The sequence below is a fragment of the Massilia sp. BAP21 genome (genome assembly GCF_057801335.1).
Window position 1 is genome coordinate 1,198,449 of the sequence record NZ_CM173596.1, and the last position, 57,671, is coordinate 1,256,119.

The following is a 57,671-nucleotide window of genomic DNA, read 5'->3' on the forward strand; positions in this document are numbered from 1 at the left end:
CAAACGTCCCTGTCGCATTCCTGCCAAGCCCGTGCCGGCGCGGCGGCTCGATATTTCGCTATTGCACCTTTTCTAAGCCATAATGAATAGAATTTCATCCGTGGCCGCCCCGATGCGCCTTTCGTCCCGTCACCTGCCAGCCTGCGCCGCGGCGCCGACAGCCTGCCCTCGCGGCGGGCATGGGGCCGTGCGATGAAGCCGACCTCGCGCGTCTCGCGCCTGTACGAGGTGATGGACCTGATGCTCGACTCGGTGGGCGACCCGCTGGCGCTGAAGAACCTCGCCGCCTCGGCCAGCTATTCCTCTTTCCACTTCGACCGCATCTTCCGCGAGCTGACCGGCTTTTCGGCAGTGGAATACCAGCGCAAGCGCCGCCTGCGCCGCGCCGCCCACCTGCTGCGCCACGAGCCCGACGTGCCGGTGCTGCACATCGCCCAGGATTGCGGCTTTCCTTCGAACGCGGCCTTTGCCAAGGCCTTCAAGCAGCAGTTCGCGATGTCGGCCAAGGCCTGGCGCGAAGGCGGCTGGCGCACCTACATGGACCAGCAGGTCGGGCGCGAGAGCGACGTCAGCTTCTTTGTCGCGGAACCAAGCAACCTGGAGGCGATCCTGGCGCCCTACTGCCCGCCCGAACCCGGGAGCGTGTCGGCGCGCATCCGCGTGCAGGCCCTGCCGGCCGTCACGCTGCGCTACCAGCGTTTCTTCGGACAGTCGGGCGCGGCGCTGTCGATTGCCTGCAACAACTTCATCTGCGAGCGCGAGAGCAATGGCGACGTGACGCGCGCTACCGCCTGGTATGGTGTGTTTGACGAAGACCCGGGTTTTACCGGCGAGCGCGAATACTGCTACGACTTCGGCTTTGGCGGCGATACCAGGCCCGATCCGACGCTCGGCCTGCGCGTGCTGCCGGCGGGTTCGTACGCCATCCTCGACTTTTGCGGCGACTGGCCGCGCTTTCGCTTCATGTACGAGGACTGGCTCGACAAGCAGGCGTTCTGGCGCCTGGACAGCACGCGGCCGCATATCCAGAAGGTCGAACGCGATGGCGTGGGCAAATGGCAAGGGTGGCTCGCCTTACCCGTCAAAAAACGTTAAAACGGGCGTCCGGTTGAGAGGGTCCGACCGCTCATATCAGCCTGAGCACCGCCTTTGGCGGCCTTTTGCTGGACGAGATAGTGAAGCGCGTCGCCGAACTCGCCGTCGGTCGGATCTCAAAGATGACCGATCCAGTACTGGAAACCGAAAGCCCGTACGCCGCCCCTGCTACCTGAAGATACGGATCGACCATCACCTGGCTGACAGATCAGCTGCAACGCTTTTTCGTGACGCGTCAAAGATGCGTAAATTATCCAGCACGGAGCCGCGTTTAGTGCTTGTCAGGCCGGTGTCGAGACCGCGATTACCTCTAGTCTTTCCTCTAGTGCATTAGTGCGGGCCCATGCCTCCGGATCGCGATGGCTGGCTTCCATGCCTGCGTAGCCGGCCAGAATCTCGAGCAGCTTCCTGGCCGCCCGCACTTCGGCCTGGTCTACTGGATTCGCCGGGTTGCGCGGCAAGGTGGCATAGGGCTCCAGCAAGAAGCGCGCGTCGTCGTGAACCCAGATCCAGAACATTTTCGTATCGATCCGCCGATGCAGGTCGCAGAGCGAGTGCTCGATGTTGTTCATGATCTGCCGAAGGTCACCCCGGATCAGCGCTTTCAGGACATCGAGTTCGGACTGGGCGACGATCGAAAAGAAGTTAGGGTCGGTCTGTACAGCTCTGTCGACGGCTATAGTGGCTTCCAAGATGCGCTGGCTCTCCCAGTCGACGTCGGGACAGGCCTGCTGATCCTGAAAGTGATGGCGCAGCTTGCACATTAGGACGGCGCGCGGCGGATAGAAGGTAAAGCGTTTTTCGTCGTCCTGCGCTTGACCGGCCAACGTAAAATTTTCGCATGCAGTGGCCAGCTGCGCGAGCGATTCTGCTTTCGAATCCATCCCCTGTTCGGCAAGCCGCATGCTCAGGCGCTTGTGGGCGTGGCCAAGCAGGCTATAGCGTCGCAGCGTGCCCCCCAAGCGGTCTCCCATGACGGTCATAACGATAACCGCTTCGTTCAATTCATCGACGCTTGCCCCCGGCATGCTGAGCTGCTCCGCATAACGTTCGATGGCAGACAGGCTTGCCTTGCTATCAGAGGCGTTGCGCGCCTTCCGGAACCATTCTAGGGCCTTGACCCGGTCCGGCAGGGCCGCGTACGCATTGCCGAAAGCTTCAGCAATAGCGCCGCGTTGGCCCCATTCCCCGAACTTGTGCTCCAAGTGGGCCAGTTGCCTGCGGTACCAGGAGGCGTTGTCGGACGACGCGTACAAGATTTCAGTGGCGATGGTCTGCAGCACCAGCTCGAGCGTACTAGGCGAAGCTACGTTGGCAAATTCCGCCTCTGGCGAGGGCTTCCGCGTGCTGACCTCGTTACGCCAGCTCCAATCCGGATCGCCATAGCATTGGTATGCGGCCCAAGTGTTGCTTTCGCGCTTTGCTTCCCATGCTGCCATCCGCGCTTGCCCCACGGCGTCGATGAAACGGCACCCGTTGAAGATGGCATTGTAGAAGGCCGAGGCAAAGCGCTCGGCAGGCTGGTCTTCGACCATCCAGCCAGCGGCCACGACGCAACGGACGCCGATCCGGATCAGCTCCTCAGCCACGCTGGCGGCAAAGTCCGGCCTGTCGAAGGGCGGAGCATCGCCTTGCCCGAGATGGCAGCAGTTGATGAACACCAGTTCGGGAGTCACACGCATGGCGCGTATCTCGTTGGGCCCGAGGAAGGTCCGGCGCCCGGAGAGCACCACGCCCCCATTCGCGCCACGCATGCCATGTCCGGCTATATGGACCAGCCTGTAATTGCGGGCAAAAAGCTGGTTGATGATGGTATGGGCGTCGTCGTTGTTGTTCAGCTCTTTGACCCTGTCGCCGCCGGTTCCGAGCGATGCGCGCGCTACCCTGGCTACAGCCTCGGCTTCGTGCTTCGCGCCGGGTAGGCGCGGATAGCTTGGATCGGTCAGGGGCTCTCCGACAATCAAGACATTGTCTTCGCGTCCCGCGTCAATGACCTTGTCGCGGAAATGCTCTGTTTGCAGCTTGCGGATGATTTTGCTGCGTACCGCCCAAGGGGGCTGCGGCCCGTTGCCCGATGCCATTTTTCGGTCGGGGTCAGTATCCAGCAGCTCCCATGGCAGGGCGGCGGTGTCGCGGTCCAACTCCATCACCATGTCATTGGAGCCAGCCAGGTAGGGTTCGATCTCGACCGGCACCAGCAGATTGAATAGAGTGCGTCCGATCAGTGGGTCCACCACGGTGGAGTTCGATGCCTTTTCCACCAAGTCCCGGATTAAGGCACCTTGGGCGCGCTGGGCGCGCACTTCAGTGCGTGCGCGGCGGGTATCGAGGCTGTAGCCGATTTGCGGCTCGGCATCCTTGGCTGAGGGGGTCCGTAGCACGCTGATGAAGTCGTAGGTCGCGCCACGATAGCTGGACTCCACCGGCCGGCGCAGGTTGCCTTCAGCTTCGGTCAGCGAACGGCCAATTGCCAGCCGCCCCGGGTTACTCTGCTCCTGTAGTTTCAACACACGCCAGGCGTCAGAGGCGCGGTCCAGATAGACCTCGACGATCGTCAGCGCCCGCACCGTCGGCCAGCGCGCGCCGCCACTCTGGTTGATGTCCGCGATCTTGGCGTTCGCATCCATGATGCCCTGTACGAGCGCTAACGCGGCGTCACCGACGGAGATACCGGTACCACCGCTGCCCAGCAGGGTTGCGGCAATTTCGAAGGTGTCGTCGCTGCGTCCGCTTTCGGCAAGCCGTTCGGCATAGGCCAGGACGCCGACCCGGATCGTATAAGCATGTTTCTGACTATTTAGCTTACCTTCTTCTCCTAGCCCGACGACGACGGCGGCATTGGGCCGCGGGATGAAGCGCTGCTTTTGGCGGCGGATTTCGATCTGCGGGCCATTTTCGAATATCTGGTTGCTGCCGACATATTCTGGATACATGCCGGCACGCAAAGCCTTGCTCATACGCTGACCGACCAGCTTGTCGACGACCGCTTCGGAGCCAGACAGGATTAGCGATTGGTAATGACCGATCATCAAGGGCTGGCGCAGGAAACGCAGATCGCCATGGTAGACCTCTACCGACAGGTGCGCTTTCGCGGTATGCGCGCGCTGCTCTGCCTCTGCTACCGAGAACAATTGGCCAAGCTCCGGTGGCCTGGCGTTCGTCATCAGCCTCTGCAGCAGCCGTGCAGGCTCGTCCGCGAGCGCAGTGCCGCCGTTAGCGTGCTGGACCTGCTGGGCCGGTTGCAGCTCCTGGCTGTCGAGCAAGTGCGTCTTCCCGGCATTGAGCAAGTCCAGCAAGCCGGAAAAGGCTCCCGCAACCGCCGGCATTGCACCATGCTCGGCGTCAATCTTCCAGATGGTAAGCTGATTCATTCTCGCGCTGTCCAGGCTGACGCGGCCGTCACCGTGGCCAGTGCCGCTCAGCCAAAGCCGGCCATCGCGCATCGCGGCATGGTCCACTGTATGCTTCGCCTTGCCAGTGACGATCACGATTTTCTCGGCTTCCCCTTCGAAGGCTGCCATGTCTTTGCGCATACGATCCCAGAACAGCTTGGCATCCGTCAACAGCTGCTGGGTGGGGATCGCCCAGGCGGATGGCCCTCCATGCCACCGTGTGAGTTTTGCCAGTTCTGCACGCTGCAGCTCTTCTTGCCTTTCCCAGCCGCTGCGCAGGTCGAGTTGTAAGGCCGGATCGAGCAGCCCGGCTTGCAGCTGGATGAAGCCGGGCATCGTAGCGAGCGCTTTGCGGACCTGCAGATCTGCAAACAAAGGCGCGCCGGCGCTGAGCAGCCCGGCGAGCGCGTCGCCACCGGACAGCACCTGTAGCGGCGTCCAGCTGCCCTCGTGAGGCACCCCGAGCATGATCACGCGCGCGCCCTCGAAGGCCATCGCCTCGTCCCACACATCCTTGTGGTTCATGTGAAAAGCCCGGACCACCAAACCACCCATGCCATGCGCGAGAATGCGCAGCGGCCCACCCGCGCGTTGCTGCTGCCATTCCTGCACGCGGCTCGCCAGGCTGGCGGCCGCGTCTTCGACTGGCTTGCGCCAGTCGTATGGTAGCGGAATAACGTCATGGGTCTCGGCAAGGCGGCTGCAGAGTGCACCGTAGCAGTGCTCGACCAAGTTGTTGGAGCTGACCTTTTCCAAAGACTCGCTCTTGTCGAGGCCAAGACTGGCGAACGCGGACAGCGAGAGCTGCGACAGCCATAGGCGTCCCCGCCGTTCGTCCAGGTGGGAACCGAGGAAATCCGGCACCACGATCACGGTCGGGCGCTGGCGCTGCCTGTTGCCCGGCGCCGGAACCGCCTGCGGCGTGGCGTCGCTGCCGCGCACCCCACTGCTATCGACACCTGCCCATGACAGCAGGCCGATTGGCTCCCATGGGCGCTGAGGTGTAGTGCGGAGGGCGTCGGCAATGGCTTCACGCGTCTGCGTGAACGAAAAATAGCTGAAGTGAGAAACCTCGCCCCCGTCGCCGAGCACGAAGCGCGCCGCGCGCGACCCCGTTTTGCGCGGAACCCCTCCGTACATGGAGCGTGTTTGCACCACCAGGTCGTTGTCGGTCCAAAAGAAGGAGTCGGCCAGCAGGGTTTTAATCCAGGTAAAGAGGCTATGGCCGCTGCTGTTTCCGGCGATGACGTAAAGCTGGCTGTCGACCGCCTCCAGCGGCGCATTCAGCCACCGCACCAAATGGCTCCGGGGGTGCATGGCAGCTAATCCCGGGAAGGTCTCCGGTTTCAGGCCGGCACGGGCGACCTCCCTGAGAGCGGCTAGCATGGCGCCGGTAATCGGTAGGTGCGCCAGTTGCATCAGCCAGTGCAGAACTGACAGGTAGGCATCCAGGCGTCCGGAGGCCAGCAGCGTGCCTCGAACCGGGCATGCGACCCGGATCACGCGATCAAACTGAAGGTTCTTGTTTCGGACGAGGTCGACCAGTTCCAGCAGCAGCCTCGACTCATCGAAAGGCGCACCAGTGAAATATTGTTCGATTTGTGCCAGAACGTTCGATGAGTTTGCGGCGCGGACCAGGATTTCGGCCACCAGACCGCCACGAGAATGCGTCAGCAGATGCACCCGTGCATTCGGTGGCAGCGCTTTAGCCAGATCCAGCGCGTTTTGTACCGGGCTCGTTCCGAGAGTCGGGTGTTCGAAACCGTAGGCATCGCCTTCATAGCTGTTCAATAGCGTGTTAGCTGCTGCGTCTTTCGTCCACAGATGGCGAAACGTGCCTGCTGTGGTCGAAAAGGTACCATGCACGAGAATAAGGATCGGCGAATTCAGCCGCGCGGGCAGCTTGAGCGCTGCTATGCGATTGGCAGGGTCCATCTCGTCCGGCGGCGCACTCGACGTCAGACGGTACAGGCCCTGGCGCTCGGGCTTGTCGAATTGTTGACGGATCCAGTCGGCGCCACGCTCGGCCAGCGAATGCCTGGTTTTGCGGCGTAGGATGCCGAACCATTCGAGCGCCACATTGGAAGCCCAACTGCCAAGGCCGCGGGTAGGGCCCTCTTCGCTCCAAGGCAGGTTGGAGGAGACGCCCACGACTGCGGCATCTCTGGCATCTCTGCCATCGCGTGTTATCGGCATGCCAGCGGCGAGCAGCGCCTTTGCTGAATCGGGGTGCAGAAACAAAGTCGGGCCTGACGCAAGCTTCAGGACGACGATATCTTCGCCGGGTTGGACATCCCTGTCGACCACCCGGCCCGCACTGCGGTGCGTCTGCATCGAGAAGAGCTCGGCGTCCATGTCTCCGCCGCCGAAACCCTCGATTAACTGGTCGCGTGACATGCCCTCAATGGGGACCCCGGAAATGCGAAAGGTAAGACCCGTCCCGCTCATGACGCCTCCTGGATTGTCATGTCACAGTCGCTTTCATCGGGCGCACAAGGGCGGGCGGTACAGGTGATCTGTAGCCAGGGCTGCGCGTCAGACTCCAGTTTGAGTATAGGGCGGGTTTGTCTATATTAGCTAATAAATATTGAACAGATTTTTTGCGTGGTTCTTTCGACACATATCCGCTCTTGTCGGGTTGCCGCTGCCGCATGCGCGTCGGCGGCTCAGTCTTGCAAGCGGACTGAGATCTCGGATGGATTCCCGACGAATTGAAGATGCGGCAGGTCAGCTCGTCGAAGTGCATGGCCACGATGAATCGCCACGGCTATCGTAGATACTCCTGAGCCATTACGTAGGGTATAGGGAAAAGGCACGAGTGCCCACTCCCCGCCGAAAGTGGCTGTCTGATGGAATCGATTGGCACGCTCAATAATTTACCTTTAGGAGGGTTGCTCCAGTCAGGAATGCCAGCATTCCAGCCCAAATCTTCGCCGCGTGGCCCTGTAGATCCTTGAACTGAGCAACAGCATCCTTGTCGTTCCAGTTATCAAACAGCAGCGCGTATTCAATATAAAACCAGATGGGTGGGCCGAGTGTCCAGAATAGGGCGATTGCTGGCAGCCAGTCGCGCCGTGGGGCATCTGGTGGCCATAATGCCCATAAGCTTACAGCCGCAACTTCGATCGCTATTACCATCGCAGCTTGAGCAACTAATCTACGCTTAGGGCTATGATATATCGAGGTCATGACTTCCCCTTTGAACGGACATATCCGGTATTTGCACAGCGATCATCACTCTGAGCAGTGGCCTTTACGGAACGGTTACCTTTGGCCGAATCCAATCGTTCAAGTCAGCATAGCAGATAGATAGAAACAAACTGATGCCGCTGCCGGCCTTTAGATCTGCTCCCCGTTTTCTTCAGGCTCCAGCCGCACGAAGCGCGTCAACACCAGCACCGGCACCGCGCATGCCAATACCCACAGGAAGAAGTGACGATATCCCAGCGCCTGCTGGATATCCCCGCTGATCATCTTGAACAGCACGAAGCCCAGCTGCATGAAGCCGCTGCCCAGCGCGTAGTGTGCGGTCTGGTAGGGGCCGCTGGCGATCACCTGCATGATGAACAGGATGATGCCGACGAAGCCGAAGCCGTAGCCGAACATCTCCACGCCGAGCGCGGTGGCGATCAGCGGCAGGGACGCGGGCTGCGCGGCGCTCAAATACCAGAACACCAAGTTCGGCAAATTCATCGCCAGGATCAGCCACGGCATCGCGCGCCGCAAACCCAGCCACGACGTGAAGTAGCCGCCGGCGATACTGCCGACCAAAAAGGCGACCGTGCCGGCCGTGCCGTACACCGCCCCGACTTCGGCCGTGCTCAGGCCCAGGCCGCCGACGGCGCGCGCGTCGCGCAGGAACAGCGGGCCGATGGTCTGGATCTGCCCCTCGCTGGCGCGGAACAGGATGATGAACAGGATGCCGAGCCAGATACCCTTCTTGGCGAAGAAGGCGCGGATGACATCAAGCAGGGTGGCGCCGATGCTGCGCAGCGAATCGGTTTGCGCCGAGCGTACCGTAAGCGTGCCGGGCAAGGCCAGCGCATGGTATAGCCCGAGCGCCGCCAGCGCCGCGCCGAGCAGGCCGAACACCACGGTCCAGGCAGGCGCGGTGCCGATCCGGTCTTCCAGGTAGCCTGCCAGGATCACCAGCCCGCCCAGCGACAGGAACTTGGCCGCATTGAAGAAGGCGCCCTGCCAGCCGGCATAGGCGGCCTGCTGCCTGGCGCTCAGGCTGGCGATGTACAGGCCGTCGGCTGCGATGTCGTGGGTGGCCGATGCCAGCGACACCACCGCCAGCAGCGCGATGCACAGCGCGAACCAGCCCGGCAGCTGCAGCGCCAGCGCCACCGATGCCAGCCCTGCCCCGCCCAGCAGCTGGAAGGTGACCACCGCGCGCTTCTTGCTGCGCGCCAGTTCCAGGAAGGGACTCCACAGCGCCTTGAACACCCAGGCAAAGCCCAGCAGCCCGGTCCAGCGCGCGATCTGCTCGTTCGGCACGCCCATGCTCTTGAACATCAGGCCGGCGATCAGCGCCACCGCGTAGAACGGCAAGCCCTGGGCCAGGTACAGGGTCGGCACCCAGGCCAGCGGATGGCGCGCGGCGGGCGGCTTCGTCATGCCGACGGCGGCGGCGGTGGAAACCTCATGCATCGGATGCGTCCTTCAGGGCGATGGTGGCAACGCGGCTGCTGCGGCCGCGCGTGTCGAAGCTGGCGATGCTGAATGTACGCGCATCCGGCGCAATGCTCAACGGTGCGCTGTAGAGCGGGCTGGCCGCATGCGGCGCGCTGCCGTCGAAGCTGTAGCGCAGCGCGAGGCCGGGCAGCGCCACGTTGGCGTGGATGCGGCCTTCTTCCAGCCGCACGCCCGGCGGCGGCAGGCGGTAGGCCCAGGCCAGCGGCGCACGGTCCAGGCGCGGCAGTTCGCGCTGGCCGAGGCGGTTGGCGAACTCGTTCCAGTCGGCGTCGATGCGCGCTTCGCGGTCGCGCGGATCGGCGACCAGGCGCCAGCCCGGGTCCTGGCTCCAGGCCCGTTCGGCCAGCGCCAGCAGGCGCGGCGCGATCATGTATTCGATGCGCGCGCGCGAATGCGCATTCTCGCTCCAGAGCTGGCCCTGCAGGCCGGCGATGCGTCCGCCATCGAGTTGTTCCAGGCCCGACAGCAGCGCCTCGGGTACCGGCCGGCCCATCGGGTCGCGCGCCGGCACCGCGCCCTGGTCGAGCGGGCAAAAGGCAAAGGCCTGGCGCAGGCCGACGAAGCCGGCCCAGTAGTAGCCCGGTTCTTCCGGGTCCTTGGCGCAGGCCAGGTCGAAGTACAAATTCGCCGCGTTCGACAGCACCACGCTGTAGCCGGCATTCGCCAGGCGGTAGGCGATGTCTTCCTGGCCCGAGCCCCAGGCGTTGTTCCACACATAGGCGTGGAAGTCCGGTCCGGCAAAGCGCGGCTCCGGGGCCGGGGCGCCGCCCGTGTCGTGGGTGAGCGCGGTGTCGTCCCAGCCGGCAAAGGCCAGGCCGTGGCGCGCCAGGATCGCGCGGCAGCGCGCCACGAACTCGAAGCGCAACTGCGCCACGTCGCTCCAGCCCTGTTCAAGCATGCGCGCGCGGCACAGGGGCGAACCGATCCAGGCGCCGTTCGGCACTTCGTCGCCGCCGGTGTGGATGGCGCGCAGCGGCACGCCGGCCTGGCGAAACAAAGCTTTCACCTCGCCGACCACGGTGTCGATGAAGCGATCCACCGAGGGCAGCGCGATGCAGATCACGTTGTCGTGCCAGAGCTGCACGGATTCGTAGGTCGAGGCATCGTCGGGATCGTCGAGGCGGTAGGCCCAGGCGGCCTCAATGTCGTCGGCGGCCAGCAGGCGGTCGTGGCGCACGCGCATCGCCATCACCGCGGCGCGCGCGTGGCCGGGCATGTTGAACTCGGGGATCACCTCGATGTGGCGCGCATGGGCATGCCGCAGGATGGCGATGAATTCGTCGTGCGTGTAGTGGCCGGTGCCGGGCGAGCTGTCGATATCGGCGCCGGAACCGAAGGATGGCGGCAGGCAGGGGCTCCCGTCCGGACTGACGCCGCGCCGTGCGCCGACTTCGGTCAATTCAGGCAGCGCGGTGATCGGCAGGCGCCAGCCCTCGTCGTCGGTCAGGTGGAAGTGGAATCGGTTCAGTTTATAGGCGGCCATGCAGTCGAGCAGGCGCAGTACCGTATCGACACTGGCGAAATGGCGCGCCACGTCGAGCATCATGCCGCGGTAGGCGAAGCGTGGGGCGTCGAGCACGCGGCCACATGGCAGGTTGCCGTCTTCGTCCAGCAACTGGCGCAGGGTCTGGATGGCATTGAAGACGCCGTGGGCGGAGGCGCCGCGCAATACGACCCGGTCGGCGCCGATGTCGAGCCGGTAGGCTTCGTCGTCCGGGGCTTCCAGGGGGACGGGACCGGTCTCAAACACGACTTGCGCGGCAGGCGCGTCATTCGCCGGCAAGCTGTCCAGCAGCGTGCGCAGGAAGGCGGCTTCGTTGGCGAGTTCCGGACCATGGACGATTGCCGTGCCGGGTCCGAGCTTGCATCTGCCAGCGCCGAAGCGCGCCGAGACCGGGCGCGGCGTGATGCGGCCGACCTCCTCTTCGGGCAGCAGGTGCAGGGCTGCGTTGTCGGCATGGCGCTGGGCGGCGTTCGCGGTCGGCACCCGGTCTTCGACGTGGCGCATGCGCTGTTCGACGCGGGCGAAGGGCAGGATGCGCGGGTCGCCGAGTGTGATGACGCCATCCTCCTTCGACAACAGGTAGAAGCCGAGCGGCGCGTCGGTGAGGCTGATGACCCAAAACTGGGCCTGGTAGGTGATGTCGAAGGCTTCGTCCGCGGCCCATGGCTTGTCGACCACGGCGGTGAGGCGGAACAGGTCGCCGTTCACGTGGTCGATGGCGAAGCCGGTGCTGACGGTATCGGGGATCACCTTGCGGCAGGCGTTGAAGAACAGTTGCCAGCCGGGGGCGATCGGTTTGCCGGAGACGTTGCGCAGGTTCAGGCGCGCTTCGAAGATGCCGTTGCCGGCGAAGTTGCTCAGGCATTCCCATTCGATGGCAATGGGCGCCGTGCCTGGATGTGTGATCGGCATTGTGTTCCTTGAAAAAGCCAGGGTGTGTCCCGTAGGGTGGGCACTCCGTGCCCACGCGGTTACGTGTTGGGCCGGAGTCGGTGGCGGCTCTGATTCGCTCCGAGACGTCAGCGATGGAACGAGGCGTTAGCGGGACGCTTTAGGGACGCCGACAAGTCGCATCGTCATCGTCGAGCACAGGCGCAAACAATGATCGACGTTCCGCGTGGGCACGGAGTGCCCACCCTACGTTGCCACGCAGGTGGAAGAATCGCGGCGCGGTCCCTCATCGTCCGAAAAAAGAGCAAGGCCGCCGGCCTTGCCCAAAACGCCCCGGAGACTCAGGACCCGAAATCAGAGCTTCCCGCGCAGCCCCAGGAAGAAAGTCCGCCCGTTCGCATAAAACGCGCGCGGCCGCTCCTTGTTCTCGGCATACATCTTGATGGTCTCGTTGGTGAGGTTGAGCGCATCGAAGGTCAGGGTCAGCTGCTCGGTGAGCTTGACGTTCACCGAGGCCGCCAGCGAGGGCATGTCGTCCACATGCTGGCTGGCGCCGCGGTCCACGCCGGCTTTATAGGCCGAGCGGAAGCTGTAGGCCAGGCGCGCGCTGAAGCGTTCGTTCTCGAAGTAGCCGGTCAGGTTGTAGGTGCGCTTCGAGGAGTTCAGCAGTTCGCCGCCGTCATCGAGCTCGCCGTCGGCCCAGGTGTAGTTGGCCAGGAAGCCGAAGTTGTCGTACAGCGGCTGCTGCCAGCTCAACTCGACGCCCTTGTTCTTGCCGCCCGTGTTGAACGGCGAGGTGATCTGGTACTCGGCCGGTGCGCTGCGCTTGTTGTTGTAATAGGTGCCGGTGCTGGTGCCCTGCGCCACGATCGAGCGCAGGTCCATGTAGAACAAGCCGGCCGACAGCGCCGCCTTCGGCGCGTAATACCATTCGGCCGAGACGTCGAAGTTGGTCGAGCGCACCGGGTCGAGGTTGACGTTGCCGCCGCTGCCGCTCAGGGCGTCGTCGTTCAGCGACACCGAGCCGCCCAGCGCCGAGTAGTCGGGGCGCGCCATGGTCTTGGCCACGGCGGCGCGCACGACCAGGTCGGGGCGCACGTCGAACTTCACGTTCGCGCTCGGCAGGTAGTCGCGGTAGGTGCGCTTGAAGGTGGTCGGCGTGTAGGGGCCAAAGGCCGAACCCGTCACCGGGTTCGGGCCGCCGGGCAGGTTCACGACCGTGGTCTGCTTCGTCTGCACGGCGCGCAGGCCGATGTTGCCGCTCCATCCGTCGCCGCCCGCTTCGAGCATGCCGTACAGCGCGGCGGTCTTTTCGCCGACGCGGAATTCGTCCATCCAGTTGTGGCGCAGCGTGTAGTCGAGCAGGCGGTTGCCCGGCACCGCGCCCCAGGCACCGAGGGCCGCGCCGTCGTATTTAAAATAGTTCGAGGACAGGTTGCCGCCCAGGTCGTTCGCGAAGTCGGACGGGTACATCTGGCCGCTCCAGGCCGGCCCCGGGTTGCTGAAGCCGAGCGGGCCCGGACGCGTTTCCAGCGGGTGCTCGGCGGTGCGCTCGTGGTCGGTCACGCGGGCGCCGAAGCGCAGCGCGCTGAACATGCCGTCGCGCAGGCGCCATTCGCCGTCGACCTGCGCATACTTTTCCTGGTCCACCGATTGCGCTTCGCCGCCGCCGGCCCAGGCGGTGGAACCCGGCGCCGCGGTGTTCCCGCCGGGGTAGCTCACGGTGGCCGGCGACAGGCCGTTCAGCGCATACACCATGCCGCCGTCGACGTTGTTCTGGTAATAGACGTCGTTGCGGTCGTAGCCCACGCCGTGGGTCTTGCCCAGCCGGCCGGACAGGCTCAGGTCGTCGTTGACCTTGAACTTGCCGTTGACGTCGAGGTACCAGGATTCGCCGCCGGCGTCCGGGCGGTAGATGTTGTCGACTTCGCCGTTGTTCACCGCGAAGCCGGCGCCGACCAGGGTGTTATTGCGCACCACCGGGTTCTGCGGAATCTGGTTGGCCGTGTTGATGGAATTGGCGGGAGCGGCCAGCCAGTTGGTGTTCTGGTGGCCGGCCTTCAGCTCCGAATAGAAGCCGTTCACGTCAAACGACACGCCGCGCGACGGACGGAACTCCACGTCGAAGGCGCCGCCGCTGCGCTTCTTGGTCTGCTCGAACAGCGAGGCGCCAATAAAAGTAGGCACCAGCACGCCGGCCAGCGCCGGGTTGGCGACGGCCGCCGCGCTGGTGGCGCTGATCGGAGTGTAGCCGAGGATTTCCTGGCCGTCGCGCCGCACCGCGGCCTTTTCCGAGAAGCCCTGCAGCAGGAAGCCGGCGGTGCCCGCCTCGTTCTTCATCGCCACCAGGGCCGAGACATGCGGCTCCGTCTTGCTGGACAAGTCGTTATAGTTGGCCTGGGCCGAGGCTTCGAAGGTGAGCGGCTGGCGGAAGTCGAGCGGGCGGCGCGTGATGACGTTGATGGCGCCAGAGACGCCGCCTTCGACCAGGTCGGCGGTGGCGCTCTTCTGCACCACGATCGAACCGACCAGTTCCGACGGCAGCAAGGAAAAGCTGCTGGAACGGCCGACGTTGCCGCCGATCTGGTTCAGCAGGAACCAGTCGCCGGTGCTGATCGCGTGGCCGTTGAACAGGGTTTGCTGCAGGCTGGGGCTGGTGCCGCGCAGGCTGACGCGGTCGTTCTCGCCGAAGCCGCCCTCGCCGCCCGCCGACGATTGCGTGTTCACGCCGGGCAGGCGCTGGATGGCATCGGCCACGTTCTTGTCGGGCATCTTGCCGATGTCCTCGGCCGTGACCACCTCGACCACCGAGTCGGCATTGCGCTTCTGGCGCAGCGACTGTTCCAGCGCGGCGCGCACGCCGGTGACGACCACCGTCTGCATGCCGCCTTCCTGCGGCGTGTCGGTTTGCTGGGCCTGCGCCTGCGCCTGCAGCGCGGTGCCCATCGCCAGGATCATGACTGCGGCCGCGATCGCGGTGTGCTTGTGATTATGCCGTGCCATCAACTCGTTCATGTTCTCTCCAAAACATTCGTGGTGTCGTTCGAATCAACCCGGTTTCGAATGCGGTGGGCGCTGGGCGCCTCTGCGGTTCGTATGGACGGCATTGTGTCGTTAGTTGATTGGCCATGTTTGTCAAATCTTGCTCAGCGTGAGGCGCTGTCACATTTTGGACATGCCGGTGTGCTAGGCGTTACGGGCGAAAAAAAAGCCACCCGCAGGTGGCGTCTGGCGGCGCGCCTGCATCCTCAGCGCCGGAAGAGCCAGAGGATCAGCGTGATCACGATCGATATGGCGATGCAGGTCACGATCGGGAAATGAAAGCTGAAGCCCTCGCGCACGATGTGGATGTCGCCCGGCAGGCGGCCGAACGGCAGGCGCTTCAGCCAGGGCCAGGCGAGGCCGGCGGCGAGGATCAGGAGGCCGGCAAGGATGAGCAAACGTTGCATGTCGGGGCTTTCGAATATTCCACCGGCGCATGCTACACCAGCATGCCGCACAGGGCGCGCGCGCCGCTGTTGGCATTTCGCGTAGACTTTATCTCACCGTATCGACAAGTGATGGAGGTGTTATGGAAGCAACTTGGATCGTCACCGCGAACACTGGACGCGCGCGTATTTTTGCCGATGCAAAAGGCGCAGACAAACTCGAAGAAATCAACGACATGGTCAACGACGCCGTTCGCCTGCGCACGCAGGACACGGAAACCGACCGCCTGGGCCCGACCTCGGCCACGCAGAGCATCCACAATACCGGCGGCGCCACGCCGAACAAGCAGTACGAGCCGCACCAGACCCCGGCCGAGCACCAGTCGGAATTGTTTGCGCGCAGCCTGTGCGACTATCTGCTGCAGGGGCACCAGCAAAACCGCTACAGCCGTTTGACCCTGGCTGCGGCGCCGCAGTTCCTGGGCCTGCTGCGCAAGATGCTCGACCCGCAAGTGAGCAAGCTGGTCACCGTGGAGCTCGACAAGGACTACACCCAGGTCGCACCGCACCAGCTGCGCGAGCAGATCGCCGCCCACCAGCAAAAGGCCTGACCGCTGGCCGCGCGGGTAGCGCCATGGGCCTGCCCGCATTGCAGTCTGGATGCACATCGGCATCCAGACTGCCACGTCCGGCGATGCATGACCGCCGGGCCATATCCCATTTGACCACGTCCTGCGCCCTATTCGTGCGGCCGGGTTCGCCTTGTCGGGCTACCATGGAGCAGTCGCCGCTTTAACGAGGATCCTCCATGAACCGTCGTCTCGCCCCTACCCTGGTCAAGGGCACCGTGCTCGCCTCCCTTATCGCCGTGGTCGGCATGAAAGCCTATGCCGCCGGCAAGGCTGCCGCCAGCGACCTGGAACCGATTCGCAGCCTGGACTTGGCGCGCTACATGGGCACCTGGTACGAGATCGCCCGCTACCCGAACCGCTTCGAGCGCAAGTGCGCCGGCAATACCACCGCCACCTATACCGCCATGCCGGACGGCCGGGTGAAGGTCGAGAACCGCTGCCGCCTGGACGACGGCGGCACCGACGTCGCCACCGGCGTGGCGCGCCTGTGCGGCCCGGCCGGCTCGCCGCGCCTGAAGGTGCGCTTCGCGCCGGCCCTGTTCTCCTTCCTGCCGCCGGTGTGGGGCGACTACTGGGTGATCGACATCGACCGCAACTACCAGCTGGCCGCCGTCAGCGAGCCGGGGCGCGATTACCTGTGGATTTTGTCGCGCACGCCGCAGGTGGAAAAGCGCGCGCTCGACGCCCTGCTGGCGCGCCTGTCGGGCCAGGGTTTCGACATGCGCAAGCTGGTGTACACGCCGCAGGAAGAAACGGCCTAGCCAGGTTAATTATCACGCGCAGTGTTAACTGTGAGACAAACATTCACACCATTAATATCTGGCATGGGAAATGTGAATTAGTATTTCGTCCTCCCAGCGGCCAGAATAGTCTTTTCGTCCAGCCGCTGCCGGACGCCGCGGCACCTGCGCCGCGGGCAGGCGCGCGGCCGGCAGATTCATCCTTGCCCCACGATGCGGTTTCCAGCATGAACGATTGCAGTACCAGCCTGTCCCACGCAACTGTCGAGGGGGCGGCATGATCGTCCGCGACCGCCCGAATGGCCTGCGCCTCTTTCTCACCATGCGCGGCTCGATCCTGCCGAGCATCTGGAAAAGCCTGTTCATCACCACCCTGCTGGCTGTCATCGTCACCTGGAGCCACGGCCAGCTGTGGCAGCACAAGGTGCATCTCACCATCATTCCCTTCACGCTGATGGGCCTGCCGCTGGCGATCTTCCTCGGTTTCCGCAACAACTCGGCCTACGACCGCTACTGGGAAGGCCGCAAGCTGTGGGGCGAACTGGTGCTGCGCAGCCGGAATTTTTCGCGCGAGGTGTTGAGCCTGGTGGACACGGCGCCGGGCCACGAGCACATCCGTGAACGCATGATCCGGCGCGCCATCGCCTTTGTCCACGCCCTGCGCCATAATCTGCGCCGCAGCGACCCGGGCGACGACGTGGCCCGGCACCTGACCGAAGCCGAATGGGCCGCGCTGCGCCATCGTCCTCATCTCGGCAACGCCATCATGCTCGAGATGGGCGCGGATCTCGCGCGCTGCCGCCACGCCGGCATGCTCGACAGCATGCGCGCCGTCACGCTCGATGCCACCGTCTCGGCCATGGTTGCCACCGGCGCTTCCTGCGAGCGCATCAAGAACACGCCGGTCCCGTTTTCGTACACGCTGCTGCTGCACCGCACCGCCTACCTGTACTGCTTCCTGCTGCCCTTCGGCCTGGTCGATTCGATCGGCTACCTGACGCCGCTGGTGGTGGCGATCGTCGCCTACACCTTCTATGGCCTGGACGCGCTGGGCGACGAGATCGAGGAACCGTTCGGCGTGTCGCCCAACGATTTGCCGCTCGACGCCATCTGCCGCGCCATCGAAATCGACCTGCGCGATGCGCTCGGCGACCCCGACCTGCCGCCGCCTCTGCTGCCGGTCAACAACTGGCTGCGTTAAGCGGCCCTTCAAGCAACCCTCGCAAGAAGAATCACGATGAACGACGCATACCAAGACCGAATCGGCTGTCCCCTGCTGCGCGAACGCATCACCTCCGCCGCCGACGCCGCGACCCATATCCGCGACGGCATGACCGTCGGCATGAGCGGCTTCACCCGCGCCGGCGACGTCAAGCTGGTGCCGGCCGCGCTGGCCGAACGCGCGCGGCGCGAGCCGCTGCGCATCACCCTGCTCACCGGCGCTTCGCTCGGCAACGACACCGATAAACTGCTCACCGAAGCGCATGCGCTGGCGCGCCGCGCGCCCTTCCAGGTCGACCCGGTGCTGCGCGCGGCGATCAACCGCGGCGAAGTGATGTACATCGACCAGCATTTGTCCGAAACGGTCGAGGTGCTGCGCGCCGGCCACCTGGGCCCGGTGGACGTGGCCGTGATCGAGGCGGTGCGCATCCTCGACTCGGGCGCCATCGTGCCGACGACTTCGGTCGGCAACAGCGCCAGCTTCGCGATCCTGGCCGAGAAGGTGATCGTCGAGATCAACCTGGCGCAGCCTGCCGCATTGGAGGGCCTGCACGACATCTGGATTCCGAAAAAGCGCCCGCTGCGCGAGCCGATTCCGCTGATGCATGCCGAAGACCGCGTCGGCACCACGGCCATCGCCATCCCGCCCGAGAAGATCGCCGCCATCGTGCTCACCAACCAGCCCGACAGCACCTCGAGCGTGCTGCCGCCGGATGCAGAGACCGCCGCCATCGCGCGTCACCTGGTCGACTTCTTCGGCCGCGAGATCGCGGCCGGACGCCTCACCAACAGCCTGCTGCCGCTGCAGGCCGGCATCGGCACCATCGCGAACGCCGTCATGGCGGGCTTTGTCGACAGCCCCTTCGAGAACCTGACCATGTACTCGGAAGTGCTGCAGGATTCGACCTTCGATCTGTTCGACGCCGGCAAGCTGGCCTTTGCGTCGGGCTCCTCGATCACGCTCTCGCCCGAAAAGAGCCGGCAGGTGTTCGGCGAACTGGAACGCTATGCCAGTCGGCTGGTGCTGCGCCCGCAGGAAGTGTCGAACCATCCGGAAGTGATCCGGCGCCTGGGCATCATCGCCATCAACACCGCGCTCGAAGCCGACATCTACGGCAACGTGAACTCGACCCATGTTGGCAGCACCCACATGATGAACGGCATCGGCGGCTCGGGCGACTTCGCGCGCAACGCCTACCTGTCGATCTTCGCCACCAAGTCGATCGCCAAGGGCGGCAAGGTGTCGTCGATCGTGCCGATGGTCTCGCATGTCGACCACACCGAGCACGACGTCGACATCATCGTCACCGAGCAGGGCCTGGCCGATCTGCGCGGCCTGGCGCCGCGCGAACGCGCGACAAGCATCATCGCCAACTGCGTGCCGGCGCCCTACCAGGACATGCTGCGCGATTATGTCCGCGAAGCGCAGGCGCGCGGCGGCCAGACCCCGCACGTGCTGGAGCAGGCCTTTGCCTGGCACGAACGCTACCGCCGCACCGGTTCGATGCTGCCGGAAGGCGGCTGATTCCTCCTGCGCTGCCGGCCGCCCGGCAAGCAAACCCGGCTTCGCCGCGCGAAGCCGGACTTTCCCTCTATGCAACTCAGTTATCAAAAATGCGTGGATGTCACGCCACAGTTATAACTAATTGCTTATAGGAAATTCAAGTCTGGCCTTTTTTGTTCAGAAAACCTGAGAAAATGCGCCCATTTCCACGCGGCAAGTTCACTGCCGCGTCGGCTTTCTTTTCTCCAGATTCAAGGCTTTTCATGAAACTCGATAACCTCAGAATACGTACTCTCCTGCTGGCAGGATTCGGCGCGATCCTGGCCGTGATGGTCATCCTCGTCGGCCTGGGCATCAGCCAGATGAACAAGGCCGATGCGCTGACCAAGAAACTGACCGAGGAAAGCTTCTACCGCGCCTCGATGCTGCAGGAATGGAAGGCCATCATCGACACCAACGCCGCGCGCACCCTGGCCGCGATCAAGCTGGCCGACGAAGCCGATTCGAAGTTCTTCCTGGACGCCATCAGCGTCTCGTCGAAGCGCTCGGACGTACTGCGCGAAGACATCATGAAAAGCATCGAAGGCGACCCGCAGGCACAGGCCCTGTTCGCCAACGTCGACAAGGAGCGCGACGCCTACCGCCTGGCGCGCAAGACCGCCCTCGAAAAGAAGACTGCCGGCGACCTGGAAGGCGTGCGCCGCTTCCTCGATACCGAAATGGTGCCGCGCGTGCAATCGTACAGCGCCAGCCTGAACGCGATGGTGAAGTACCAGCAGGACGCCGTGGAAGCCGATTCGAACAGCATCGAGGCCGATTTCGCGGCCAGCCTGCGCCTGCAGATCGGCCTGGCGATTGCCGCCGTGCTGGCCGGCGCCGTCTTCGCCTGGTGGATCGGCCGCCGCATCTCGGCCCCGCTGGAAGAAGCCGTGAACGTGGCCCAGACCGTGGCCCGCGGCGACCTGACCAGCCGCATCGAAGCGCAAGGCAGCAACGAAACCGGCGCGCTGATGGGCGCCCTGCGCGACATGAACGCCAACCTGGTCGACATCGTCAGCCAGGTGCGCGTGGGCACCGGCACCATCGCCGAAGCCGCCGACCAGATCTCGGCCGGCAACCTGGAACTGTCTTCGCGTACCGAGCAGCAGGCCAGCTCGCTGGAAGAAACCGCCTCGTCGATGGAAGAACTGACCTCGACCGTGCGCCAGAACGCCGACAACGCCCGTGAAGCCAACGCCCTGGCGCAGACCGCCTCGCAGGTGGCCGGCCGCGGCGGCGAGACCGTGGGCCGCGTGGTCCAGACCATGGACGCGATCACCGAATCGTCGAAGAAGATCGTCGACATCATCGGCGTCATCGACGGCATCGCCTTCCAGACCAACATCCTGGCGCTGAACGCCGCCGTCGAAGCGGCGCGTGCCGGCGAACAGGGCCGCGGCTTCGCGGTCGTGGCCTCGGAAGTGCGCAACCTGGCCCAGCGCTCGGCCGGCGCGGCGAAAGAGATCAAGGAACTGATCGGCAACTCGGTCAACAAGGTCGAGGAAGGCAGCCGCCTGGTGTCGGACGCCGGCACGACGATGCAGGAAATCGTCGACAGCATCGGTCGCGTGACCGCCATCATGTCGCAGATCGCCATGGCCAGCGCAGAGCAGTCCTCGGGCATCGAGCAGGTGAACCAGGCCGTCGCCCAGATGGACCAGGTGACCCAGCAGAACGCGGCCCTGGTGGAAGAAGCGGCGGCAGCCTCGGATGCGATGCGCGAGCAGGCGCAGGCGCTGTCGGCGCTGGTGTCGACCTTCCGCTTCGAGGAACGCGCCGTGCAAGCGGCGGTGCAGTCGCTGCGCGCACCGGCACCGGTCGGGCGCCTGGCTCTGCAGGCTTAATCCATTTGCCAGCACCGGCGCGGCCGGTGCAATCTTCAGCGCCGGGCGATGCCCGGCGTTTTTTTTGGGGCTACGATGGTTGATATGGGCCTGCGGCGCTGCTCGTACGGTGGGCACTCCGTGCCCACGCGGTTACGTGCGTATCCGGTTGGCCTGCAGTCGTGATGATTCGCCCCGAAACGCCGCCCTAGATGGAAACGTTCGCGCAACGCTATTTGCGCCGTCAACAATGCTCATCCTTTCGCGGATCGAACGATTGCCAACACTGCTCATCCTTCCGCGTGGGCACGGAGTGCCCACCGTACGGGTTGCGTATCGACCGATCCGGCAATCCCGTTGAAGCAGGCAGCACACGGTATACTTGCGGTTTCTCTTCGAGCCCCACCATGTCCCTGCCTCCCTGCCCCACCTGCCAGTCCGCCTACACCTACGAAGACGGCGCCAACCTCGTCTGCCCCGAATGCGGCCATGAGTGGCCAGCGCAAGCGCAAGATGCCGGCGCCGAGACCGCGCGCGTCTGGCGCGATGCCTCCGGCAACCTGCTCCAGGACGGCGACACCGTCACCGTCATCAAGGACCTGAAACCCAAGGGTTCGGGCGGCGTCATCAAGCAGGGCACCAAGGTCAAGAACATCCGCCTGGTCGACGCCGACCACGACATCGATTGCAAGATCGACGGTTTCGGCGCCATGAGCTTGAAAACCGAGTTCGTGCGCAAGGTATAAAAAAAGCGGCCATCACGGCCGCTTTGCACATCATCCGCAGGATCAGAACCCCGCCTCGCGCCGCAGCAGCGCTGCCAGCGAGCGCACGAAGCGCGCACCCGGCGCTTCCCATTTGCCGTCGATGACGACCTTGCCGCGCCAGGCGCGGCCCGCCAGGGCGCCGGCCGGCTCGTCCACCGTGAAGCTGACCCGGTACACCGCATGCTCCGGATACCAGGCGCCGTTGCGTTCGCGCGCCTGCACCGGGCCGCCCTGCTCCGTGGCCCATTGCGCGGCCCACGGTCCGCCCGGCAGCACGCGGGTGGCGTCGCGGTCGATGTTCGACACCTTTACTTTCAACACCGGCCCGGACAATCCCTCGGGATAGAAATGGGCGCTGTCGCCCACCGCCACGCGGCGCACGGTTTCCTCGTCCAGGTAGCTGCTCGCTTCGTGCGCGCCCTCGCCCACCAGCACCGCCACGCGCTCGTTGCGGCCGACCCAGACGCCCGGCGCCAGTTCCGGCTCGACGTCGCGCAGCACCCCGGCAAACGGGGCGCGCGGCGCATAGCGCGCTTCTTCTTCGGTGAGCAGCGCCAGCTGGGCTTCCAGCGTGGCCAGCTGCTCGCGCAGCACCGCGCTGGCGGCGCGCTGCTCGGCGTCGAAGCCGGAGGCGCCGATCTGCCAGCGCAAACGCTCGGCCTGCGCATTTAGGGCTTCGCGCCGGCTCTTCGATTCCGGCGCGGCAAAGCCGACCAGCAGCTGGCCCTGGGCCACGCGCGCACCCTCCCTGAAAGGCAGGTTTGTCACCTGGGCATGCTCGGGCGCGTGCACCGGGAATACCTGGGTCGGACGCAGCAGCGCCCCCGACTGCACGCGGGTCGGCCAGGGCACCAGGGCCAGCAGCACCAGCGCCACCAGCACGATGAAGCTGGTGCGCGCGCGGCCGCTCCCCTTCAGGCGCGGGGCCAGGCTGCGCCAGACCTTGATTTCATTGGCAATGGGGCGAATCACGAACCAGCTCATCTCGATACAGAACAACAGGATGCCAAGGAGTTTGATGAAGAAGTGGTAGACCAACACGGCGATGCCGAGGAAGAGTACCAGGCGATAAATCCAGACGGCCCACGCAAACGCGATCAAGCCCCAGTGCCGGCGCCGCGGAAAATACTCGGGCGGCGGTTCCCCTAACCCGAACAAACGCTCGCGCAGGTCCCAGCGCGCCAGCGCAAAGGCGCGCGCATGCAGGTTCGGCATGTCGAGCCAGTCCGACAGCACGAAGTAGCCGTCGAAGCGCATGAAGGGGCTGGCGTTGATGGCCAGCGTCGCGATCCAGGTGGTGGTCGCCAGCGGAAAGGCCATCGAACGCAGCAGCCCGTCGGGCAGCAGGGTCCAGGCCAGCGTGGCCCAGACCGCGATCAGCAGTTCGGTACGCACGCCGGCTGCCGCCACGCCCAGGCGCTTGCGCTTGTCCGGCAGGCGCCAGACGTCGTTGGTGTCGGTGTAGGGCACGGGCCACAGCACCAGGAAGGCCAGGCCCATGGTCGGCACGTGGCAGCCGTGGCGCTTGGCCGTCAGGGCATGCCCCAGCTCGTGCGCGCATTTCACAAAGGTGAGCGCCAGCGCATACGCCAGGATGCCGCTCGGGGTGAAGGAATCGGCCAGCGTGCTGCGGAACACGTCCCACTGGCGCCAGACCAGCACGCCGCCGACCAGCAGGGCCAGCAGCGTCAGGCGCAGGAAGCCCCTTGAGAACAGCCAGTCGAAGGACGGCGCAACGCGGTTCAGCCAGGCGTCGGGCTTCACCAGCGGGATGCGGAAGAACAGGTAGCCGTGCAGCAGGCGCGTGGCCAGGGTACCGCTGGCCGCCTTGTGACGCTCGGCCAGCGCGCGGCTGGACGCCAGCGGGTCCGGGCGCAGCAGCTGGTTCTCCTGCAGGAAGTGGAGCACGGCGGCCACGTCCTCGAGGGTGGCGTTCAGCGCCGTTTCCTCGTCCACGGCGCGGGCGATGGCGTCGGGCGCGCCCAGCTCCCAGCGGCGCAGGATCTCGAAGCTCATCCAGTCGATGCGGAAGAAACCGTTGCGTACCGGGTCTTCCAGGGTCCAGCTGGGCTCGCCGCTGGCGAGGGCCGGCCCCGGATGCAGGTTCAGTTCCTCGCGCAGCGCGGGCAGCCTGAACACGGCGGGTGGGGCCGCGGGCCTGGACGAACCCGTGGCCGAAGGAGTCAGTGCCGCAGCCATGATTTACCAGCCCAGCGTCTGGCGGATCGTCGCCAGCGGGCGGCGCAGCATCCAGTAGGCCATCGGCACCCAGGCGCCGGACAGCTTGGCCGTGCCCTTCAGGCCGACGCGCGCCGCCGTGGTCTCGGCCAGCTTGGCGCGCACGCGGTAGGCATAGCTGCCGTCCGGACGCGGCTGGGCTTCGTAGCCGACGTAGCGCACCGCGGCCGCCATCGGGTCGAGCGGGTCCGAGGCCAGGTACAGGGTAATGCCGGCGCCCGGCTCGAGCGGGATGGCGTCGCCCAGCGGCAGCCAGGCCTCGACCTCGACGTCGCCCGGCGCGGCAATGCGCATCACGCGCTCGCCGGTGGCGACCGGACGGCCGATCCATTCGCTGGGGTCGTCGAACAGGGCGATGCCGTCGCGCGGCGCCAGCACGCGGGCGCGTTCCGACTGCCCTTGCAGGAAGCCGGTTTCGGCGCGCCTTTCCTCGATCTTGCCTTGCAGGGTGGCCAGCATGCCCTTCGACTTGCCGTCGTTCAGGGCCTGCTGCAAGGCTTGGCGGTATTCGGCTTCGGCCGTGGACAGGGCCTGCTCGGCCACGGCGGCGCGGCTGGCCAACTGCGCCTGGTCGAAGTCGAACAGCGGGTCGCCCTTCTTCACGATCTGGTTCGGCTTCACATGGAAGCCTTCGATCACGCCTTCGAGCGGCGCACGGACCGCGGCCGGGTCGGCCGGCACCAGTTCGCCCGGCGCCAGGATGCTCAGGCGCACCGGGCAGCACAGCACCAGCAGCGCGGCGATGGCGCCCTGCACGGCGCGCCGGCGCCACCATGGCAACTTCGCTACACGTTCGTGCTCGCGGCGCAGGCGCAGGCGTGCCAGCAGCGCGCCCGGCGTGTAGCGCGGCGCGGCCGGACGTGCGCGCCATGCATGGCGCAGGATGTCGGCCCACTCGGCCAGCAGCGCCTGCTCATCCTCACGCCAGGGCGTCTCGCGCGCCAGCAGCAGGCCGCCGGGCGCGATCTGCTGCGCCGCGTCGCCCGCCAGCGGCAGCCACAGGGCGTAGGCCGGCAGCCATTCGCCCCACTCGGCGCCCTGCCCGGCCGGCGCATCGAGCGCCGAAACCATTGCCGGTCCGGTGTCGCCCAGCGCCGCGCACAGCTTTTCCAGCCACTGCACGTAAGGCGCATTCGCCTCGATCTGCACCACGCCGGAGAGCGCGCAGACGCCGCGGTCGGCAAACCACAGCGCCGCCTGGCGGTATGGCGCCAGCGCGTGGCTGCCGTTCACCGCCAGGAAGTCGAGTTCGACTGCTTCACCCACATGGCGCGCACGGTGCGCGAGGTCCACCAGCGCCGCCAGCGGATCGTGGGCCTTGTCCATCCTGTCCATCCAGATTACTCCAAGTTACCGCATCATGGCCGGCCGCGCAGCGTTGCCGCCTTGCCCTGGCCGGCCTTGTTCAGGCGTTCCGTCAGGCCTGCCTTGCCGCTTGCCGCCGCGTTGCCCGCTGCGTCACCGTTGGCGCGCACTTCGCCTACGTTGATGCGGAACAGCGCAATCGCTTCGCGGCCGTTCAGGTCGCGTGCGACCAGCTTGATCTTCAGTTCGCCGTTCAGGCCCTTCGGCACCTCGCCGGTGAACTGGCCGGTCTGGCCGTTGAACTGGACCCAGGTCGGCAGTGGACGGCCATCCTGCAGCACCGCGGCCAGGCGCACGATGGCCTTCGGCTGGGTGTGGGCAAAGGCGTCGGCCGGCACCGACATCGACAACTTGGTGCCGGCGTCCACGAACTGGTCGGGCACGCCCTGGAACAGCACCAGCGCCGGCTCCTCGGCTTTCGCCACCACGGTGCGGAAGCCTTCCGAACGAGTGTACACGTCCGACAGCTCGGCGGCGCCGCGCAGGGCGTCGGCGAAGTCCGGGGCCGCGGCGCGCACGCCGAAGCCGCTGCCCAGCAGCAGCGAATCGCCGCCGACCACGCTGCCCGGCGCCACCGCTTCGCGCACCAGCATCTGCGGCGCCGGCTCGGCCACCGGGGTTGGGACCGGCACCGCCGGCGTGAGCACCGGGGTGACGACGACCGGCGGCGGCGGCAGCTGCGGCACCACCGGCGCGCTGACGCTGACCACGCCCGCGGTGTCGCCGCTGCGGCTGTTGCCCGCGGCGTCGGTCACGGTGGCGATCACGTCGTAGCTGCGGCCTTCCGTCAGCGGCGCCGACGGCTGGGCCGTGGACAGGTCCAGGCTCCAGCGGCCGTCCTGCACCGGCACGATGTAATCCTGGCCGTTGACGTTGATGGTCAAGGTTTCGCCCGGGCGCACGGCGGCTTCGCCGGTCAGGGTCGGCGTGGTGCTGGTGGTGCTGATGCTGTCCACCGTCGGTGCATTCGGCCCTTCGCGGTCGAGCGTCACGTTGCGCGTGGTTTCCGGGCCCGACAGGCCGGCCGCCGTATTCGTCACGCGGGTGACGATGGTCCAGTCGGCATTGTGGGCGCCGTTGTCCTGCGCAGTCCAGTTGCCGCCGCGGACGGTGGCGTCGGTCCAGCTGGCGCCGCCGTCGAACGAGACCTGCAGCACCTCGTTGCTGCCGAGCGGCGCGTCGATGCGGCCGGTGACGGTGCGTCCTGCGCCGCCGTCGGCGGTGATGAAGTCGTTCGGCGAGCTGCCGGTGTCGCGCGTCATCAGGTCGATGCTGGCGTGCTGGCCTGGCACGGCCGGATTGCCGACCGTGATCGTCACTTTCGTGGTCGCGTCCAGCGCACCGTCGCTGCCGCGCACCAGCACCTCGATGCTGCCGAGCGCGCCGGCCGGCGGGGTGCCGGTGAAGGTCAGCGTGGCCGGGTCGAAGCGCAGCCAGGACGGCAGTTCGGCGCCGCCAGGCAGGCTGGCATCGTAAGTGATGCCGGTGCTGTCGACGTCGGTGAACGGCGCCACGGCCAGCGGCGCCATCGGCAGGCCGACGGTGGCGTTGCCGCGCACGTCAGGGCCGGCAACCGGCGCGTCGTTCACCGGGGTCACCGTGATCTCGACGGCATAGGTATTGCTGCCGCCCTGGCCGTCGCTGACGGTGTACGTGAAGCGGTCGGCGCCGTTGTAGTTGGCGGCCGGGGTATAGGTGTAGCGGCCATCGGGCGCAATGCTGACGCTGCCGTGCTGCGCGCCCTGCTCCACCGCATAGCCGACCGGGTCGCGGTCGAAATCGGTCGCTTGCGGCAGGCGGCCTTCGTGCGCCTGGTCTTCGGCGGTGACAAAGGCGTCGTTCGCGGCGAGCGGCGCATCGTTGACCGGGTTGACCGTGATGGCGACCGTATACACGTTGTTGCTGCCCTGGCCGTCGCTGACGCGGTAGGTGAAGCTGTCGCTGCCGTTGAAGTCGAGCGCCGGGGTGTAGACGTAGCGGCCGTCGCGGTCGACGGTGACCTGGCCGTGCGCCGGGCCACGCGCCAGCGCGTAGCTGACCGGGTCGTTGTCGGCGTCGCTCGCGCGCGGCAGCTGGCCCTGGTGCGCCGTGTCTTCGTTCGTCACGATGGCGGTATCGCTCCCCACCGGGGCGTCGTTGACTGGATCGATGACGATGGTGACCGTGTGCAGGGTGCTGTCCTGGCCGTCGTTGACGCGGTAGACGAAGCTGTCGCTGCCGTTCGCGTTCGCGTGCGGGGTGTAGGTGTAGCTGCCGTCGCTGCCCAGCACCAGTTCGCCCTTGGCCGGGCCGGTGGCCACCGAGTAGCTCACCGGATCGCGTTCGGCGTCCACGGCTTGCGGCAGGCGGCCCGTCACCGCCGTGTCTTCCGGGGTGCGGATGGTGGCGGGGCCGGCCACCGGCGCGTCGTTCACCGGGGTGACGGTGATGTCGACGCGGTAGATGTTATAGCCGCCGCGGCCATCCTCGATCGAATAGGTGAAACTGTCCGAACCGAAGAAGTCCTGGGCCGGGGTGTAGACGTAGCTGCCGTTCGTGGCGATCTCCACGCTGCCGTACTGCGGCGGCGATACGCGGAAGTAGTCGGCATGATCGCCGTCCGGGTCGGCGTAGCCGGGCAGCTGGCCGCGCAGGACCGTGTCTTCCGCGGTCGTGGCGCTGGCGTTGGCCGCGACCGGCGACTCGTTCAGGTCGGCGACCGACACGGTGACGGTGCGGGTGCTGGCATTCCCCGTTTCGTCGCGCGCGACCACGGTGAAGGTGTAGCTGGCCTTGCTTTCGAAGTCGAGGTTGCCCTCGGCCAGGGTCACGGCGCCGCTAACGCCGTCGATGCGCAGCAGGGATGCGTCGCCGCTGCCGTCCAGGGTGTAGCCGACCACCCGGTTCGTGTAGTCGACGTTGTCGCTGGCCTGGGCGGTGTACAGCAGGTTCTGGTTTTCGTCGGCGCTGGCCGTCGTGCCCGAGCTGAAGGCCGGGGCCACTTCGTCGATGTTGGCGACGCTCACGGTGACCAGCTGCTCGCGCGCGTTGCCGCTGGCGTCAAGCGCGACGACGGTGAAGCGGTATTCGCGCTGGCCTTCGTAGTCGAGGTTCCCGTTCTTCAGGGTCACGGCGCCGCTGGTGCCGTCGATGTCCAGCAGGCCGGCATCGAGACCCGGGCGCAGCGCATAATGCACGATGCCGTCGGTCGACTCGATGCTGTCGAGCGCCTGTGCGGTGTACAGCAGGTCCTGGTTCTCGATCGCGGTCATGTTCGTGGCGGAAGCGAACACCGGTGCCACGTCGTCGAGGTCGGTGACGTTGACCGTGACCGCCTTCAGGGTGACGTTGCCGCTGGCGTCGACCGCGCGCACGGTGAAGCTGTACCCGGTCTTGCCGTCGAAGTCGAGGTTGCCCTCCTTCAGGGTCACGGCGCCGCTGGCGCCGTCGATCTGCAGCAGCGATGCGTCGCCGCCGGCATCCAGCGTGTAGCTGACCACCCCGTTGGTGTAGTCCACGCTGTCCGTGGCCTGGGCCGTGTACAGCAGGCTCTGGTTCTCGTTGGCGCCAACGCTGGCCGGCGAGGTGAAGACCGGGCCGACTTCGTCGATGTTCGATACAGTCACGCCGACTGTCTTCAGGGTGGCATTGCCGCTGGCATCCACGGCGCGCACGGTGAAGCTGTAGTCGCGCTTGCCCTCGAAGTCGAGGCTGCCGTCCTTCAGGGTCACGGCGCCGCTGGCGCTGTCGATCTGCAGCAGGGCCGCGTCGCCGCCGGCGTCCAGCGTGTAGCTGACCACCCCGTTGGTGTAGTCGACCGTGTCGGTGGCCTTGGCGGTGTAGAGCAGGTTCTGGTTTTCGGGCACGATCGTGCTGGCCGGCGAAGTAAAGGCGGGGCCGACTTCGTCGATGTTCGAGACCGTCACGCCGACCGTCTTCAGGGTGGCGTTGCCGCTGGCATCCACGGCGCGCACGGTGAAGCTGTAGTCGCGCTTGCCCTCGTAGTCGAGGCTGCCGTCCTTCAGGGTCACGGCGCCGCTGGCGCTGTCGATCTGCAGCAGCGATGCGTCGCCGCCGGCATCCAGCGTGTAGCTGACCACGCCGTTGGTGTAGTCGACCGTGTCGGTGGCCTGGGCGGTGTAGAGCAGGTTCTGGTTTTCGGGCACGACCGTGCTGGCCGGCGAAGTAAAGGCCGGGCCGACTTCATCGATGTTCGAGACCGCTACGCCGACCGTCTTCAGGGTGGCGTTGCCGCTGGCATCCACGGCGCGCACGGTGAAGCTGTAGTCGCGCTTGCCCTCGTAGTCGAGGCTGCCGTTCTTCAGGGTCACGGCGCCGCTGGCGCCGTCGATCTGCAGCAGCGATGCGTCGCCGCCGGCGTCCAGCGTGTAGCTGACCACCCCGTTCGTGTAGTCCACGCTGTCCGTGGCCTGGGCCGTGTACAGCAGGTTCTGGTTTTCCGGCACGACCATGCTGGCCGGCGAAGTAAAGGCCGGGCCGACTTCATCGATGTTCGAGACCGTCGCGTTGACCGTCTTCAGGGTGGCATTGCCGCTGGCGTCGACCGCGCGCACGGTGAAGCTGTAGTCGCGCTTGCCCTCGTAGTCGAGGTTGCCGTCCTTCAGGGTCACCGCGCCGCTGGCGCGGTCGATCTGCAGCAGCGATGCGTCGCCGCCGGCATCCAGCGTGTAGCTGACCACGCCGTTGGTGTAGTCCACGCTGTCCGTGGCCTGGGCCGTATACAGCAGGTTCTGGTTTTCCGGCACGGTGACGCTGGCCGGCGAAGTAAAGGCTGGGCCGACTTCGTCGATGTTTGACACCGTCACGCCGACCGTCTTCAGGGTGGCGTTGCCGCTGGCATCCACGGCGCGCACGGTGAAGCTGTAGTCGCGCTTGCCTTCGTAGTCGAGGCTGCCGTCCTTCAGGGTCACGGCGCCGCTGGCGCCGTCGATCTGCAGCAGCGATGCGTCGCCGCCGGAATCCAGCGTGTAGCTGACCACCCCGTTGGTGTAGTCGACCGTGTCGGTAGCCTGGGCGGTGTACAGCAGGTTCTGGTTTTCCGGCACGACCATGCTGGCCGGCGAGGTAAAGGCGGGGCCGACTTCGTCGATGTTCGACACCGTCACGCCGACCGTCTTCAGGGTGGCGTTGCCGCTGGCATCCACGGCGCGCACGGTGAAGCTGTAGTCGCGCTTGCCCTCGTAGTCGAGGCTGCCGTTCTTCAGGGTCACGGCGCCGCTGGCGCCGTCGATCTGCAGCAGCGATGCGTCGCCGCCGGCGTCCAGCGTGTAGCTGACCACCCCGTTCGTGTAGTCGACCGTGTCGGTAGCCTGGGCCGTGTACAGCAGGCTCTGGTTTTCCGGCACGGTGACGCTGGCCGGCGAGGTAAAGGCCGGACCCACTTCGTCGACGTTGACGACGTTGACGGTGACGGTTTGCTGGCGCACGTTGCCGTTCTCGTCGCGGGCCTGGACGTTGAACTGGTAGCTGGCCTTGGTTTCGTAGTCGAGGTTGCCGCTGATCAGGGTCACTGCGCCGGTCGTGCTGTCGATACGCACCCGGGCGGCATCCGCTCCGCCCGCCAGCGCATAGAAGACGGCACCGTTCGTGAACTCGACGCTGTCGGCCGCCTGGGCGGTGTACAGCAGGCTCTGGTTTTCCGGCGCCGTGGCGACGGTGGGCGAGCTGAACACGGGCGCGGTGTCGTCGAGGTTGGTGATGTTCAGGACGACGTCGCGCGCGATCGACCAGTTACCGGCCAGGTCGCGTGCCTGCACGCTGTAGGTGCCGTTCGGCGACGCCTCGAAGTCGTTGCTGGTGCTGGCCGCGCCGATCGCGGTCATGCGGATCGTGCCGTCGGCTTCGATGCGGAAGCGGTTGTCGGCGCTGCGATCGGGGCTGGAGCCGCTGTTGGCGAAACGGAAGCCGGTGACGCCGATGTTGTCGGTTGCCTGCACCTTGCCGATGAAAGCGTCGGTGGCGCGGTTCTCGGCGTAGTCGAAGCGCTGGCCTGCGGGTACGATGGGCAGCGTGGTGTCGTCGATGAAGTCGATCACCAGGTCGGCGCGGGTGGCGCCGGTGACGGCGCCGGCGTTCCCGGTACTGAAGGCCGCGTTGCCGAAGATGACGCCGAAGTTGCTGACGTCGTTGATGTTGGCATGGGCGGCGGCACTGCCCGTGAAGCTCAGGAGCGCCGTATTGGCGCTGGTGCGCACCACGCTGGCCTGCAGGCCGGAAGGCAGGTTGCTGTAATCCACGCCGGCCAGCGCCTGGCCGTTGGTGCCGGTGAAGCTACTGTTGTTCAGCGTGATGGTGGCGCTGGTCGTGACGCTGCCGTCGTTCGATGCCGACTCATTGAAGGTAGTGGCGCTGTAAACCAGGTTGGGAGCCGGGCTGCCGATGATGTTGGTATCCGGATTCTGCCAGGGGCGGATCTTGAATTCGAGCGAGTACCAGGCGGTCGCGTTTTGGAAGGTGGAGCCCTTATAGCCGTTGGCGCCGCTGCGGATCTGGATCGAGCTGGCCGAATCGTAGTACACCTGCACGCGGTAGGCGTCTTCGTAGAGCTGACCTTGGTAATTGATTGGCGTGGCGGTGTCGTACTCGAAGCTGACCGAACCGTCTCCACCCACGACCGTCTTCAGCTGGGTGTTCTTCGACAGTTCATAGCGTGCAAAGCCTTTGAATTCCTGGAACTGGCGGTCGTTGCCGCCGCCTGCGCTGTCGATGTCGTACGAATTGACGACGAAGTTCTGCAGCGTGACCGCGGTGGTGGTGCCGGCCAGGACGAAGTCGAATTTGAAGGTCGAGCTGCCGCCTGCGCTCAGCACGGTGGTATTCGGCTGGAAGAACCTGGCGGCTTCCGCGGTGTTGCCCGGCTGGGTGGTCGAATCGTAGGTCGAGATGGTGGCACGGTCGAGGGTGGTGGTGACGATCGCGTCGATTGCCTGGCCGCCGATGTTGATCACGTCCTTGAAACGCATCACGTCGCCGCTCAACTTGCCGGTCGAGCCATTCTTCTCCGCAACGACAGTCGTGAACGAGAGCTGCTCGCGATTGGCGTTGAACACGGTGTTGGCCAGTTCGCCCTGCCAGCCGGCGCTGTCGAAGGCGCGCTCGGCGGTCTCGATGCTGCCGCTATGCGCTTCCAGGGTCCAGTTGCCGAAGCCGGCCGAACCGGTGGTGTCGCTCGATGCGGCGACGTCGGCGCCGGTATGCAGGGCCAGGCGGTCGAGGAAGTCGTTGCCGGCACCGCCGCCGGCCACGTCGCAGCCGTACAGCAGCAGGTCGCCGTCGGCCGACAGCGACTGGCCCAGCTGGGCTAGCTGGCCGGCCATGGCATCGACGTTCGTCACCGACAGGCGGGTGCTGCCCAGGTCGACCTGGCCGTTGGCGCCGTGGGTCACCAGGTGGATGGCGTCGACTTCGCGGCCCTGCAGGGCGGCGATCATCTGCTGCAGGCCGTCCTGGGTATGGTCCAGCACCACCACTTCGGCGCCCTGGCGCGCGCCCTCGGCCAGCTTCAGGTAGTCGGGCAGGTTGTCCTCGATGAAGACCACTTCGCGCCTGGCTTCCGCCTGCACGCCGCGCGCGGACGGGGCGGCCAGCGCCGCCGGGGCCAGGGTACGCTCGCCTTCGCTCGCGTGCTCACGCGCGGCGTCGGCGGCTGCGGGAGCGGCGCCGGCAGCGGCGCGCACCACCGCATCCACGGCGGCGCCGTCGAACATCACGCGCTGCTCGAGCGCCAGCGGCGCCGGGGCGCGGCGCTGCAGCGGGCGCCGCGCCGGGCGGGCGGCGGTTTCCTGCGGATTCGGGTCGAGGGCGTAGGGAAGCGGGCGAAGATTGTTCATGGCAGGACGTGTGTGGATTCTGGACTAGTGCTTTATTTTTTGATTTATTGGCCGGCCGGCGCGCCGATGGCGACCCGCCCGCTCATCCCGGCGATCAGTTCCGGGAACTTGCCGGCAATCGTGGCCGACAGCTTGACCGACTGGCTGACCGGGTCGACGCGCGCGCCGATGCGCTGCACCTTGGCCGGGTAGCTCTTGCCGGTTTCGTCGATCTGGACCTGGAAGGCATGGCCGGGCTTCAGCCAGGCCAGCCAGCGCGACGGCACGATGAATTCGAGTTCGAGGACGGAATCGTCGAGGATTTCCAGCAGCGGCTGGCCGGGCTGCGCGTACTGCTGCTCGCGCACCTTCTGCTCGGCCACGCGGCCGGCGAACGGCGCGGCGATCGCGCACTTCGACAGCAGCACGTTGTTGGCGGCGACGTCGGCCTTGGCCTTGCCGACCTCGGCTTCCGAGACTTCGAGTTCCACCTTGCCGACCGAGCGCAGTTCTTCCAGGCGCTTGTTGGCGCTGAAGGTGCGCTCGGCCCCGGCCAGCACCGCTTTCGCCTTTTGCAGCTGCGCCTGCTGCAGCGAGCAATCGAAGGCGACCAGGGTCTGGCCGGCGCGGAAGCTGGCGCCCTCGGCCACCGCGATGCGGCTGACCTTGGCGCCGATCTCGGCGGCGATGGTGGTATACCGGCGCGGCGACAGCTGGGCGCGGATATCCTGTTTTTCCAGGGCAGGACGGGCCGGCGCCGGCGCGGCCGCGGCGGCCAGGTTGATGCTGGTGACGGCGAGCAGCGCAAGCGTCGCTTGCGCCAGCACGCGGGCGGTGGTGTACATGACTTCTCCGGATTTATTTGGCAGGGGCGGCGGCAGGAGCGGCAGCGGCCGGGGTGGTGGCCGGCTTGGTCAGTGCGCGGCTCCAGTTACGCATCGAATTGCCGACTTCGCCGGTGAGCTGCTCGAGCGACAGTTCGCTGACGCTGCCGAGCACCGGCTCGAGGCCGACGGTGGCCTGCAGGCGGCTGCCCGCGCTTTGCAGCTGGGCCAGCGACTGGTAGCGGCGCAGCAGCGACAGGATGGCGGTGGTGCCGTTGGCAACCTGCTCCAGCTTGCTTTGCGCCTCGGCCGCCTCGCGGTTCTTGACGTGTTCGGCGATCTTGGCGTCGGCCTGCCAGATCTGGTCGGCGCGCAGGTACTGGCGGTAGGCGATCTGGTATTGCAGGCGCGCCAGGTGGACCTGGGTGATGACCGTCATCTGCGAAGCGACGCGGCGCTGGTCGGCCAGCGCGACGCCGGCTTCGGCCAGGCGCTTCTGGGCTGGACCGGTGAACAGGTTCATCAGGTTGTACGACAGGTGCACGCCGGCTTCGTTCCAGCGGTTGTTGATCAGGTACTTGTCCGAGTCGTAGCGCAGGTCGTAGTTGAACGACAGGTTCGGGAACATGCGCACCATGGTGCGGCGCGTTTCGTCGAGCGCGATGCGGGTGTTGTAGAAGTGCTCGCGCAGGTCGGCGTTCTGGGTCACCGCCAGTTCTTCCATCTGGCTGGCCGGCACTTCGAGCATGGTCGGGTCGGCGCCGTCGGCCGGCTCCACCACCTCGAATTCGGCGTCTTGCGGCGCGTTGATCAGGGCTGCCAGTTCGATGCGGCCGCTGGCCAGTTCCTGCTCGATGCTTTCCAGCAGGCGCAGGTTTTCCAGCAGCTGGCGCTGGTAGCGCAGGGTGTCGACCGGCGAGCGCAGGCGCTCGGCTTCGACCTTGCGCGCATCCTGCAGTGCGGCTTCGGCCAGGTCGATGGTGCCGCGCACTTCGTTACGCAGCTTTTGCGCGCTGACGGTGCGCCAGAAGGCCGAGCGCACGTCCTGGACCAGCACGTGCATGGCCTTGCGGCGGCGCTCGGCGGCGATGCCGACGCGGCTGGCCGCCTGCTTGGCGCCGTAGTAGGACAGGCCGAAGTCGAGCATGTTCCAGGTGGTGCCCAGGCTGTAGGCAGGACGGCTGCGCTCGGACGAGATGTAGGGATTGGCCAGCGACGGCAGGCCGGTGACCGAATCGACGCTACGCGTGATCAGCTCTTCGTCGCGCCATGTGTAGCCGGCATTCGCCATCACCCGCGGCAGCATGTCCAGGTTCGCGGTGTCGAGCTGGTTCATGGCCAGCGCTTCTTCCATCAGGCGGGTGCGACGGTCCAGGTTGTATTTCAGGGCGCGCGCAACGGCTTCGTCCATCGACAGCTTGCCGGCCAGCGGCGGCACGCCGGCAAAGGCGGCCTGGCGGTCGGCGGCAGCCTGCTGGCGCACATCGGTGTCGGTGAGCGGCTGCACCTGGACGGTGCCGCAGGCGCTGAGCAGCATCGCCGCGGCGGCAATCGCGCTCAGGGTGGTCAGTTTGCGGGGCGTGGCGAACGGAATACGTGGGAGGCTGGACATGTTGTGATAAAAAATGCAACGGTGCATCAGGCCGCGCGATGTGGCCTGGACATGATTTGCGGGATGGGAAAAAGGAATGACAGACAGCAATTTTAAGGTATGCAGTAACAAACGGGTGATACCTTGTGGTAACAGTCAGGTATTGTGGCAAAGGCGCGACAGTTCTTGGACCGGCCAACACGCTGGCAGAAGCTATCAAAAAAGCATGTAAACGCCAATTTTTCGCTTAAGAATTTAATAACTACTAGGCGATCGGCGAAAAAAAACACCAGCTGCAAGCTGGTGTTGTATGGATGAGCTGCCTGCCAGGGGCAGCTCGGTCGGGGTTGGCGTGGCCGATCAGTAACCGCGGCCACCGGTGCCGCCACCGGTACCGGTGCTGGTGCCCGAAGTGCCGGACGTGCCCGAAGTGCCGCTGGTGCCGGACGTGCCGCTGGTGCCCGAGGTGCCCGAGGTGCCCATCGAGCCGGAGGTACCGCTCGTGCCCATCGAACCGCTGGCGCCGCTGGTACCCATCGAGCCGGAGGCGCCGCTCGTACCCATCGAACCGCTGGTGCCCGAGGTGCCGCTGCTGCCGCTCGTGCCCATCGAGTTGTCCAGGGTGCCGCTGCTGCCGCTGCTGGTTCCCATCGAGCCGCTGCTGCCCGAAGAGCCGGTAGTGCCCGAGGAACCGCTCGTGCCCGAGCTACCCGAGGCGCCGCTGCCGCTGGTGTTGCTGCTGCCGCTGGTGCCCATCGAGCCGCTACCCGAGGTGCCGGTGCCGCCGCCCGAGGCGCCGCTTGTGCTGCTGCCCGAGGAACCCGACGAGGACCCAGCGCTGCCGCTGGTGCCGCTGCTGGAGCTGCTTTGTTTCTTCTGCTTCTTGCCGGAATGCTTGGTGCTGTCCGAACCCGAATGCTGGTCGCCCGAAGCGGACGAACCGGTCGATTGCGAAGTGCTCTGGCCGCTACCGCTGCCTGCGGTGCTGCTCGATTGAGCGTGGGCGCTGAACGAGGTTGCCATTGCCGCGGCAACCGACGCACCGAGAAGGCCTTTCAACAGTTTATGCATTTTCATGTCAATCTCCTAATGTATTGGGGGCTTAATTCCTCAACAATATCAATGACATAATTGAGGAGGCCGAGTCTAAAAAGGTCGACAAGCGAGGGGCGCGCGGTAGCCCTCCGGAAAGTTAAGCGAGCTGTGCTTCAGGGTGCCGCAGCGTGTGTTTTCGCCTCTGGTTCGCTGAGGCCGGACGCCTGCGCCGCCAGGGTGCCGAGGCGGGTGTACAGCGGCAGCACGTTGGCCTTGTCGTCGGGATAGACGCGGTTCGACAGCAGCACGTAGAAGCTGCGCGAGCCGGGGTCGATCCACAGGATGCAGCCGGTGAAACCGGTATGGCCGAAGCTGCCGACCGGGTACAGGCTGCCGCGCGGGCGCAGGGCATACGGCGAATCGATGTCCATGCCCAGACCGCGCAGCGCGGCGATACCTGGCGGGCTCTGCACCGTGACCAGGAGGCGCACGCTGTCCGGGCCCAGGATGCGCACGCCGTCCAGCGTACCGCCGCCCAGCAGCATGCGCGCAAAGCGGGCGACGTCGCGCGCGGTCGTGAACACGCCGGCCGAGCCGGCCACGCCGCCGATGCGGCGCACCGTCGGATCGTGCACCACGCCCTGCAGCAGGCCGCGGGCCGGGCCTCCGGCCACATCGCCGTGCACGGAAGCGCCGGCGTCCGCCGCGATGCGTTGGGTCGGCGCGATGGCGGCGGCGGCCATGCGGCGCAGCGGCAGGTAGCCGGTGTCGCGCATGCCCAGAGGCCCGAAGATCCGCTCCTGCGCAAAGACGTCGAGCGGCATGCCGGACACCTTGCGCACCAGTTGTCCGAGCAGGATGTAGTTGATGTCCGAATAGCGGAAGAAGCTGCCCGGCGCATGCGTCACCGCCTGGGCGCAGGCCAGCGCGTGCGCGGCGTCGTCGCCGTTCCAGGCCGGCTTGGCGGGCAGGCCGGCCGCCAGGCCCGAGGTATGGGTCAGCAGGTGGCGGATCGTGATCGCGTCCTTGCCGCCGCCCGCGCATTCGGGAAAGTAATCGACCAGCCTGGCGTCGAGATCGATCCTGCCCTCCTCGGCCAGCAGCAGCACCGAGGGCGCGGTGGACAGCACCTTGCTCAGCGAGGCGGCGTCGAACACGGTGCCGGGCGTGACCGCGGCCGCATCGGGTTCGTAGCTGAAACGGCCATAAGCCTGCTCGTACACGGCGCCGTCGCGCTCGAGGTGGAAGACGGCGCCCGGCAGGCGGCGTTCGCCGATCGCCTCATCGATGGCGCTGTCGATCTGGGCGAAGCGTGCGCTGTCGAGCCCGGCTTGCACGGAAGCGGGCGCGGGTTTTGGTGCGGCATTTTCGGGCAGGCCGGCGCAGCCCGCCAGCAGCAGCAGGCAGGCGCCGGCGAGCGCGGCCTGGCGCCTGAGCAAGGTATTCATGGGATAAAGACGCATGGGAATCCTGGTCGGAGGCAGCGCGCGCCAGCCCGGCGGACGGGGGCGCAAAAGCCTTGAGTAATAGGCAAGCATTATCCGTGGATCAAGCTCTCGGTCAATATTGACGCCGCGTGCCGGCACGCTCCGCGCCCTGGGACGGCCGCCGTTTTGACGACCCGGACAGCGAGAAAAAATTCGTCGGCGTATCATGTGCTGATGATTCCATTTTCCATACTCGACCTCTCGCCCATCGCCGAAGGCAGCGATGCGCGCGCTTCTTTCCACAACTCCCTCGATCTCGCCCAGCATGGCGAGCGCTGGGGCTACAACCGCTTCTGGCTCGCGGAACACCATGGCATGCCGGGCATTGCCAGCGCCGCCACCTCGGTGCTGATGGGCTATGTGGCGGCCGGCACCAAGACCATCCGCGTCGGCGCCGGCGGCATCATGCTGCCGAACCACTCGCCGCTGGTGATCGCGGAACAGTTCGGCACGCTCGAGTCGCTGTTCCCGGGCCGGATCGACCTCGGCCTGGGCCGCGCGCCGGGCTCCGACCACGTGACCGCACGCGCCCTGCGCCGCAACCTGGCCTCGGACGCCGATGCATTCCCGCAGGACGTCGTCGAATTGATGGATTACTTCAGCGATTCGCCGCGCCGCCAGGTAAAAGCGGTGCCGGGCGCCGGCCTGGACGTGCCGCTGTGGATCCTCGGCTCCAGCCTGTTCGGCGCGCAACTGGCCGCCGCGCTCGGCCTGCCCTACGCATTCGCCTCGCACTTCGCGCCGCAGATGATGATGCAGGCAATCGAACTGTACCGCGCCAATTTCCGTCCGTCGGCCCAGCTCGACAAACCGTACGTAATGCTCGGCTTTAACGTGTTCGCCGCCGACAGCGACGAAGAGGCAGCTTTCCAGGCGACCTCGATGCAGCAGGCCTTTGTCAACCTGCGCACCGGCCGTCCGTCGCGCCTGCAGCCGCCGGTCAAGGGTTACCTGGAATCGCTGGGCCAGGCCGAACGCGCCATGCTCGACAGCGTGCTGTCGTGCTCGGCCATCGGTTCGCCGGAAACGGTGGCGGCCCAGCTGAAGGCCTTCATTGCGCACACCCGTCCGGACGAGCTGATGATCACCTCGCAGATCTTCGACCACGCGGCGCGCCTGCGCTCGTACGAGATCACGGCCGCTATCCACGCCGCAGCGCACGCCGCGAACTGACGCAGCCCTGCCGCCGCCGGGCACTGTCCGGCGGCGTTTTCCTTCACGTCGATTGATCGCTCAGGCGTCGCCCGAGCCTGCCTGCAAGGCGTCGATCACGTGCGCCGTGCTGCGCACCTTGCCCATGATGCGGAAGGTGTTCTTGCAGGCGAAATCGTGGGCCTCGGCCGTGATGCCGCTCATCGCATCTTCCACGAACACCAGGCTGTAGCCCAGGTCGTGCGCGGCGCGCGCGGTCGACTCGACGCCGATGTTGGTGACAATGCCGCCCAGCACGATAGTCCGGATGCCGCGCCGCCGCAGCAGCTGGTCGAGTTCGGTGGCATGGAAGGCGCCCCACTGGCGCTTGGTGATCACCACGTCGCCCGCCTCGACGCCGGCATCCGGCGCGAACTGCGAGGCGTCCGGCGGCGGTGGCGGCGCGCCCGGCGCATGCAGGGGCGCGTCGGAGGGCGGCATCTGCAGTTCGTTCAGCAACACGCGCACGAACACCACCATGCCGCCGCGGCCGCGCATTTCCTGGGCCAGGGAAACACAGTTGCCCAGCACCTGCCGGCTCGAATATGGCGCCAGCTCGCGCGCCATGTTGCCGTTTTGTAGGTCAATCAGGACCAGCGCGGTGCTGGCCGGGTCCATCGAAAAATCGTCCATCGCTATGCTTCCTTCCTTGACTTGGGAACAAGCCCAGTATCGGCCAAAGCGATGGACGGCGGCGTCCGTTTCCGCTTATGACTTCTCGGGCACAATACGCAAGATCCGCGACTTGTCCTCGTCGGTCAGCACGTAGAGCTGGCCGTCCGGCCCCTGGCGCACGTCGCGCACGCGCGCGCCGATGTCCAGCGCTTCCTGGCGCACGGCCTTGCCGCTCTTGTCGAACGCGATGCGGCGCAGGTCCTTGCTGGCCAGGCCGCCGCTGAACAGGCTGCCGCGCCATTGCGGGAAGGCCGAACCCGTGTACAAGGCCAGGCCCGAGGGCGCCGGCGACGGCGCCCAGGCCACCACCGGGTCGACCATGCCCGGCACGCTGTGCTTGCCGATCGGCTCGCGCGAGCTGTAGTCCAGGCCGAAGCTCTGCAGCGGCCAGCCATAGTTCTTGCCGCCTTCGACGCGGTTGATCTCGTCGCCGCCGCGCGGACCGTGCTCGCTGGCCCAGACCTTGCCGTCGGGGTCGACCACGATGCCCTGCACGTTGCGGTGGCCGTAGGACCAGATTTCCGGCAGGGCGCCGGCCTTGCCCGCCAGCGGATTGCCCTGCGCCGCCTTGCCCTCCGCGGTGAGGCGCAGGATGGACCCGTTGTGGCTGCCCAGGTTCTGGGCCTGGTCGCGCGCCAGCATGTCGCCCACGCGCTGGGGCGGATTGCCGCCGTCGCCAATGCTCATCAACAGGGTGCCGTCGGGCAGCCAGGCGATGCGCGAACCGAAATGCTGGCCGCCGTTCTTCGAGGGCGACGCCTGGAACAGGGTCTTCACGCTGTGCACCTTCTTGCCGTCGAAGATGCCCTGGACCAGGATGGTGCGGTTCTCGCTGCTGGTGCCGTTCGCCATCGTCATGTAGACGCGCGCGTTGCTCTCCTTTCCCGCTCCCTTGTCGGCCGGGTGGATCGCGATGTCGAGCAGGCCGCCCTGGCCGCTGTCCATCAGCGTCGGCAGCTTCTCGATCGGCACCTCGGTCACCTGTTTTCCGTTCACCAGGTGCAGGGTGCCGGCCTTGCCGGTCACCAGCATGCGGCCGTCGGCCAGCCAGGCCATGCCCCAGGCGCGCGGCAGGGCATCGGTCACCGTCTCGGCACGCCAGCCCTTGACTTCCGGCGGCGCGCCGGTGGCTTGCACCTGGGCCAGGACGGGTAGCGCGGCGCCGGCCAGCATGGCGCCACCGACCAGGTAACGCAAGACTGCTTGAGGTTGACGCAATTGCATGCAATTCTCCTTTAAAAGTTGTTATCTTTCAGTCATCGTAGCGCATTTACGTCGATTTCCTGCAGAATGATCGAAACCGGGGTATCATGGCGGTCTCCTCTGAATTCGCGCAAGGATCTTCGATGAACGGACGACGCTCGTTCCTGAAAACCTCTCTCGCCCTCGCTTCCGTTGCCGGCATGCCCGCCCTGGCCAAGGCTGCCCAGGCCGCACCCGGCGAACGCACGCTGCGCCTGTACAACACCCATACCGGGGAAACCGTGAAGAGCGTGTTCTGGGCCGACGGCCAGTTCATTCCCGATGCCCTGCAAGACCTGAACAAGGTCCTGCGCGACCACCGCAACAACAAGGTCGCGGCCATCGACCCGCAACTGCTGGTGCTGTTGAACGAAGTGGGCGGCAAGTTCGGCGACAACCCGCTGATCCACGTGATTTCCGGCTACCGCTCGCCGGAATCGAACGCCAAGCTGCACGCCAACTCCAGCGGCGTGGCCAAGCACAGCATGCACATGGACGGCAAGGCCATCGATATCCGCCTGCCGGGCAAGGACCTGGCGCAGCTGCGCAAGGCCGCCATGGCCATGCACCGCGGCGGGGTCGGCTACTACCCGGACTCGCAGTTCGTCCACATGGACACCGGGCGCGTGCGCTACTGGTGAGCACCATGAGGCCGCCAATGCACACCCATCTGCGCTGCCTCCTTCTGGCCTTTGCCGCTGCTGCAAGTACTACTGCAAGCGCGGCGGCAAACGCCCAGGACACCCCGTCCGACCCCGCTGTCGCCACCGTCAAGGTCAGCACGACCCGCGATCCGGTCGACAAATCCTACCGCAAGATGATCAAAGGCATGGAACGCTTCGAACGCGAGCATGCCTATGCCCCCGCCGCCAGCCTGCGTTTCCAGCTGCTGCCGCGCACGCCCGACGTGAACATGCAGGGCATCACCCTGCGCGTGGCCGGCGACACGCTGTCGGTCAAGGTGCCGGTCGAGCCCGACAACAGCTTCGTGCTGCCGCGCAACGAGCAGGCCCTGCGCGAAGACGCCGCCGTGCTCGCCAACCGCAAGACCACCAGCATGACCTGGCGCGCCACCATCGTCACCCCCGGCTTGCCGCCGGGCACGCGGCGCCTGGGCGACATGCGCCTGGAATGCCGGGTCGGCGTCGAGGCCGGGCTGGTATCGAACAGTTCGCCGCTGTTCGGCTGGCTGTCGAATGCCCTGACGGGCGCCGACGACGTCTGCACCAGCCCGAACGGCAACTACCTGTTCTTCGCCGAACGCCCGGTGTTCGCGGTACGCCTGCGCGCCGGCGCACGCAGCGAGGTGCTGCCCTTCCACTTCCTGTATGCCGGCGGCGGCCTGCCGCGCGAGGAACTGCCCTTCTGCGACTGCCAGGTGCTGCTCGACCGCACTTACTACGTGCCGCTCTGGGACACCAGCTGGCCCGACGACACCCTGGTCGAGTTCGAGTACATGAGCGACTTGCCGGAGGCCCAGCCATGAGCGCCCGCGCCTTGTTCCCTGCCCTGGCCCTGCTCGCCGCCCTGGCCGGCTGCGCCACCAGCCCTGTTCCGCCCGGCACCCAGGTCCCGGCCGAGCGCCTTGCCGCCTCCGTCGTGCCCGGCACTACTACCCGGGCCGAGCTGCTTGCCACGCTGGGCGCCACGAAGACCGTGGTGTTCGACAGCGGCTATGAAGCCTGGCTCTACCAGTCTCCGGCCGGCAACGGGCGTTTTACCGAATTCGTGATCCTGCTCAATCCTCAGGGTGTGGTCGCCAAGACACGCCAGGGACCGACTTCCACCCCTGCTCCCTAAGGGCAGGCCGCTGCGATTGCTCTGCCGCTAGCGTGCGCTGCGCCCGCGCGCGCGCTGGCAGAATAAGCACGTGGATGTGCCTATTCCTGTGGAGACCCATCATGGTCGATCGCGCACGGAAGTTCCTGCTGTCCCTCCTACCCTTGCTGTTTTTGCTGGCCGCCTGCGGCGGCGGTGGCGGCAATGCTGGCGGCAATCCCGTGCCCGACCCGGGCGGCACCACCGGCAGCCTGCAGGTGAACATCAATGCCCTGCCCGCCGGCGTCAACGCCGCGGTGCGCGTGACCGGCCCGAACAACTTTGCGCAAGACCTGAGCGCCTCGCGAACGCTGGCCAGCCTCGCGCCCGGCAGCTATACCGTGACCGCCGCCAACGTCAGCGCCGGTAGCGCCACCTACACCGCCACCCCGGCCACGCAAACCGTCACGGTCACCGCCGGGGCCATGGCCAGCGCCACGCTTGCCTACAGCGCCGGCACCTTCACGCTGGCCCTGAGCCAGGTCGGGAACACCTTCGACAACCCGACCTTCGTCACCGCGCCGAGCGGCGACGAGCGCCTGTTCGTGGTCGAGCGCGACGGCATCATCCGCGTACTGCAAAACGGCACGGCAGGCACGCCGCTCGCCGTGCCCTGGCTCGACATCCGCGCGCGCGTCTTCACCGGCGGCGAAGGCGGCCTGCTGTCGATGGCCTTCGACCCGGACTTCGGCCGCAACGGCTATTTCTACGTGTACTACACCGATTTGCAGCAGAACATCGTGGTCGAGCGCTTCGGCACCTCGCAGTTGCCGAACGTGGCCGATGCCACCTCCGGCCTGGTAATCCTGCGCATCCCGCATCCGCAGTACACCAATCACTTCGGCGGGCTGGTCGCCTTCGGGCCGGACGGCCTGCTGTATGTGGGCACCGGCGACGGCGGTGGCGCCGGCGACCCGTTCGGCAATGCCCAGAACCTGGCCGTCATGCTCGGCAAGCTGCTACGCGTGGACGTGCGCAGTGCAAACGCCGGCCAGCCGTATGCCATCCCGCCCGGCAATCCCTACCTGAACCAGCCCGGCACGCGTCCGGAAATCTGGGCCTCGGGCCTGCGCAATCCCTGGCGCTTCGCCTTCGACACAAGCGGGCTCTACATTGCCGACGTCGGCCAGGACGAACGCGAGGAAGTAAACATCACCGCCCTGGTCCAGGCCGGCGCCAACTACGGCTGGGACATCATGGAAGGCACGCGCTGCTACGGCAGCACCAATTGCAACCGCAGCGGCCTGGTCCTGCCGGCCTTCGAATACGAGCATGGCGCCAACAATGCCAACGGCTGCTCGATCACCGGCGGCTACGTCTACCGCGGCAGCGCCCTGCCCGAGCTGGCCGGGCGCTACCTGTACTCGGATTATTGCGGCGGCTACCTGAAGAGCTTCCTGGCCCCAGGCGGCGGCGCCAGCAGTGTGAGCGAGGCGCGCGACTGGAACATCACGGGCGCCGGCCAGGTGGTGTCGTTCGGGCGCGACGGCGCGGGCGAGCTCTACATCGTGAGCGCGAACGGCCGCATCTACCGGATCGTGAGAGGACCATCGGCCTGAGAGGCGGTACAATCGTCGGATGGCACGCTTACACCTCTCCTTCCCCGAAGACCAGTACTACTATTCCACGCCGCTGACGGTGCGCGTTACCGACATCAACGGCGCCAACCACCTCGGCAACGACTCGATGATCTCGATGATCTCCGAGGCGCGGGCCCGCTTCCTGTTCGAGTTCGGCATCGGCGAGACCGAGCGCGACGGCACCGGCATCATCGTCACCGACCTGGCGACGACCTACCGCGCCGAAGCGCACGCGCGCGACCAGCTGCTGTTCGAAGTCGGCGTCATGGATTTCAACAAGTACGGCGGCGACATCACCTTCCGCATCACCCGCCCGCGCGACAAGACCCTGGTGGCCATGGCCAAGTCGGGCTTCGTCTTCTTCAACTACAAGACCAGCCAGGTCGTGGCCATGCCCGAGGACTTCCGCAACAAGTTCGAGCGGGTGAACTGGGTGGACTGAGCCGGGCCGCCTGACAGGCGGCAAGCCGGCCCCTCCTGAAATAGTTGGAACTTTCCGGCCGCCTGGCCGGAATATGGGTGAGAGATGCCAACATGACCATCACACCCACCACCACTGACGACGATTTGCTGCGCCGGATGCGCGCCGGCCAGGCCGATGCCTTTGCCGCCCTGTACCGGCGCCACCAGGGGCCGGTCTACCGCTTTGCACTGCTGCGCTGCGGCGTGGCCGGCACTGCCGCCGACATCGTCCAGGAATGCTTCATGGGCCTGCTCGGCGGGCGCTTCGCCTTCGACCCGCTGCGCGGCACGCTGCAGCATTTCCTGTTTGGCGTCGCACGCATCCTGATCCTCAAGCACGAGGCGGCGCGCCGGCGCGAAGCGCCCCTGCCCGCGTTCGTGGAGGACGAGGACGAGGCAGCCGAGCCGGCGTGCGAGGCAGCCGGTCCGCTGGCCCGGGTGCTGGCCGACGAGGCCGCCGAGGAAGTGCGGCGCGCCCTGGCCCGGCTGGCGCCGCATTACCGCGACGCCATCATCCTTTACGAAATGCACGACCTGTCCTACCTCGAGATCGCCGCGGTCTGCCAGGTCGACATCGGTACCGTACGCTCGCGCCTGGCGCGCGGCCGCGCCGCCCTCGCCCACTATTTGCGCGCCCACGCCGGCGCCGCCTGAACCGAAACGAGCATGGAACCCGACACCCTTCCCGAACCCGAACTGGACGCCCGCCTAGCCGCATTGCGCGTCGCCGGCAGCCGCCTCGATACCCCGCGCTGCGTGGAAAAGGAACTGATGCAGGCCTTTGCCGCCCGGTTCCCGCCCAGGCCGCCCTGGTACCGGCGCATGAACCTGGCCGAATGGGGCGCGGCCGGCGCCTGCGCCACCATCACCGTGGCCGTGCTGGCCAGCCTGCTGGCGCCGCCGGCGCCCTACGCCGGCTTCGCCAGCCACACGCCCCTCGTGCGCTTCGAGAACGGCGGCGCCTTCATTGCCCTGGACTCCTTCGAGCGCATCGAGCAGGAACCGGATCCGCAAATAGTCGAGACCGAGCTGCCGCGCACCATGCTGGCCACGCTCGGCCTGCCGGTGGCGCCGGAGCGGGCGGGCGAGCCGGTGCGCGCCGACATGCTGGTGGCGGCCGACGGCGAGCTGCTGGCGCTGCGCCTCTCCGCGATCGACTGAACGCGCCATCCACCGATTTTTTTCACGACGAGGACCTCATGCATACCAGACCTTTGCTCCTGGCCGCCCTGCTGGCCGGCTTCCTGTCCCCTGCACACGCCGACGACGACGCGCCGGCACCGCCCGCCCATCCGCAGGTCGAGATCGTGGGTGCGCACGATGTGCGCATCCAGCAGGGCTTGCGCAACGCCCTGCGCGGCCAGGACCGGGTCGTCAAGAATGCCCCGTACAGCGCGCAGGCGGTCTCCGAGCGCCTCCAGCAGCTGGCCGACGGCAACCAGATCGAGCGGCGCACGCGCACGGCCAGCTACCGCGACAGCGCCGGACGCACCCGCATGGAAGTCCAGGACGACAAAGGCAATCTGCGCACGGTCACCATCCACGACCCGGTTGCGCAAGTCACCTGGGTCCTGGACCCGCGCACCCGCAGTGCGACCCGCCTGCCGCGTGCGGAAACGGCGCGCGCCGGCGTTGCAGAACAGGCCGCCGCCCAGGCCGCAGCAGCCCAGGCCGCCACCGCGCGCGCAGCGGCCGAGGCGGCGCGCGGCGCGGCCCAGGCGCAGCGCATCCGCATCGAGGAAGGCGACGGCGCGAACGGGCGCCGGATCGTGGTGCGCCGTTTCGAGGACAAAGCGGGAGAGCAGCGCGAGACCGTACGCGTGATCGAGGTGCCGCGCCTCGCGGCAGGAGTGGGCGGCCTCGATCCGCAGGCGCTGGCGGCGCGTATCGGTCCGCTGGCGGCGGGTGCGGCGGGCGATGCCCGTTGGTCGGCCAAGGCCTCCACCCGCGAGCTCGGCACGCGCGAGTTCGACGGCGTAAAGGCCGAAGGCAAGGTGCGTAGCTACGAGATCCCGGCCGGCGAAGTCGGCAACCGCGCGCCGATCACGGTGGCCGACGAAAGCTGGTATGCGCCCGAACTACAGGTGACGGTGTACGCCAGGCGCAGCGACCCGCGCAGCGGCGACTACATCTACCGCCTGGAAGACATCCGGCGCGCCGAGCCCGACAGCGCCCTGTTCACCGTGCCTGCCGACTACAAGGTGCACGACGTCCAGGCCGCGCTCGAGCGCCGTGCCGCCAGGAAGAAAGAAGCGAAATAAGCAAGCCCGCATGGCGGCCATTTGGCCGCCATGCGGCAGCAACGACTACCCGTCGCATCGGGCGCGGGGATGGCGCCCGTGCCCCAGTCTCAGCCTCAGCGGCGCGCCGCCCGTTCGCGCGGCAGGACCGTGGCGTAGAACCAGTCATCGATCATGCGCTTTTCGTAACGCAGCGCATCGCTGTCGCTGGCACGGCCGATACGGTCCATGAAGTTCATGTCACGCAACTCGGCAGCGCCGCTGCGCAATACCTGCCCATCCTGCTCGACGGTATATTGCAGGTCGATACGCGGCCAGTCGACGCCGTTGCTGCGCACGACGCGCAGGTCGCGTACGCCGCGCGTCGGATACTCGCGCCCGGCCAGATCGACATCCTTGACGTCGACACGCAGGTTTTGCCCCGGCGGCAATTGCGCTCCCAGCTTGCTGAAGTGGTCGGTCAATTCCTTCAGCACCTCATCGCGTTCCCAGGTTGCGAACGGTACGTCGGAGAAGCGATCGGGGTCGATATAGTTCACGGTCGTGCCGGCGAAGGCACTGCCGGCGCCAAGCGCCAGCAACCCGGCAGCAGCCAGGTGGCGAATCACGTTCTTCATGGCGATCCTTTCTGTCGTAATCTTTTCACTGTTCATTTACCGTTCAAATAGTACGCCCGTATGCGCGCGCGCGGTGTCTTCGACAGGTAAATCCTGTTTCGAATTGTTAGTCCTCGCACAGCCGGGCTCGGCCTGCTCCGCCAGAATGGCACAAAGGAGGTCGATCGTGCCCGAAGGACCATCGCTGTTCATCTTGAAGGAAGACACCACCCGTTTCGTCGGCCAGGAAATCGTCGAGGCCGGCGGCAATGTGCGCGCCATCGATCCCGCACGCCTGGTCGGCCAGACCATCCTGTCCCTGCGCACCTGGGGCAAGCACTTCCTGATCGAAACGCCGGCCATGGTCGTGCGCATCCACTTTTTACTGTTCGGCACCTACCGCATCGACGAACGCCGCGACAAGCAGCCGCGCCTGTCGATACGTGTGGCCGATGGCAGCGAAATCAACTTCTATGCGTGTTCGGTCCGCGAAATCGAGGGCGAGCTCGACAGCCTGTACGACTGGAGCGCCGACGTCATGTCCGACGCCTGGGACCCGAAGCGCGCGCGCAAGAAACTGCGTGCCCAACCCGACATGCTGGCCTGCGACGCCCTGCTCGACCAGGACATTTTTTCCGGCGTGGGCAACATCATCAAGAACGAAGTGCTGTTCCGTATCCGCGTGCATCCGCTGTCGACGATGGGCGCCCTGCCGGCGCCGAAGCTGCGCGCGCTGGTCGAGGAAGCGCGCCGGTACAGTTTTGATTTCCTGGCCTGGAAAAAACAGTATGTCTTGAAGCAGCATTGGCTGGCCCACGCCAAGACCACCTGCCCACGCTGCAACATCCCCTTCAAGAAGGCGGTCCTTGGTCGTAGCAAGCGGCGCAGCTTTTCCTGCGAGCGCTGCCAGAAACGCTATGAATGAGTCTTTCGGGCAACAGTTCCGGACTTGCTGTAGTGGCTCATCTATTGCCTGTTGTTAATTAGCTAAAGACGCACTACAATCAATTTGCCTGGACGTTGATCCAGCGCAATGTCTTTTGGTTCCTTTTTTATCTGTTTGCCTCTTTTCTAGCGCCTTCAACGGTATCGGAAACGCCATGTCTTTTCTGTCTGCAGCCGCGCCCAAACTCGCCCCTTGGAAAGTTCTTCTTGTCGATGACGAACCGGACATCCACGACATCACCAAGCTGACGCTGAACCGTTTCCGCCTCGATGGACGGGCCCTTAGTTTCCTGCACGCCTACAGCGGCGCCGAAGCCAAGGAAATCCTGGCGCGCGAAGACAATATCGCCCTGGTCTTCCTCGACGTGGTGATGGAGCGCGAAGACAGCGGCCTGGAGGTGGCGCGCTGGATGCGGCAAGACCTGGACAACCAGTTCACCCGCATCGTGCTGCGCACCGGCCAGCCGGGCCAGGCGCCGGAAGAGCGCGTGATCGTCGACTACGACATCAACGACTACAAGGAAAAGACCGAGCTCGACCGGACTAAACTGTTTACCACTACCTTCGCCGCTTTGCGCGCCTACCGCGACATCATGAAGGTGGAAGATGCGCGCCGCGTCCAGCAGAGCTATCGCGAAGGCCTGGAGCGCGTGATCGCCGCCTCCAGCCACATCTTCCAGCAGCGTAACCTGAAGGACTTCGCCAGCGGCCTGCTGCAGCAGGTCGTGGCCCTGCTGCGCCTGGAACAAAGCATGCTGCTGCGTTTGAAGGGCGCGAGCGTGATTACCGGCGAGAGCCAGTACGAGGTGCTGGCCCGGATCGGCGACTTCGGCAGCGACGGCAGCGCCGACGGGGCCAGCAACGTCATCGGCCCCGAACTGCTGGCCCAGCTCGACGACGCGCGCCGCAACCGCATCTCCAAGCTGCATGGCGACACCTATGTCGGCTATTTCCCGAACAACAGCGGCAAGGCCTCCCTGCTGGTGCTGCATGGCGTGGAAGAGATTTCCGACATCGACGCCCAGCTGCTGGAGGTCTTCTGCTCGGGTGTGGCGATTGCCTTCGATAACATCTTGCTGAACCAGGAAATCACCGATACCCAGGCCGAACTGATCCTGCGCCTCGGCGACGTGGTGGAATCACGCTCGAACGAAGCCGGCAACCATGTGCGCCGCATGTCGCAGGTGTGCCACCTGCTGGCCCAGGCCTCGGGCATGCCTGAGGAGGAAGTGGCGACCCTGATGCACGCCGCGCCGATGCACGACGTCGGCAAGATCGCCACGCCCGACGCGGTACTGCTGAAACCCGGCCGCCTGACGCCGGACGAGTGGGAAATCATGAAGCAGCACCCGACGGTGGGCTTGCAGATCCTGGACGGCTCGACCCGCCCGATCCTGAAGGCCGCCGCCGTGATCGCCCACCAGCACCATGAGAAGTTCGACGGCAGCGGTTACCCGCAAGGCCTGAAGGGCGAGGATATCCACCCGTACGCGCGCATCGTCGCCGTGGCCGATGTGTTCGATGCCCTGAGTCACGAGCGCTGCTACAAGGAAGCCTGGCCGGTCGAGCAGGTAAGGGATTACCTGCGCGAAGTGGCTGGCAAGCATCTCGATCCCTACTACGTCGACCTGCTCATCAAGAACATGGACAAGGCGGTGGAGATCAATCGGCGATGGCCGGATTGAAGCGCGCACTCATTGGCCTGGTCCTTGCCGGCTGCGCTGGCATGGCTGTGGCCCAGTCGCTGCCGGCGCCATCGCGCACCATGTACAAGTGCACGGCCAACAAAGTGACGTCGTACTCGGACAAGCCCTGCCTCGGGGCCGAACGGCTGACCGTAACGCCGACGCGCGGCGTCAACAAGCTCAGCGGTACGGAGCGCATCGGAAAAGATGTACAGGACGAGCGTATCCGTGAAATGTGGGCGGATGCTTTCCAGCCTGTCACCGGCATGACGCGGGAGGAATACGAGGTGTACCGCCGGCGTTTCAAGCTGAGCACGGCTGCGAAACAGGAATGCCGCCAGCTCGATCCCGCCCTGCTCCAGCTCGAAGCCATGGAAAAGGCGGCCGACAAGACCGCAAGACCTACTATCCAGCGCGACCTATTTACCCTGCGCCAGCGCTTCACCGACCTGCGCTGCTGAGAAGCGGCCGGCAGTTCGCTTGACGCTTGCATGCAGCCGGTACTAGCATGACCAGCCATTCAAAGCCTGGAACGGCATCCGATCACGCATCTGCGAGCGACTCCATGGAACTGCTTCCCGTCCGCCTTCCGCCCGGCGCCGATCTGCGCCCTGCGCTGGAAACCCTGCTGCGCCAGCACAGGGCCGGCGCCGCTTATGTGTTGCAGGGCATCGGTAGCCTGAGCGTGGCGCAATTGCGCCTGGCCGGGCGGCCCGCTCCGACGGAACTGCGTGGCGACCTCGAAATCCTGACACTGGCCGGCTCCCTCTCGCCCGACGGCGCCCACCTGCACATGTCGGTAGCCGATGCCGACGGACGCGTCACCGGCGGCCATGCCTGCGCCGGCTGCACGGTACGCACGACCGCCGAGATCCTGGTCGCCCTGCTGCCTCAGCACCGCTTCCGCCGCATGCTGGACGACGCCACCGGGTTTCCGGAATTGTCGATCGCACGTGCGCACTCGCAGGATTAGCCAGGGACTGGCCAGGGGCTGACCGACACGCGCGTTGGTTCAACGACAACGGCGCCGATTCCGGTGTTAGCGTGGCATGCGCCCGATCGTCCTTGCCGGCTATGTCCGCTTTTTTACCTGACCTTCTCCATCATTTCTTTACAGACGATGGCTTCGCCGTCCTTGCCGGCCGCGGCAATCCTCTCCTCGAGTTCCTTATTCACCTCGGCCAGCACTTCGCGGTACTCGGCCGACTGCCGGATCGCTGTTATCCCGAACCGTTCCTCGATAGTGAAAGCCGCGAGCATTTTCTCGTATTCTCTTTGGAAGAGAGCGGGATCGAAGGAGCGGCAACGATGTTCGACTGAATCGAACAATGCCAATTGGGCCGATGCCGAATACTCCCAGACAGCAAGGGCATTCAGCGGCAGGAGTGCACAGCCAAGGAGGGTGTAGAGCAGAGCGCGCGGCATTGGTTCGCCTTAGAAAATGTTATCCGTTATCGCTTAAATGTACCCAGCCGCCCAGTGGGTCGATCGCGAACCCGCCAGGTCAGCCACAGGAGTCAGTGTAAGCTGTTTTTTTGCGGAATAGGTTCACGCCGCCAGCTTCTCCGCCCGCATGCTGCGCGGAAAACGCAATTCGTAACGCAGCCCCTGCCCCGGCGCACTCTCCACGTGCACGGTGCCGCCCAGCGCTCCGGTTACCAGATTGAACAGGATGTGCGCCCCCAGTCCGCTGCCGCCGCTGCCGCGCTTGGTCGTGAAGAAGGGATCGAACAGTTTGTCGAGCGACTCCCGGTCCATGCCGGCGCCATCGTCGGCATAGGTGAGCGTGACCGTGTCGCCGTCGAGCGCCGCACGGATCGCGATCTTGCCGGCCTGCTCGCGCTCGAAGCCATGCACGAGCGAGTTCACCACCATGTTGGTGACGATCTGCGACACGGCGCCCGGATAGCTGTCCAGTACCAGGTCGTGCGCGCAATCGACCTCCACCTGCACCGGCCGGCCCTTGAGCTTGGGTTGCAGCGAGAGCAGCACTTCGTTCAGGTAATTGCGCAAATTAAAACTGCGGATGTCGCCCGAAGACTGGTCCACCGCCACCTGCTTGAAGGAACGCACCAGGGCCGCCGCGCGCTGGGTATTCGTGGTCATGATGCGCAGCGACTGGTCGACGATGTCGAAGAAATTACCCAGGCTATCCTCGGTCATATCGCCATTGGCCAGCTCTTCGCGCGTCAGGCGCAGCTCTTCCACCAGGTGGCTGGTGGCCGTCACGCAAATGCCCAGCGGCGTGTTGATCTCGTGGGCCACACCCGCCACCAGGCCGCCCAGCGAGGCCAGCTTTTCCTGGCGCACCAGTTCCCCCTGTGCCTGCTGCAATTGCGTCAGCGCCGTGTTCAGGGCCGCGTTCTGCTCTTCCAGTAATTCCTTGGTGGCGCGCAGCTTGCGGTCGGCCTGCATGCGCGCAATCGCCACCGCAACATGGCTCGCCATGAAGGCGAGCAAATCGAGGTCGGCCTTGGTGTAGACCACGGCCGGGTCGTAGCTCTGCACGATCAGCACGCCCTGCGGCTTGTCGTGCACCAGCATCGGCGCACCCATCCAGCTGGCGATGTCGACATTGCCCAGCGGCTCCTTCACCTGCCCGCTGGCCACCAGGCGCGCAAAGCTGCCGGCATCGTGCAATTGCGCCTGCTTCGAGTGCAGCAAATAGGAACACATCGCCTTGCCGTAGGGGAAGCGCGTGACCGGCGCCTCGCTGTCTTTCTGGTCGACGAAATAGGGGATGCTGAAGTCCTGGGTTTCCGGGTGATACAGGCCGATCAGGAAATTCTCCGCCACCATCAGTTCGCCGATGATGCGGTGCAGGCTGGCTGTGAGTGCGTCGGTCTGGAGGGCACTGGCCGACAGATTGGCGATCTGGTACAGCGCGTGCTGTACCTGCTCGGCGCGGCGCCGCTCGGCCACCTCGTGCGCCAGGCGCGCGGTACGTTCCTGCACGGCGCGTTCGAGGCGGTCCATGCTTTGCAGGCTCTGCAGCGCCACCGAGACGTGGTTGGCGATCACCGAGAACAGGGCCTGGTCTTCGTCGCTGTAGGTGTGCTCGGGGCTATAGCTCTGGATCACGATGGCGCCCAGGGGCAGGTGCTGCTGGTCGAGCAGCGGGCAGCCGATCCAGTGCTCGGCCGCGCTGCCGGCGCCAAAGCTCGATCCTTCGCGTTCGCGAGCGTGGAAATCGTCGGCCGTGACCACCAGGTTGCGGCCGTTCAGGATGACCCAGGCGGTGGGCGACTCGTCGGGCGACGCCAGGCGCACCGGCTGGTTCAGCTCCGGCCCTTCGTCGGATTCGTCGACGAAGTAGACGAAGCGCACCGTGCCTTCGTCACGATCGGACAGGGCTACATAGAAATTGGCCGCGTACATGATGCGGCCCAGCGCGCGGTGCACGGCGCGGATGAATTCGGTGATGTCGCTGCAACTGGTCGAGGTCTGCCCGATTTCAAGCAGCATCGACTGGACCGCTTCCAGCCGGTCGAGACGTTCCATGGTATTCGCCTTCCCTTGAACTGTTCACGCACTGAGTAATGCACTGAGGAAATATTATCAGCAGAATGGCATGGAATGAAACTCTTTGATGACGGGATTGCGCGATGCGACGGAAAGACAACGCGCGTGCCGAACTTGCAAAGTGCCGAGCAAGGGAGCAGGATGGGTTCACCTCAGCCTAACCAACAAGGAGACCGAGCATGATCAAGGTGAGCGTAATGTACCCGAACGGCCCCGACGCCCATTTCGACGAAGCGTATTACCGGGACAAGCACATGCCGATGGTCAAGGAGCTGATGGGCGAGCACTGCAAGTCCTATTCCGTCGACCGGGCGCTTGCATCAAGCGCTTCGGATGCGAACGCGCCCTACATCGCCATGGGGCATTTGTTCTGCGAGTCGGTCGAGGCTTTCCAGGCCGGGTTCGGTCCGCATACGAAGCAAATCATGGCCGACATTCCGAACTACACCAACCAGAAGCCGGTGATCCAGATCAGCGAAGTGCTGGTGGGTTGAGTCGGCCAGAGCGCCATGATTGCCGCCGCCCTGCTATCGGTCCTTACGGTCCTTGGCCTCGGCTGGGTTCTGTATGTCAATGCGAGCGATCGCAGGAAGTTCGAAAAACAACTCGAACAGTATCTCGCCGACGATAGCGCCGGGTAGCATGCGGCACGCCGGCTGCCCATCCATACCGCTGCCGGGCGATGGCGTGTCAGCTGGCGTTGCGCTTCAGGGCGGCGCAACGCGCAACGATCCTGTCTGCATCGGCCGGCGTCAGTCCGGTGGTTGCATCGACCAGATAAAGATGTTTGCAAGATACGTCGAAGTAGGCTTCCATGTCGTCCACGATCACATATGGTTGGTCCGCGGCATGGTGTGCCGCCAGCCATGCTTCGATTTCCCGCTGGCGGATGCCTGGCACGTAGTCGTCAGGGCTGTCCATGATCGGCGTCACGCCGATGAAACGCGCCGCGAAACGCTCACCCCCGCCTGCCGTCAGCCATCCAGCCAATTCGGCAAGCGCGTATTCTTCGCGCCACGTGGACGAGATAACGACGGACAGCTCGGGAACCGCATCGAGGATCTGCCAGAGCAGCGGCACGGCTGAAAAAGGCTTGCCGGCGTGCCCAAGGGGATAAGGGTGGAGCACGCCATCGAAGTCCAGAAATAGAATCATCCGGCTCCTCCACAAGATGCCACCCGGATCGTTCAGGCTGGCTCCGTATTCTCCTGCGCTGCCGACCGGCTCAGCGCGGGGCGCGGAAATCGTTCTCGATCCAGGCCAGGGCCGACGCCGGGGTCAGCTTGAAGGTCGGCGCCACGCGCACCTTGGCCACTTCCTCGCCCATCTCGTCGGTGGCGGCCAGCATCGCGTAGGGGTCGTCATCGTCGGGGACGATGTCGAGCGTTACCTTCAGCTCGCCTCCCTCGGTCGAGACCACGGTGCTCTTGTGCAGCATCGCGTGCAAATGCTGCTCGTGGCGACGGATGACTTCCGAGGCCGTCTTGATCAGCGTGTTGAAGGCGTTGACGTCGAGCGGCTTCGGGTTCTTCTTGTCGCGGCCCATGGTCCAGGGGCCGACCAGCGCCGGCTCGCGCTCGCCATCCTTGTACATGGCGACCGCCCAGCCTTCGTCGTCTTCGTTCTTGATCACCTTCGCGGTCCAGCCATTGCCTTGCCACAGGCGCGGCTCTTGTACCGGCGCGTCGTCGTCACCCGTTTCCAGGTCGTTTACATCGTCATTCATTGCTCGCTGCTTCCATCTTGCCGGGCTCGCGCCCAAAGCAAGATCATAGAGGAAATCAGGCGAGGGGGTGCGGCCGATCGCGCTTGCCGGGCGCATCTTTTGCACGGAGGCGCATGCCGGGCAGGCGCGGCGGACGGACCGGCGGCGGCAAGGGCGTGCGCAGCGGGTCGATGTTCGGCTGGCGCGGCGCTTCGCGATTGAACGGGTTGATGATGATGGGCGGGATGGTAGGCGGCGCCGATGGCGGTCCCTTCGGCCCTCCCCCCGCCCAGGCCTGGCGGTACGGCGAGTTCATCATGGTGCTGAGAGGATGCATGAGGCCCTCCTACAACAAAAGCAGGCTGTCAGTATAGGTGGCGAGCCGCGCAATGCAAGGTCAAAAGACTGAGGTAAGGCTGAAGCGATCGTTCGCGTTTATCGTCCTTTGCCGCACTCCGGCCCGTTAAACCTGCCGTTTGTCGCAGGCCGCTCGCGGCGCCCCGGGCAGCGGCCTAGAGTGGCGCCATACCACCTGACAAACGAGGAGAACACCATGAAAAAGATCGTCCCCTATATCGTCCTGATCCTGTGCGCGCTGCTGCTCTGGGATTTGCTGTTCAGCTTTGGCGATGCCACCTTCCATATCGACGGCGATACGGTCGACGGCCCGCTCGGCGCCGCGCTGGCGCTGCTGTTCGGAGCCGGTGGGGCGATCCTCGGCGTGGTGGTGGCGGTCGTGGTGGGCGTGGTGCTGGCGGTGGTGTTTGCCGGCGTCGGCGTGGTGCTGCTGGCGGCGCTCGGTGTGGCAGGCGTGGCGGTGGCAGCGGCCATCGTGCCCTTCATGCTGCCGCTGCTGGCGCTGGTGCTGGTGTGGTATCTGGTGAGCCGGTCGCGCAAGAACCGTGTGGTGCACGCGCAGGCCGTGTGAACCCATCATCCGTAACAAAAACGGCGCCGTGATGGCGCCGTTTTGATTTATCCGCGCGACGCCTTCTCGGCCGCGTACTGTTCGTATCCCCGCGCCCGCAGTGCGCAGGCCGGGCAGGTGCCGCAACCATAGCCCCAGTCGTGGCGCGCGCCGCGCTCGCCCAAGTAGCAGGTGTGGGTCTCGAAGCGCACCAGGTCCACCAGCGCCTGCCCACCGGCCTGCTCGGCCAGTTCCCAGGTCTGCTTCTTGTCGATCCACATCAGCGGCGTCTCGACCTTGGTGCGCGTGGCCATGCCCAGGTTCAGCGCCACTTGCAGCGCCTTCATCGTGTCGTCACGGCAATCCGGATAGCCCGAGAAATCGGTCTCGCACATGCCGCCCACCAGCACGTTCAGGCCGCGGCGGTAAGCGACGGTGGCTGCCACCATCATGAACATCAAATTCCGGCCGGGAACGAAGGTATTCGGCAAGCCGTTCGCCTGCATCTCGATCGCCACATTGCTCGTCAGCGCCGTATCGGAAATCTTGCCGATCAGCCCAAGGTCGATCATGTGGTCTTCGCCCAGGCGCGCATCCCATTCGGGCGAGAGTGCACGCATCTTTTGCAGCACGCTTGGGCGGACCTCGAGCTCGATGGCATGGCGCTGGCCATAATCGAAGCCGATGGTCTCGACGCGTTGGTAACGTTGCAGGGCCCAGGCCAGGCAGGTGGTGGAATCTTGCCCGCCACTGAAGAGGACGAGGGCGGTATCGGAAGGCAGCATGTGTGGATTCTTGGCTAGTTAATCGTTCGCCAGCGTTTTTGCAATTCCGTTAAGATGACCTCAGCATTGACACTGAATGGAGAGACATGGTCCTCGCACCATCCCAGCGGACCGAAGCGGCGCCACGGCGATTGCGGATTTTGGCACAAATCGTGCTGTCCGTGTACGCCGTGCTGGGCGCCCAGGCCGCCACCGCCCAGACCCAGGGCATCAATTACAACGTGCGCATCGACGCA

The 57,671-nt window shown here is 65.8% G+C and carries 45 protein-coding genes (1 of these 45 only partly in view); 23 read left to right on the forward strand and 22 right to left on the reverse strand.

The window, feature by feature from the left end:
* The first annotated feature begins 192 nt into the window (after window positions 1–192).
* A complete protein-coding gene (locus ACWYRN_RS05310) occupies window positions 193–1,095 on the forward strand; it encodes a helix-turn-helix domain-containing protein (RefSeq protein WP_488691469.1) in 903 nt (300 codons plus the stop codon).
* A gap of 281 nt (window positions 1,096–1,376) precedes the next feature.
* Here ACWYRN_RS05310 and ACWYRN_RS05315 read toward each other — a convergent pair whose 3' ends face one another.
* From ACWYRN_RS05315 to ACWYRN_RS05340, 6 genes are all read right to left on the reverse strand, one after another.
* Complete coding sequence (locus ACWYRN_RS05315) at window positions 1,377–6,935, reverse strand: DUF7379 domain-containing protein (RefSeq protein WP_488691470.1); 5,559 nt, start codon at window positions 6,933–6,935, stop codon at window positions 1,377–1,379.
* A gap of 420 nt (window positions 6,936–7,355) precedes the next feature.
* Complete coding sequence (locus tag ACWYRN_RS05320) at window positions 7,356–7,676, reverse strand: hypothetical protein (RefSeq protein ID WP_488691471.1); 321 nt, start codon at window positions 7,674–7,676, stop codon at window positions 7,356–7,358.
* A 150-nt stretch (window positions 7,677–7,826) separates the two neighbouring features.
* Entirely contained in the window at window positions 7,827–9,140 is a 1,314-nt protein-coding gene (locus tag ACWYRN_RS05325; RefSeq protein ID WP_488691472.1) for an MFS transporter, read from the reverse strand.
* Window positions 9,133–11,601 (reverse strand): family 20 glycosylhydrolase, encoded by a 2,469-nt coding sequence (locus ACWYRN_RS05330; RefSeq protein WP_488691473.1) that lies wholly within the window; start codon window positions 11,599–11,601, stop codon window positions 9,133–9,135. The genes ACWYRN_RS05325 and ACWYRN_RS05330 overlap by 8 nt, the downstream gene beginning before the upstream one ends.
* 333 nt (window positions 11,602–11,934) lie before the next feature.
* Complete coding sequence (locus ACWYRN_RS05335; RefSeq protein ID WP_488691474.1) at window positions 11,935–14,595, reverse strand: TonB-dependent receptor; 2,661 nt, start codon at window positions 14,593–14,595, stop codon at window positions 11,935–11,937.
* Window positions 14,596–14,828: 233 nt separating this feature from the next.
* A complete protein-coding gene (locus tag ACWYRN_RS05340; protein WP_488691475.1) occupies window positions 14,829–15,029 on the reverse strand; it encodes a DUF2905 domain-containing protein in 201 nt (66 codons plus the stop codon).
* Window positions 15,030–15,151: 122 nt separating this feature from the next.
* Here ACWYRN_RS05340 and ACWYRN_RS05345 point away from each other — a divergent pair, with 122 nt between their 5' ends.
* From ACWYRN_RS05345 to ACWYRN_RS05370, 6 genes are all read left to right on the forward strand, one after another.
* On the forward strand, window positions 15,152–15,619 hold the full coding sequence (locus ACWYRN_RS05345; protein ID WP_229437558.1) for a host attachment protein: 468 nt from the start codon (window positions 15,152–15,154) through the stop codon (window positions 15,617–15,619).
* A gap of 197 nt (window positions 15,620–15,816) precedes the next feature.
* Entirely contained in the window at window positions 15,817–16,401 is a 585-nt protein-coding gene (locus ACWYRN_RS05350; protein WP_488691476.1) for a lipocalin family protein, read from the forward strand.
* A gap of 256 nt (window positions 16,402–16,657) precedes the next feature.
* Window positions 16,658–17,581, forward strand: a complete 924-nt coding sequence (locus ACWYRN_RS05355; RefSeq protein WP_488691477.1) for a bestrophin family protein — start codon at window positions 16,658–16,660, stop codon at window positions 17,579–17,581.
* A 36-nt stretch (window positions 17,582–17,617) separates the two neighbouring features.
* Window positions 17,618–19,126 carry a succinyl-CoA:acetate CoA-transferase ScpC gene (scpC, locus tag ACWYRN_RS05360; RefSeq protein WP_488691478.1) on the forward strand — a complete coding sequence of 503 codons (1,509 nt, stop codon included), beginning with the start codon at window positions 17,618–17,620 and terminating at the stop codon, window positions 19,124–19,126.
* 242 nt (window positions 19,127–19,368) lie between these two features.
* Window positions 19,369–20,988 carry a methyl-accepting chemotaxis protein gene (locus ACWYRN_RS05365; protein WP_488691479.1) on the forward strand — a complete coding sequence of 540 codons (1,620 nt, stop codon included), beginning with the start codon at window positions 19,369–19,371 and terminating at the stop codon, window positions 20,986–20,988.
* A 386-nt stretch (window positions 20,989–21,374) separates the two neighbouring features.
* On the forward strand, window positions 21,375–21,713 hold the full coding sequence (locus ACWYRN_RS05370; RefSeq protein WP_488691480.1) for a zinc ribbon domain-containing protein YjdM: 339 nt from the start codon (window positions 21,375–21,377) through the stop codon (window positions 21,711–21,713).
* Between the two features lie 42 nt (window positions 21,714–21,755).
* Here the strand turns inward: ACWYRN_RS05370 and ACWYRN_RS05375 are convergent, their stop codons facing one another.
* From ACWYRN_RS05375 to ACWYRN_RS05405, 7 genes are all read right to left on the reverse strand, one after another.
* Window positions 21,756–23,933 carry a site-2 protease family protein gene (locus tag ACWYRN_RS05375; protein WP_488691481.1) on the reverse strand — a complete coding sequence of 726 codons (2,178 nt, stop codon included), beginning with the start codon at window positions 23,931–23,933 and terminating at the stop codon, window positions 21,756–21,758.
* Between the two features lie 3 nt (window positions 23,934–23,936).
* Complete coding sequence (locus ACWYRN_RS05380; RefSeq protein WP_488691482.1) at window positions 23,937–25,307, reverse strand: efflux RND transporter periplasmic adaptor subunit; 1,371 nt, start codon at window positions 25,305–25,307, stop codon at window positions 23,937–23,939.
* Window positions 25,308–25,330: 23 nt separating this feature from the next.
* A complete protein-coding gene (locus ACWYRN_RS05385; RefSeq protein WP_488691483.1) occupies window positions 25,331–33,166 on the reverse strand; it encodes a cadherin domain-containing protein in 7,836 nt (2,611 codons plus the stop codon).
* A 44-nt stretch (window positions 33,167–33,210) separates the two neighbouring features.
* Complete coding sequence (locus tag ACWYRN_RS05390; protein WP_488691484.1) at window positions 33,211–33,990, reverse strand: efflux RND transporter periplasmic adaptor subunit; 780 nt, start codon at window positions 33,988–33,990, stop codon at window positions 33,211–33,213.
* Between the two features lie 13 nt (window positions 33,991–34,003).
* On the reverse strand, window positions 34,004–35,581 hold the full coding sequence (locus ACWYRN_RS05395; RefSeq protein ID WP_488691485.1) for a TolC family protein: 1,578 nt from the start codon (window positions 35,579–35,581) through the stop codon (window positions 34,004–34,006).
* A gap of 339 nt (window positions 35,582–35,920) precedes the next feature.
* The gene (locus tag ACWYRN_RS05400) at window positions 35,921–36,637 is read right to left on the reverse strand and encodes a hypothetical protein (RefSeq protein ID WP_488691486.1); all 717 of its coding nucleotides are present in this window, start codon (window positions 36,635–36,637) and stop codon (window positions 35,921–35,923) included.
* A 131-nt stretch (window positions 36,638–36,768) separates the two neighbouring features.
* Complete coding sequence (locus tag ACWYRN_RS05405; protein WP_488691487.1) at window positions 36,769–38,058, reverse strand: serine hydrolase domain-containing protein; 1,290 nt, start codon at window positions 38,056–38,058, stop codon at window positions 36,769–36,771.
* 198 nt (window positions 38,059–38,256) lie between these two features.
* Here ACWYRN_RS05405 and ACWYRN_RS05410 point away from each other — a divergent pair, with 198 nt between their 5' ends.
* The gene (locus ACWYRN_RS05410) at window positions 38,257–39,255 is read left to right on the forward strand and encodes an LLM class flavin-dependent oxidoreductase (protein WP_488691488.1); all 999 of its coding nucleotides are present in this window, start codon (window positions 38,257–38,259) and stop codon (window positions 39,253–39,255) included.
* Window positions 39,256–39,315: 60 nt separating this feature from the next.
* Here ACWYRN_RS05410 and ACWYRN_RS05415 read toward each other — a convergent pair whose 3' ends face one another.
* Together ACWYRN_RS05415 and ACWYRN_RS05420 are read right to left on the reverse strand one after the other, a co-directional pair.
* Window positions 39,316–39,906, reverse strand: coding sequence for an isochorismatase family protein (locus tag ACWYRN_RS05415; RefSeq protein WP_488691489.1), 591 nt, complete (start codon window positions 39,904–39,906; stop codon window positions 39,316–39,318).
* A gap of 75 nt (window positions 39,907–39,981) precedes the next feature.
* On the reverse strand, window positions 39,982–41,172 hold the full coding sequence (locus tag ACWYRN_RS05420) for a PQQ-dependent sugar dehydrogenase (protein ID WP_488691490.1): 1,191 nt from the start codon (window positions 41,170–41,172) through the stop codon (window positions 39,982–39,984).
* A gap of 122 nt (window positions 41,173–41,294) precedes the next feature.
* Between ACWYRN_RS05420 and mepK the strand changes: the two genes are divergently transcribed.
* The 8 genes from mepK (at window position 41,295) to ACWYRN_RS05460 (ending at window position 47,311) form a co-directional block, all read left to right on the forward strand.
* Window positions 41,295–41,831: a peptidoglycan L,D-endopeptidase MepK gene (gene mepK, locus ACWYRN_RS05425; RefSeq protein ID WP_322635853.1), complete on the forward strand. Its 537-nt coding sequence runs from the start codon at window positions 41,295–41,297 to the stop codon at window positions 41,829–41,831.
* A gap of 17 nt (window positions 41,832–41,848) precedes the next feature.
* Window positions 41,849–42,676, forward strand: coding sequence for a hypothetical protein (locus ACWYRN_RS05430; protein ID WP_488691491.1), 828 nt, complete (start codon window positions 41,849–41,851; stop codon window positions 42,674–42,676).
* Entirely contained in the window at window positions 42,673–42,990 is a 318-nt protein-coding gene (locus ACWYRN_RS05435) for a hypothetical protein (protein WP_229437578.1), read from the forward strand. Before ACWYRN_RS05430 ends, ACWYRN_RS05435 begins: the two co-directional genes overlap by 4 nt.
* Window positions 42,991–43,091: 101 nt before the next feature.
* A complete protein-coding gene (locus ACWYRN_RS05440) occupies window positions 43,092–44,567 on the forward strand; it encodes a PQQ-dependent sugar dehydrogenase (RefSeq protein ID WP_488691492.1) in 1,476 nt (491 codons plus the stop codon).
* 19 nt (window positions 44,568–44,586) lie between these two features.
* Window positions 44,587–45,030 carry a thioesterase family protein gene (locus tag ACWYRN_RS05445; RefSeq protein WP_229437580.1) on the forward strand — a complete coding sequence of 148 codons (444 nt, stop codon included), beginning with the start codon at window positions 44,587–44,589 and terminating at the stop codon, window positions 45,028–45,030.
* A 92-nt stretch (window positions 45,031–45,122) separates the two neighbouring features.
* Window positions 45,123–45,704: an RNA polymerase sigma factor gene (locus ACWYRN_RS05450; RefSeq protein WP_488691494.1), complete on the forward strand. Its 582-nt coding sequence runs from the start codon at window positions 45,123–45,125 to the stop codon at window positions 45,702–45,704.
* Window positions 45,705–45,716: 12 nt separating this feature from the next.
* Entirely contained in the window at window positions 45,717–46,211 is a 495-nt protein-coding gene (locus tag ACWYRN_RS05455; protein WP_488691495.1) for a hypothetical protein, read from the forward strand.
* 38 nt (window positions 46,212–46,249) lie between these two features.
* Window positions 46,250–47,311 (forward strand): hypothetical protein, encoded by a 1,062-nt coding sequence (locus ACWYRN_RS05460; RefSeq protein ID WP_488691496.1) that lies wholly within the window; start codon window positions 46,250–46,252, stop codon window positions 47,309–47,311.
* A gap of 95 nt (window positions 47,312–47,406) precedes the next feature.
* On the opposite strand, the gene ACWYRN_RS05465 is transcribed toward ACWYRN_RS05460, so the two are convergent.
* Window positions 47,407–47,907: a DUF3016 domain-containing protein gene (locus tag ACWYRN_RS05465; protein ID WP_488691497.1), complete on the reverse strand. Its 501-nt coding sequence runs from the start codon at window positions 47,905–47,907 to the stop codon at window positions 47,407–47,409.
* Window positions 47,908–48,073: 166 nt separating this feature from the next.
* Here ACWYRN_RS05465 and ACWYRN_RS05470 point away from each other — a divergent pair, with 166 nt between their 5' ends.
* The 4 genes from ACWYRN_RS05470 (at window position 48,074) to ACWYRN_RS05485 (ending at window position 51,489) form a co-directional block, all read left to right on the forward strand.
* The gene (locus ACWYRN_RS05470; RefSeq protein ID WP_488691499.1) at window positions 48,074–48,811 is read left to right on the forward strand and encodes a DNA-formamidopyrimidine glycosylase family protein; all 738 of its coding nucleotides are present in this window, start codon (window positions 48,074–48,076) and stop codon (window positions 48,809–48,811) included.
* Between the two features lie 175 nt (window positions 48,812–48,986).
* A complete protein-coding gene (locus ACWYRN_RS05475) occupies window positions 48,987–50,516 on the forward strand; it encodes a DUF3369 domain-containing protein (protein WP_488691500.1) in 1,530 nt (509 codons plus the stop codon).
* Window positions 50,504–50,977, forward strand: coding sequence for a hypothetical protein (locus tag ACWYRN_RS05480; protein WP_488691501.1), 474 nt, complete (start codon window positions 50,504–50,506; stop codon window positions 50,975–50,977). Before ACWYRN_RS05475 ends, ACWYRN_RS05480 begins: the two co-directional genes overlap by 13 nt.
* Window positions 50,978–51,081: 104 nt before the next feature.
* A complete protein-coding gene (locus ACWYRN_RS05485) occupies window positions 51,082–51,489 on the forward strand; it encodes a PPC domain-containing DNA-binding protein (protein WP_488691502.1) in 408 nt (135 codons plus the stop codon).
* Window positions 51,490–51,602: 113 nt separating this feature from the next.
* Here the strand turns inward: ACWYRN_RS05485 and ACWYRN_RS05490 are convergent, their stop codons facing one another.
* Together ACWYRN_RS05490 and ACWYRN_RS05495 are read right to left on the reverse strand one after the other, a co-directional pair.
* A complete protein-coding gene (locus ACWYRN_RS05490) occupies window positions 51,603–51,941 on the reverse strand; it encodes a hypothetical protein (protein WP_488691503.1) in 339 nt (112 codons plus the stop codon).
* Between the two features lie 123 nt (window positions 51,942–52,064).
* Window positions 52,065–54,017 (reverse strand): GAF domain-containing sensor histidine kinase, encoded by a 1,953-nt coding sequence (locus tag ACWYRN_RS05495; protein WP_488691504.1) that lies wholly within the window; start codon window positions 54,015–54,017, stop codon window positions 52,065–52,067.
* A gap of 200 nt (window positions 54,018–54,217) precedes the next feature.
* On the opposite strand from ACWYRN_RS05495, the gene ACWYRN_RS05500 reads away from it, so the two are divergent.
* Window positions 54,218–54,532, forward strand: coding sequence for an EthD family reductase (locus tag ACWYRN_RS05500; protein ID WP_229437588.1), 315 nt, complete (start codon window positions 54,218–54,220; stop codon window positions 54,530–54,532).
* 196 nt (window positions 54,533–54,728) lie between these two features.
* Here ACWYRN_RS05500 and ACWYRN_RS05505 read toward each other — a convergent pair whose 3' ends face one another.
* The 3 genes from ACWYRN_RS05505 to ACWYRN_RS05515 all read right to left on the reverse strand — a co-directional run bounded on the left by ACWYRN_RS05505 (window position 54,729) and on the right by ACWYRN_RS05515 (window position 56,080).
* Window positions 54,729–55,193, reverse strand: coding sequence for an HAD domain-containing protein (locus ACWYRN_RS05505; protein WP_488691506.1), 465 nt, complete (start codon window positions 55,191–55,193; stop codon window positions 54,729–54,731).
* A 70-nt stretch (window positions 55,194–55,263) separates the two neighbouring features.
* Complete coding sequence (locus tag ACWYRN_RS05510; RefSeq protein WP_229437590.1) at window positions 55,264–55,764, reverse strand: hypothetical protein; 501 nt, start codon at window positions 55,762–55,764, stop codon at window positions 55,264–55,266.
* Between the two features lie 55 nt (window positions 55,765–55,819).
* Complete coding sequence (locus tag ACWYRN_RS05515; protein ID WP_488691508.1) at window positions 55,820–56,080, reverse strand: hypothetical protein; 261 nt, start codon at window positions 56,078–56,080, stop codon at window positions 55,820–55,822.
* A gap of 216 nt (window positions 56,081–56,296) precedes the next feature.
* On the opposite strand from ACWYRN_RS05515, the gene ACWYRN_RS05520 reads away from it, so the two are divergent.
* Window positions 56,297–56,671: a hypothetical protein gene (locus ACWYRN_RS05520; protein ID WP_488691509.1), complete on the forward strand. Its 375-nt coding sequence runs from the start codon at window positions 56,297–56,299 to the stop codon at window positions 56,669–56,671.
* A gap of 47 nt (window positions 56,672–56,718) precedes the next feature.
* Here the strand turns inward: ACWYRN_RS05520 and queC are convergent, their stop codons facing one another.
* A complete protein-coding gene (gene queC, locus ACWYRN_RS05525; RefSeq protein ID WP_488691510.1) occupies window positions 56,719–57,435 on the reverse strand; it encodes a 7-cyano-7-deazaguanine synthase QueC in 717 nt (238 codons plus the stop codon).
* 86 nt (window positions 57,436–57,521) lie between these two features.
* On the opposite strand from queC, the gene ACWYRN_RS05530 reads away from it, so the two are divergent.
* On the forward strand, window positions 57,522–57,671 hold the 5' end (the start) of the coding sequence (locus ACWYRN_RS05530) for an autotransporter assembly complex protein TamA (RefSeq protein WP_488691511.1). The gene runs 1,785 nt beyond the window's last position; only the first 150 of its 1,935 coding nucleotides appear in the window; its start codon is at window positions 57,522–57,524; the stop codon falls past the right edge of the window.

Coding starts and splice junctions, on each gene's coding strand:
- ACWYRN_RS05395 (WP_488691485.1), bottom strand. CDS start 35,581: ATGTCCAGCCTCCCACGTATTCCGTTCGCCACGCCCCGCAAACTGACC.
- ACWYRN_RS05505 (WP_488691506.1), bottom strand. CDS start 55,193: ATGATTCTATTTCTGGACTTCGATGGCGTGCTCCACCCTTATCCCCTT.
- queC (WP_488691510.1), bottom strand. CDS start 57,435: ATGCTGCCTTCCGATACCGCCCTCGTCCTCTTCAGTGGCGGGCAAGAT.
- ACWYRN_RS05340 (WP_488691475.1), bottom strand. CDS start 15,029: ATGCAACGTTTGCTCATCCTTGCCGGCCTCCTGATCCTCGCCGCCGGC.
- ACWYRN_RS05515 (WP_488691508.1), bottom strand. CDS start 56,080: ATGCATCCTCTCAGCACCATGATGAACTCGCCGTACCGCCAGGCCTGG.
- ACWYRN_RS05510 (WP_229437590.1), bottom strand. CDS start 55,764: ATGAATGACGATGTAAACGACCTGGAAACGGGTGACGACGACGCGCCG.
- ACWYRN_RS05355 (WP_488691477.1), top strand. CDS start 16,658: ATGATCGTCCGCGACCGCCCGAATGGCCTGCGCCTCTTTCTCACCATG.
- ACWYRN_RS05480 (WP_488691501.1), top strand. CDS start 50,504: ATGGCCGGATTGAAGCGCGCACTCATTGGCCTGGTCCTTGCCGGCTGC.
- ACWYRN_RS05375 (WP_488691481.1), bottom strand. CDS start 23,933: ATGGCTGCGGCACTGACTCCTTCGGCCACGGGTTCGTCCAGGCCCGCG.
- ACWYRN_RS05420 (WP_488691490.1), bottom strand. CDS start 41,172: ATGCAATTGCGTCAACCTCAAGCAGTCTTGCGTTACCTGGTCGGTGGC.
- ACWYRN_RS05380 (WP_488691482.1), bottom strand. CDS start 25,307: ATGGACAGGATGGACAAGGCCCACGATCCGCTGGCGGCGCTGGTGGAC.
- ACWYRN_RS05350 (WP_488691476.1), top strand. CDS start 15,817: ATGAACCGTCGTCTCGCCCCTACCCTGGTCAAGGGCACCGTGCTCGCC.
- ACWYRN_RS05500 (WP_229437588.1), top strand. CDS start 54,218: ATGATCAAGGTGAGCGTAATGTACCCGAACGGCCCCGACGCCCATTTC.
- ACWYRN_RS05335 (WP_488691474.1), bottom strand. CDS start 14,595: ATGAACGAGTTGATGGCACGGCATAATCACAAGCACACCGCGATCGCG.
- ACWYRN_RS05490 (WP_488691503.1), bottom strand. CDS start 51,941: ATGCCGCGCGCTCTGCTCTACACCCTCCTTGGCTGTGCACTCCTGCCG.
- ACWYRN_RS05320 (WP_488691471.1), bottom strand. CDS start 7,676: ATGACCTCGATATATCATAGCCCTAAGCGTAGATTAGTTGCTCAAGCT.
- ACWYRN_RS05435 (WP_229437578.1), top strand. CDS start 42,673: ATGAGCGCCCGCGCCTTGTTCCCTGCCCTGGCCCTGCTCGCCGCCCTG.
- ACWYRN_RS05370 (WP_488691480.1), top strand. CDS start 21,375: ATGTCCCTGCCTCCCTGCCCCACCTGCCAGTCCGCCTACACCTACGAA.
- ACWYRN_RS05330 (WP_488691473.1), bottom strand. CDS start 11,601: ATGCCGATCACACATCCAGGCACGGCGCCCATTGCCATCGAATGGGAA.
- ACWYRN_RS05445 (WP_229437580.1), top strand. CDS start 44,587: ATGGCACGCTTACACCTCTCCTTCCCCGAAGACCAGTACTACTATTCC.
- ACWYRN_RS05385 (WP_488691483.1), bottom strand. CDS start 33,166: ATGAACAATCTTCGCCCGCTTCCCTACGCCCTCGACCCGAATCCGCAG.
- ACWYRN_RS05485 (WP_488691502.1), top strand. CDS start 51,082: ATGGAACTGCTTCCCGTCCGCCTTCCGCCCGGCGCCGATCTGCGCCCT.
- ACWYRN_RS05520 (WP_488691509.1), top strand. CDS start 56,297: ATGAAAAAGATCGTCCCCTATATCGTCCTGATCCTGTGCGCGCTGCTG.
- mepK (WP_322635853.1), top strand. CDS start 41,295: ATGAACGGACGACGCTCGTTCCTGAAAACCTCTCTCGCCCTCGCTTCC.
- ACWYRN_RS05460 (WP_488691496.1), top strand. CDS start 46,250: ATGCATACCAGACCTTTGCTCCTGGCCGCCCTGCTGGCCGGCTTCCTG.
- ACWYRN_RS05410 (WP_488691488.1), top strand. CDS start 38,257: ATGATTCCATTTTCCATACTCGACCTCTCGCCCATCGCCGAAGGCAGC.
- ACWYRN_RS05365 (WP_488691479.1), top strand. CDS start 19,369: ATGAAACTCGATAACCTCAGAATACGTACTCTCCTGCTGGCAGGATTC.
- ACWYRN_RS05390 (WP_488691484.1), bottom strand. CDS start 33,990: ATGTACACCACCGCCCGCGTGCTGGCGCAAGCGACGCTTGCGCTGCTC.
- scpC (WP_488691478.1), top strand. CDS start 17,618: ATGAACGACGCATACCAAGACCGAATCGGCTGTCCCCTGCTGCGCGAA.
- ACWYRN_RS05315 (WP_488691470.1), bottom strand. CDS start 6,935: ATGAGCGGGACGGGTCTTACCTTTCGCATTTCCGGGGTCCCCATTGAG.
- ACWYRN_RS05415 (WP_488691489.1), bottom strand. CDS start 39,906: ATGGACGATTTTTCGATGGACCCGGCCAGCACCGCGCTGGTCCTGATT.
- ACWYRN_RS05440 (WP_488691492.1), top strand. CDS start 43,092: ATGGTCGATCGCGCACGGAAGTTCCTGCTGTCCCTCCTACCCTTGCTG.
- ACWYRN_RS05465 (WP_488691497.1), bottom strand. CDS start 47,907: ATGAAGAACGTGATTCGCCACCTGGCTGCTGCCGGGTTGCTGGCGCTT.
- ACWYRN_RS05430 (WP_488691491.1), top strand. CDS start 41,849: ATGCACACCCATCTGCGCTGCCTCCTTCTGGCCTTTGCCGCTGCTGCA.
- ACWYRN_RS05455 (WP_488691495.1), top strand. CDS start 45,717: ATGGAACCCGACACCCTTCCCGAACCCGAACTGGACGCCCGCCTAGCC.
- ACWYRN_RS05450 (WP_488691494.1), top strand. CDS start 45,123: ATGACCATCACACCCACCACCACTGACGACGATTTGCTGCGCCGGATG.
- ACWYRN_RS05310 (WP_488691469.1), top strand. CDS start 193: ATGAAGCCGACCTCGCGCGTCTCGCGCCTGTACGAGGTGATGGACCTG.
- ACWYRN_RS05475 (WP_488691500.1), top strand. CDS start 48,987: ATGTCTTTTCTGTCTGCAGCCGCGCCCAAACTCGCCCCTTGGAAAGTT.
- ACWYRN_RS05345 (WP_229437558.1), top strand. CDS start 15,152: ATGGAAGCAACTTGGATCGTCACCGCGAACACTGGACGCGCGCGTATT.
- ACWYRN_RS05405 (WP_488691487.1), bottom strand. CDS start 38,058: ATGCGTCTTTATCCCATGAATACCTTGCTCAGGCGCCAGGCCGCGCTC.
- ACWYRN_RS05495 (WP_488691504.1), bottom strand. CDS start 54,017: ATGGAACGTCTCGACCGGCTGGAAGCGGTCCAGTCGATGCTGCTTGAA.
- ACWYRN_RS05325 (WP_488691472.1), bottom strand. CDS start 9,140: ATGCATGAGGTTTCCACCGCCGCCGCCGTCGGCATGACGAAGCCGCCC.
- ACWYRN_RS05400 (WP_488691486.1), bottom strand. CDS start 36,637: ATGAAAATGCATAAACTGTTGAAAGGCCTTCTCGGTGCGTCGGTTGCC.